This window comes from Nonomuraea sp. NPDC005730, from assembly GCF_040630865.1.
In the GTDB taxonomy this organism is placed as follows: domain Bacteria; phylum Actinomycetota; class Actinomycetes; order Streptosporangiales; family Streptosporangiaceae; genus Nonomuraea.
The window spans coordinates 1-46,407 of the sequence record NZ_JBEXYK010000077.1 but is presented as its reverse complement, the minus strand read 5'-3'; the positions used below and the strand labels follow the sequence as shown (position 1 = coordinate 46,407).

The window sequence follows — 46,407 nt, the reverse complement described above, 5'->3', positions numbered from 1 at the left end:
GCCTCGGCCGGGGTGCGCTCGGCCCCTGTCGCTCCGCAAGCTCCAGGAGGACGGATGTCCGCCATCGTTGACCGAGACCTGCGCGAACGGGCCGCCCGGCTCACCGTCGCGTTCGACGGTGACGCCTGGATCCTGGGCCGCCCCGACCTCGGGGTCTTCGTCGCGGTGCCCGAGCCGGGCGCGGTGTTCGTCACCACACTGCAGGAGGGCGGCTCGGCCGCCGAGGCCGCGAGGCGGGCGGGCGAGGTGGCGGGCGAGGAGGTCGACGGCGCCGACTTCCTCGACGGTCTCACCGGCGCCGGCCTGCTCGACCCGCCCGCACCCCCGGGGGAGCGAGCCCCCAGCGGCTGGATCGAGGGACTCGGCCAGGACACGGCGGCCAGATTCTTCGGCAGGACCGCCTGGGCGTGCTACGCGACGGCAGCGGTCTTCGTCGTGACCGTCCTGGCCTTCGCGCCCGAGTTGCGGCCCTCATGGAAGGACGCCTGGTTTCTTCCCAGCGCCGTACTGTCGATGCTCACCTACCTGCTGGTCGACATCGCCTTCAGCGCCCTGCACGAGGCATGGCACTGGGTCGCGGGCAGGGCGCTCGGCGTCCCCGCCACCTTCAGGGTCAGCTACCGGGGCCTCTACATCGTCTTCGAGACCGACCTGACCCAGATCGTGAACGTGCCGCGCCGCCGCAGGTACGGGGCCTACCTGGCGGGCATGGCCATCGACGTCGTGGTCGTGGCGACGGCATTGGGGCTGCGGCTGCTCGACAGGGCCGGGCTGCTCGCACTGCCTGAGACGCTGAACGGTCTTCTCGGCGCGGTCGTGTTGTATCGGCTCGTCGGGATCGTCTGGCAGTGGGCCGCGGTGCCGATGCGCAGTGACGGCTACGCCGTACTGGCCAATGCGTTGCGCTGCCACAACCTGTACCGGGTCACCTGGCTGACCGCCAAGGCCAAGCTGTTCCGGCTGCCTCCCGCCGAGGCGGCCGAGCTGGCCTCGGCGGGCGAGCGTGATCGGCGCGTGGCACGCTGGTTCGCCCTGCTGTACATGGCGGGGGTCGTGGTCATGGCCGGCATGTTCGTGCTGGTGGCCCTGCCGCTGCTGTTCGCCCTCGCTCAGTGGGGCATGGTACGGCTGAGCGCCGGCGCGACGGGTTCGGCCGCGTTCTGGGAGGCGCTCGCCGTGACGGTGTACGTGGTGACACGGCTTGCCCTGCCCCCACTCCTCGCACTGAGGGAGCGCCGACTGCGGAGGTCGGGCAGGCTCCTGTGAGCGGTGCCGCCCCGCACCATCATGCGCTCCTGGAGGAGCTCGTGGTCCGGAAGCCCGCCATTGCTCGACGAAATACGAACGATCTAAACTCACGGACCATTCTTCATGGAGGTGGTCCCAGTGGCCGAGGTGGTCCTGTTTCATCACGCCCAAGGCCTCACCCCTGGCGTCGTCAGCTTCGCCGAGGAGCTCCGCGGTGCGGGCCATGCCGTGCACACGCCCGACCTGTACGACGGCCACACCTTCGACACGCTGGAGGCCGGCATGGCGTACTTCGAGCACGTCGGCGCGGAGGCGATCTTCGATCGCGGCAGTCGCGCCGTTGCGGACCTGCCGGCCGAAGTCGTCTTCGTGGGGTTCTCCCTCGGCGTGCTGAACGCCCAGAAGCTGGCTCAGACCCGCCCCGGCGCCCGCGGCGCCGTGCTGGTCTACTCCTGCGTCCCGAGCTCCTCTTTCGGGCCGTGGCCCCCCGAGGTCCCGGTACGGATTCACGCCATGGACGCGGATCCCGTCTTCAACACCGAGGGGGACGCCGAGGCGGCCCGCGCGCTCGTCGCCGAGGCCCCCGACGCCGAGCTGTATCTCTATCCAGGCGACCAGCACTATTTCGCGGACAGCTCGTTGCCCTCCTACGATGCCGAAGCCGCCACGCTGCTGCTGCAGCGCACCTTGACCTTTCTCCAGTCCCGCTGACCGGGCACCGTGACCGGACTCCAGGCAAGACCGCCGGACATCTCGCAGATCTGCTTCGGAGTCTCGCCGACGTCGGTGATGCTCAACGAGCCGGACGTCGGGGAGGTGACCGCCTCTCCGAGCAGGGACTCCAGGACAATGACTACAACGGGTCGGGGACGACGGTCACGGCCCAGAACGCCCTCGTGAACTACCTCCTGGCGGAATGCTCATGACCTTTCCACCTCGGCTCTGCCGGCCCGCCGGAAAGGGGCGACGGGCGGTCTGCCCGCCGGTCGTTCAGCGACCAGCGCGGTTCGAGGCGATCCCGCGGACAGGTGCTGTGGCACAGGCCGCGCACCGCACAGGTACGCCCGCAGCCGCACGCCGTTCCTCGCAACGCGGGCGTGTTCGCCATGCCTTCGAACGAAACGGACTGTTCTTCATGCGATCCAACTCCAACCACTCGTCGTCGCCCACGTTCGTGTTGGTCCACGGCTCCGGCAGCAGCTCTTTCATGTGGGCTCCCGTCCAGCGCGAGCTGGCGTTGCTCGGCCACCGCAGCTACGCCGTCGATCTGCCGGGCCATGGCCTCGACGCGCAGTACCCGCTGGCCTACCAGGCCCCCCAGGACCTCGACGCGTGGGCGGCCGAGCCGTCCACGCTGGCCGACGTCACCCTCCAGGACAACGTGGACGCGGTCGTCGACGCGGTCCGGCGGGTGGCCGAGCACGGGCCCGTGGTGCTGGTGGCGGCCAGCCTCGGCGGCCTGACCGTCAGCGGTGTGGGCAACGCCATCCCTGACCTGGTGGATCGGCTCGTCTACATCTCCGCCTGGTCGTGCGTGCAGCGTGCCAACCCGATCGAGTACATGCAGGAGCCCGAGTTCGCCGGCAACCTGATGGGCCCGCTGGCCGCGTTCAACGTCGGCGACCCCGCCCGGCTCGGCGCCGGCCGGGCCAACTACCGCACCGCGGACGCGGAACTGCTCGACGCGCTCAAGGCCGCCACCATGGCGGACGTCAGCGACGAGCAGTTCCGTGCCTTCCTCAACATCCTGCAGCCGGACGAGTCGATCGCGGTGATGACGGCCGACGCCCGCGTCGACGCCGCCACCTGGGGCACCATCGCCCGCACCTACATCCGCCTGGCCGGCGACCGATCCCTGCCGGTGGCCATGCAGGACAGGCTGATCGCCGAAGCGGACGCCCTGACCCCCGGCAACCCGTACGACGTGCACACCCTGGACACGTCACATGTGGGGTTCCTGTTCAGGGCCGATGAGGTGGCCGCCATTCTGGACAAGGCCGCGATCTAGCAAAAGGCAGGGGGACGGCCGCCGGCCGTCCCCTTCACCTTCCAGCTCTGCCACTCTCAGAGGGGGCTGCGCCTCAGCCGGGACGGCGGACGTGGGGGCCGGGGGCGGTCGCGCGGCCTCAGCGGTCAGCGGCCTCGGTAAGCATGTTCTTGATCTGGCGGAGAACCTGGTCGCCGACGGCAAGCTGACGCGACTGCTGATGCGCGGCGCTCGACAGGTTCCTGATCGGTGCAACAGCCTCTGACCACGAGCGCAGTCCGTTCCAGGTGGGATCTCGGGGGCGGTCGCCGCGGGCAGGGACGGTCAGTGCGCTCGCTGCCACGCCGTCGAGACGAACTGGAAGCCACGGCAGGACGTCTGGCAGCAGGACCGGCACCCCTTACCCCGGCTGCTGGGGACGCCTGATGGTTGATCGACCGAGGATGTAGGGGGCGAGGTGGTAGGTCAGGCGGCGTACCGGGCGGCGAGTGCTCTTCCGGCCTCGCCCGCCGCCTCCTCGGCGGTCTTGTGCATGATCGCCGCCGCCTCGGTGAACTCGTCCAGGGCGGGGTTCACGCCGACGAGCGTGAACTCGCGCTCGACCACAGTGAGGTCGGCGCCCCAGATGTCGACGAGGATCCGGCGCAGGTAGTCGATGTTGTGGTCCCAGCCCGCGCGCGGGGTACCAGGGCCGTAGGCGCCGCCGCGAGTGGTGACCAGGACGGTCGGCGTGCCCTCGAGCAGGAGGATGCCCTGAGGCGTCCCGGCGATCGCGAGGTCGATCCAGGTCTTCGCGTGCTGCGAGACGCCGAAGTTGTAGAGCGGCATCGCGAGCACGGCGCTCGTCGCCTGCTGCAGCTCGGCGGCGAGCCGCTCCGCTGTGGCGAGTGCCTCGCGCTGCGCGGCGGTGCGGCCCTCCTCCGAGATGTGACGGCTGGAGATCGCGGCCTCCCAGACGTGTGCCGGCAGCGGCTCCTGACCGAGGTGACGCCGTACCACCGGCACCCCAGGGCGGGCGGCCGCGATCTCGTCGAGGACGAGGTCGGCGAGTGCGCTGCTGGCGGAGCGGTCGCCTTGGATGGTGGCGTCGACGCGGAGTACGGACATGGGGATCTCCCTGGCGGATGAGCGCTAGTTGAATGTTCAAGTTGACAGTATGTCGAACCACTTGAATATTCAAATCGCCTGGTAGGGTTGATCTGTGAGCACCGAGCCTCCCCGCGGAACCCCCTCCGAGCACAACGTGCCATGGCTGTCGCCCGACCAGCAGCGCGACTGGCGAGCGCTGGTCGCCCTGATCATGACCCTGCCGCCCGCGCTGGACGCACAGCTCAAGCGCGATGCCGGTGTGAACAGCTTCGAGTACCACGTGCTCGCAGCTCTCTCCGAGGCGCCCGACCGCACGCTGGTGCTCAGCAACCTGGCCGCAGTGGCACAGGGGTCGCTCTCGCGAATCTCCCACGCGGTCACCCGGCTCGAGCGGTCTGGCTTGGTCGAGCGGCACAGCTTGCCCAACCGCGGTGGCCGCCACACGGAGGCACGGCTCACCGACGCCGGCTTCGCCAAGATCGAGGAGATCGCCCCTGGTCACGTCCGAGAGGCACGTCGTCTCGTGGTCGACGCGCTGACGCCCGAGCAGCTCGCCGCACTCGGCGACGCCGCCCGGGCGATCACGGCCGTCACCATGGCGGAGGCGCCCGAGACATGCCCGGAGAGCAGTGACTGCTGATCCGGCAGACTCAGGGGCCCGCCGCGCGGCATCGAGATCCCACCGAGCAGCGCGCCGAAGTGCGGATTGGGCCTTCGAGCACGGGCGAGGCCGGCCCGCTGCTGCCGCGGTCGATCAGGACCGCTGGCAAGTGATGTTGACCATCCAGGTGATCCCGAACTGGTCCACGAGCGAGCCGGCCTCGTCCCCCCAAGACTGCTTGTCCAAGGGCAACGTCACGGTGCCGCCGACGGACAGCCTCTCGAAGTAGCCGCGGAGCTGGGCGTCGTCGCCGCCGAGGAAGACCGCAACGTTGTTGCCCGGGGTGTGGGTCATCTCTTCCCGGACGTCCCAACCCATCAGCGTGTAGCCGTCCGGGGTGCGGAGCGTGGCGTGCATGACCTTGTCGGCGGGCGCGTCCGGCGAGCCGAACTCGGCGTACGTGCCCATCTCCAGCTCGCCGCCCAAGACGTCGCGGTAGAACTCCATCGCCTGTCGCGCGTCGCCGTCGAAAGCGAGGCACGGGGTGAGCTGAGATCCCATCTGATGCTCCTCGGTATGAGTGAATGGCGAACGGCCAGGACCGCAGCAGCGGGCACCGGCGGTTGTCCGAACCTGGCAGCGCTCGACCGCCGAGGTTCGGGCCCCGCGGGAACCGCTCGCGCGCCTGGACCCGTAGGGAGTGACCGCTCAGGGGTCTGAAGGGGTCACTTCGTTGAGCCTCCCAACGAATCACGACATCCTCAGTCGTGTATCGCCGTGAAGCTCTCCCATCCGCGCCGACCGGTTTCCGGACCTCACCGGACTGACCCACGACGAAGCGCCGGCCCTGCTGATCGCCGGATCACGGCGCGGCGCAGGCATTCGGCCTCCGCATGGCACTCGCTTCGGCCGTGCTCAAGGTGGTCGACGCCCTACCCGAAAGCCGTCGAGACACCGCGGCCCGTTCTGCCGTAATCCGGTAGGCGGCCGGGGGCGGGCCTGTCGACGCAGTGCCGGGCGCTGGAGAACGACGACCTGCCTGGCCCTCCGGGCTGACCGACCGTCTGCGGCTGGTGGTGACCGCCGCGCATGCAAGCGGCCCCCGGAGCGGTTCTCCGGGGGCCGCGAGGACAGACGGCGTCGCAGGTCATGGCCTCGACTCAGGCCAGCCGCTCATGGGGTCAGGCCGGCGGACTGGAACGCGGCTTCGGCTTCGTTGCGCTGGTTGAGCGCGCCGTAGTAGTTGGGGTGGACGAAGGTGCAGGCCTCACCCTTGGGGAGCAGCGCGGGAACCTGGTCGCGAGCCGCGCACTGGTACTGCGCCGGGTCGGCGGGCTTGTCCACCCCGGGCGGCATGACCAGGTTCGAGAAGACGCCGTACATCCAACGGTTCGTGCCAATGGCGCACACGCCGTGCTCTTCGCTTGAGGTGTAGGTGTCGACGTACGTGGCCTGGTTCTCGCCGGCCGCGTCTGCGATTCTCTGGTTCAGCTGCTGCTGCAGGGAGTCGAGGTAGGGCGCGTCGTTGTGCAGCCGGATCGTGCCGAGCTGGTGGAAGTTGCCGTAGGAGCAGCCGAACGCGGAAGGCACGATGGCGGGGTAGCCGAGCAGGAACACCTTCGCCTTGGGCGCCCTGGAGTGGATGTCGGCCAGAAGGGCCTGCAGGCCGTCCTCGACGATCTGCCAGCGCTCATTGAGCCAGTGCTGGCCTTCCTCGGACTGGTAGTAGGTCTTGCAGTACTTGACGGGCAGGGTCTGCTCGGCTCCGATGGCCAGGCAGTTGTTCAGGATTTCCCCGAAGCCGAAATCGTTGCCGCCGATGCCGACGGTCACGATGTCGGCGTCGGCGTCGACCGCGTCGATCTGCGGCGGCTTGGTGGTCCAGCCCCCGTGGTCCTTGCCGTTGGCGGGTGGGCCGAAGAGCAGGCCGGCCGGCTGGGGCCCGAGAACCCCGTGCGCGACCGTGGCCCCACCGCACGTCATGTCGGTCCTGTTCACCCAGCCTGGGTGCGCCGCGTTGAGATCGCGGGCCAGCATCGCCTCCCAGCTGTACCCGGAACGGCCGCACCCGTCGCTGTCGGCGGGAGCGTCCCACGGCGGGACCATCACATCCGCGCTGTAGGAGTCTCCTAGCGCTACCCAGTTCAGTGGCTGTGCGGCTCGGCTGCGCTCGGCGCCGGCCGGGGTCGCGCTGGCCAAGATCGGCAGTGCCGAGGCGAGGATCGCCGCGGCCAGGGCCACAGTGCGCAGGGGACGTGCAGGGGTACGTGTCATGCGTACTTCCTTCCGGGGGAAAGGGGGGCTGGTACGCGCCATCCCGTCACGCACTGTATTTATATGACCACATACTGTGATGTAACGTGAAGGTAAGACCCCCCTTACGTTCAGACTGATGCGGGTCTGTTCCGGCTGTTAATCACTTTCGCTACGGTTCGTACGATCCTGGCCGATACCGGTGTGGGGGTGGCCGATGTCGGCCCGGATGTTCTCCGGACCCTGATATCGGCCGGCACGATCTGAGCCGGTCGCAGACCGAGGCCTACTCCCTTCGGTGTAAGGCATACAGCGAAGGGTGCAAGGTCAAGTGACGATCAACGGACGACGCGCTCACGCTGCGGCCCGGCCTAGCGTTTCTCATCGAGATGGCCGGATGAGAACTGAAGGAGTCGCCATGCGCAAGAGAGTGATGACTGCGTTCGCCGGGCTGAGCTTGACGGCCGGTCTGCTGGGAGTGGCCGGCGCGCCGACCGGTGCCCAGGCCGGCACGGCCGGCGCGGCCACCGCTGCGATGGCCGCGCCGAAGCCGCCGAAGGGCGCCAGGGCGGTGGTTCAGATCAGCCCTAATCCCACCACCAAGCGCAGCGAGGAGGTGACGATCACCGGCCACTGCGGCGGCGGCAAGGGGCTCAGGGCTGTGCTCGCCGGGCTCGACAGGCAGCACCCGGTGCTACAGAACATCCGCATCATCAAGGACGATCCCAAGGGATTCGTGGCCAAGGCGACCCTCAGCCCCAAGATCGGCAACGGCGTCGGCCCCGTGTTCGTCGACTGTGGCGGCGAGGCAGGCGTGACCCTCCTGGTCACCCACGTCTGATCCGCCCCCTGCTACCCGGGCTGGTGGACAGATTCGGAGCTTCCGCAGTCTTGAGCCCGCCGGTCCACGGTTCCACGGAAGCCGAACATCCCGACGGCGTCGTCCATGCGACCACCTGGTCGACGCTGTCCGTTCCACCCCGTCACCCCTCGAGAAAGAGCCTCCGCATGGCCGAGCCGCCCCCTCGACGCGAACCCGCGCCTGTCCGGCACCTTGCCCGGATAACCGACATCACGCTCGCTGCCCTCACTCTGGTCTTCTTCGTCGCCGTATCCCTCGCCACCGGGGTACACAACCCCTGGCAGGGCCCGACCCCTCTTGGGCTGCTTCTCGGAGCGCTCCTGCTGGTCAGACACCGTTGGCCGATGACTGTGCTGCTGCTGTCGATCGGCGGGATCTTCGTCTATCACCTCACCGGGCATTGGTCTCCCGCCGGTTGGATCTGGCCGGCCGCGGTCGCCTACTTCACCGCCGCCACCACACCACGTGTGCGCTGGGTGGCCGCCCTCGGCCTGGCCCAACTGGTCTATTCCGCAGTCGACGCCCGCTGGATCCTGGACAGGAACCTGACCCGCTACCTGACCCACGTCGTGGGGGAAGGACTGCTCCTGGCGGTCCTCATCGCCGCGGGCCTCACCTACGCCGCTGCGATGCGCTGGCGCGAGCGGCTGCGCGAAACCGACAGCCGCGCGCACGCCGCCGAGGAACGGCTGCGCGTCTCGCACGAGGTTCACGACGTCATCGCCCACACGCTGGCCGTCGTCGGCGTGCAGCTCAATGTCGCCGCCGACGCTCTGGAGGAGGACCCGGCAGCGGCCGCCGCCGCGCTGCGCCTGGCGAAGGACGTCAGGAACCGGGCGATGGCCGACCTCCGCTCCCTCATCACGGTCCTGCGCGACAACCCTGCCGACACCGCACCCCAGGCGGATCTGGCCTCCTTGGACACCCTCATCGCCGACGCCCGCACCGCCGGACTCGAGGTGACCCTCGACGAGCAGGGCGACCGCGCGGCCGTCCCCGCCATCACCGCCATCGCCATTCACCGTGTCGTACAGGAGTCCCTCGCCAACACGCTCAAGCACGCGGGGGCGAGCGAAGCCACGGTGACGATCGGCTACCGGCCCCGCTCGATCACCGTCGACATCACCGACAACGGCCGCAGCGTCCCAGGCGGCACCGATGTCACTGAAGGCCATGGCCTGGCCGGCATGCGCGAGCGGGTGGGCGCACTCGGGGGCGCACTCACCGCAGGACCTGTCCACGGCGGCGGCTTCGCCGTGCGGGCCGACATCCCTGTGGCAGGCTCGACGGCATGACGATCAAGGTGCTCCTCGCCGACGACCAGGCACTCGTACGGGCCGGCTTCCGCAGCCTGCTGGCCCGCTCCCGGGACATCACGGTCGTCGGCGAAGCCCAGGACGGCGACGAAGCCGTACGGCTGGCCGCGAGCACCCACCCCGATGTGATCCTCATGGACATCCGCATGCCGGGCACCGATGGGATCACCGCCACACGCCGCATCGTCACCGCCCCGGCCACTCTGGGCTGTCGCGTCATCATCCTCACCACGTTCGACACCGACGAACACGTCTTCGCCGCCCTGCGCGCCGGAGCCAGCGGTTTCCTTACCAAGGAGGTCGAACCCCCCGAACTCCGCCGGGCGGTCGTAGCCGTCGCCGGCGGAGACGGGCTCCTGTCCCCGGGCGTGACGCGGCGCGTCATCGAGCAGTTCGCCCACCGGCAGGACCTCACGCCCAGTGCGGGGCAGCGGCTGGCCGCCCTCACCTCCCGGGAACTGGAGACGGTCAAGCTCGTGGCGCTCGGACTCTCCAACAACGAGATCGCCGAGCGCCTCGTCATCAGTCCGCTCACTGCCAAGACCCACATCACCAGGGCCATCGCCAAGCTGAACGTGCGCGACCGGGTCCAGCTGGTCATCCTGGCCTACGAGAGCGGCCTGATACGGCCCGGCGCGTGACATCGCCGTGTGACACCCGATGTCCATCGCCTGTCACACATGGCGCACGCGGCCCGCATGTGCCCAGCTCGCCACTGCCTGCGGCCGGGCCGACCAACGGGGCCGCCGGGCGGCCCGAGAAACACCTCCAATGGCAGGCACTGCACCGACCCGGGTACCGGTACGACAGACGATCACGAGGTGGAAAAGCGGTTCGGCAGGGCTTGCATCGGCGTTCGATCCTGCGACGTTCACCGAGGTGCTCGGCAGACAGGGGTCTCTCCGAGATCAGGAAACCTTGGAGGACGAGGCCGTCCAGGTGTTGCACACCTACGGGGATCTCGCGCGGAAGCCCAAACGGTCCCGGATGCTGCCGGTGAACCGGGCGATCCCGGTGAGGTTCCGTACGTGGTGCCCGTACTCGTGGGCGGCCGTATGGAACAGGCTGGCGGAAGACCTCAAACGTGTCCTGCTCGGCGAGGTACGCCGAGCAGGACATCGGCGGCATCCACGACGACGGCCGCGTGTTCGGGTCCGTGCCACCAGATGGCTGTGTCGATGTTTCTCGGCTCCGGTCGAGAGGGGGCACTCATAATCGGCATATCGGAAAATTCCTCTTTGCTCATAAATGCGCCGCCTCTTTCGGCCTTTCTTTGCCATTGCCTAACCCGTTCGTGCGTGATGAAATTATGATTCGATTTACCCATTCCGGCCGGGATGTTAGGCGGCAGAATTGCGACATGGATAGACATGTCCTTTTCGGCGGCTGCAGGACCGACATTTAGCACAATCGACGGAGGAAGATCGCCATGTTCAAGAAACTGCTGCGTTTCCTTCCCGTCGGCCTCGCGGCCGGCTCGCTGCTGGCCACCGTGGCCCTGCCGGCTCCGGCATCGGCGTCGGCCTCTCGGGCCGGAATGCGGCAAAACGTCGTCACCGTACTCGGCTACAACAGCACCGACTGGAAATACCTCCAGGTGCCGCCTGCGGCCAACGCCCCACGTTTCTACGACCCGAACTTCGACGACAGTGACTGGTCGAGCGGACAAGAAGGCTTCGGCACCACCAACGGCATCTGCGCCTGGAACAATTCCACCAACGTCAAGACGTCCTGGGCGGTGAACACCGACATCCTGGTACGCCACTGGGTGCACATCCCGCGCGACGCCCGACTGGTCCGCATCCAGGGAACGATCGACAACGACGCGCGGGTCTACTTCAACGGCCGCCTCGTCCAGAGCGTCAGGAGCGGTCGCTGTGCCGCGGGCGCCATCAACGTCGTCATCCCCGCCAGACATCTGGAGCGCTGCAACCTCCTGGCCATCCGCGGCCATGACTACGGCGTCGGAACCTACCTGAACGTCGAGGTCAGCTACGTAAGGCCGACCCCCTCCGCCTGAACGAGCACCGCCGCGGGCCCCCGGCCCCCTTGAACTGCGAGAGGGCCGGGGGCTCTCGCCAGAGCGGCGGTTTCCCGGCTTTCCGGGCAGAGGCGACGGTACGAGCTCCGGCGACGACGCCCGCCGACCCAGGCGAGCCGGTGATCGCCAGCACCACAAGCGGCATGGCGGGCCTGTTGAGCTCCGACCCCGGCTCGGACACCGCGCCACCAACCCACAGCGGTTGAGAACGAACGTTCTTGCGCAGCGGCACGAAGTCGCTCACATGGCGCCGAGCTCGGCCCACTCGGTGTCGATCTCGACGCCCGGCGCAGCACACGTTCCCGGCGGGCAGCGAGGACGTCGTGGTGACCGACGCCTGAGCGCCCGCGGTCACCGGTGGGCGAGACCTTCACGAGTGCGGCGAAGGAGCTCCAGAACGCGGTGTTCGAGCTCGTGGCCGGTGCCGAGCAAGCGGTTGCAGTGCAGGTGCACATGGCCGCGGCACCCCCCGGGAGAGGGGCGGCCGGCAGGTTCCGGCGGCGGACGGTCAGCAGGGACGTCAGGGCCCGGTCGTGCGGCGTCGTGCCCAGCGAACCCGGATCGCTCAGGAGCTGGCGCAGCTCGGGGGAGCGCCTGCGGTGGTCCCGGCCGCCGTCCGGTGAGGGGAGACGCCGTCACGGTAGAAGCGCGTGCGCTGCTCGATGGCCGGCGAGCCGTTCCCGCACGTGGCCGAAGGGGTCGCGGGTGAGCGGCGGATGCAGGTCGTGGTACAGGAACCCTTGAAGGAGCAGGTCCTCGACCAGCCCGTCCGCCTTCTCCGGCGTGGCGCCGGGCAGCGTGATCAGCGCTTCGACGAGCGCCGCACGCGAGACCGGCGCGCGGGCGAGGGCGAGCGCCCGCCGTACCGCCGAAGTGGCCCGTACGGAGGCCGTGCCGCCCGCCGGGAACGCCCGTCCGGCGCGGAGCAGCACGGAGGGGTCGGCCACCAGCCGCAGCCGGGCGCGGACCTCGGGATCGGCTTCGAGGCGCGCGACCAGGTCCGTGAGCCAGCCCAGGTCCGGGCGGGTGCGGGTACGCGGCTCCCGCTTGGCCAGGGCCAGGTCGGTGCAGTGTCCCCGGTCGGCCAGGCCGACGCCCGCGAAGAGGCCGAACGGGGTCGGCCGCGTGCTCATGCGGATGAGGTGGCGCAGCAGTTTGCGGCCGATCCGCCGAGCCTTGGGATGGCCGGGCGGCGTTCGCGCCAGAGCGGCGGCCAGATCGCCGCTCGCCACCTGGATGGCCGCCACCACCGCCGCGGCGCCGGGCAGCAGGCGGCCCGGGTCCGCCGGCTCGCCCGCTCGCGCGGCGGCGTCCACCGGCAGGAGCGGGGCGCGCACCAGCGCCCAGTCCATCGGCGTGTACAGGCTCCGGTTCGCGCGGGTCATGACAGGAGGAAGAGCCGATCCCAGGTCGGTTCGACGTCCGTCGCCGCGGCCGGCAGCACCAGGACGACGCCCGCCGCGCCGTCCAGGACCCCGGCGCGGTCCACGGAGTTGCCCTCCGGCTCCAGCGAGGCGTACGCGAGCGGCCGTTCCGGCTGGTAGGAGGCCAGCAGTTCGTCCACGAGCTCGGCCGCCTCCTGGCGGAACAGGCCGGTGTCGGAGGCGAAGCGGAGCGCGACGTGCAGCAGGCCGCTAACCCCGTGGCAGAACGTCGGCGACGGGATGGCGCGCCGCTCGGCCGGGCGGCGCAGGACGGCGTCCATCGCCTCCAGCGCCGGCTCGCCCAGGAGGCCGTCGTCGAGCGCCTGGGCCGCCGGCCACAAGGCGCGGGTGACCCCGGGGGCCCGTAGCACCACGCGCTCCGTGACGGGGCCGACCGGCCGGGCCGTCCCTCGCCGGTCAGCGGTACGAACGCGGGCCAGTCGTCCCCGGCACGGTGGGCGACCAGCCAGTCGGCGATCCGCCTGACGGCGTCCGCCTGGCCCGGCACCTCGATGCCCGCGCGCAGGGCGAGCGACAGCAGGGCGAGTGGCCCTGGGATGCCGTGCGCGAGACCGCAGTCCAGAGCGCCGTGCGGGTGCAGCCGCGACATCGTCTCGTCGCCCATCAGGTGGGCGGGCGTCATCCAGGCGGGCGGCTCCTGCTCTCGGGCGAGGTCCTCACACCGCGACGCCCACACCAGCAGTGGTGTGGGCGTCGCGGGTCCAGGGCCGCGGCATGGGTCGTCAGCCGGTGACCCTGCCGAACAGGTGGTTGGCGGGGGCGTCCGGGTCGTTGCCGTAGAAGAACTCCGTGACCGCCCGATGGAATTCGGTGCGGTCCAGCACACCAGAGCCGTCCTGGTCCAGAGCGGCGAAGACCGCGGCGCAGTCCTCGCCGGGAACGCCGCCGACCGAGTCGAACATCTGCTGGAACTCCGCCTCGTCGATCTTGCCGTCCCCGTTGAGGTCGGCGAGGTCGAAGAAGTAGTTCGTCACCGGCTCGATCTGTTGCGGGTACAGGGCGGGGTCGGTCAGGGTCCGCCTGAACCCTTCGGTCATCTCCCGCAGATCGACCTTTCCGTCACCGTCGTGATCCATCGGGGCGATCACGTTCGCCCAGAACGTGTCCATGCTCTGGGTGAGCAGGCGGGCGGTCTCGGAGTCCGGCGCGGCGCCGCGGGCGGCGATGTAACGCTCGCTCATCATCCGGACGTCCCGCTGGGTGATGAACCCGTCGCCGTCGACATCGGCGCCGCTGAACCACCGGCCGTACTTGAGGTTTCGCAGTGCAGTCACGATTACGCAAAGTATTCGATCGATTACGGCAAAGCAAGCGGCCGGAGCCGGCCCGGCTCGAAGAGGCAGCGGGCTTTCGTGTCAGTGCTCAAGGTGTGGTGGGGTGAAGGCGAGCACATCGGGATGAGGGCCGTCGTAGAGCTCGACGTCGACCAGCGTGCTGAGAGCACTCGGTCCTTGGGACAGGTGCGAGCACGGCCGATCCGCCGTGAGGACGTTGGGATTGCCGTGGCGGTCCAACGTTCCGCTCAGGCCTGGCTGGACCGGATCCCACCACGCTCCGGTGGACAGTTGTACGACGCCCGGCATGACGTCCTCCGACAGGACCGCGCCCGCCAGACAGCTACCTCGGTCGTTGTGGACCCGTACGATCATGCCGTTCTCGATGCCGCGCGGCGCGGCATCCGACGGATTGATCGTCACGGGCTCACGGCCACGGATCTTCGAATTGAGGCTGTGGCCACCGTTGTCGTACTGGCTGTGCAGGCGCGAGGCGGGCTGATTCGAGATCAGGTGCAGCGGGAATCGGCCCGACAGCTCGGCGCCGAGCCACTCCACTGGTTCGAACCACATCGGATGCCCGGCACAGTCGTCGTAGCCGAATGAGTCGATCTCCTCGGAGAAGATCTCGATCCGGCCCGACGGCGTCGGCAGGGGGAAACGCCGCGGATCTGAGCGGAGCGCCGCGAAGCTGCCGGGAAACGGTCCGGTCAACGCCGGCAGCTCAGCGGTGGAGCTGTGCCAGAAGTCCTCGAAGCTCGGCAAGGCGGCATCGTCGCCGAGTCCGGCCCTCGTCTGCTCGTACAGGTGTCGGACCCATTCGATCTCGGAGCGCGACTGCGTGAACTCCTGCTCGTATCCGAGCCGGGAGGCCAAGGCGGTGAAGATGTGATGGTCGGTGCGTGACTCTCCCGCCGGCTCGCGGACCTTGGGCATCGCGACGAGGTGAGGATCGCAGAATCCGGCGGCGAAGTCGTCGCGCTCCAAGCTGGTGGCGACAGGGAGGACGATGTCCGCGAACTTGGCCGTGGTGTTCCACCAGCCTTCGTGAACCACCACCGTGTCAGGGGCCTGCCAGGCTCGGGCCAGCCGGTGGAGATCCTGGTGATGGTGGAACGGGTTCCCGCCGCACCAGTAGATCAGGCGAAGCTCCGGCAGCGTGAGGCGCCGGCCGTCGTAGCCGATGGTCTTGCCCGGATGCAGCAGGGTGTCGGCGATCCTTGCGACAGGGATGAAGTCCGGGACGGGGTTGGAGACCCCGGGTATCCCAGCCACGCTGGGGCGGCCTCTGGCAACGCCTGTCGCGTCCATCGTCGCGTAACCTGCTCCCCAGCCACAGCCGGGCCGACCCATCGATCCGGCCATGGCGGCCAGCACGACAGACATCCAGATCGGCTGTTCGCCGTGGTCCGCCCGCTGCACCGCGTAGTTGACCATGATGAGAGAACGTCGCGCGGTGAGGCGGCGAGCGAGGTCGATGATCGTCTCGCGACTGACACCCGTGATCCTCGCCGCCCAGGCGGCATCCTTGGGGACGCCGTCGAGCTCGCCGGTCAGGTACGCGGCGAAGCGGTCGAACCCGACGCAGCACCGGCGGAGGAAGTCCTCATCGTGCCACCCGTTGACCAGCATCGTGTGGGCGATGCCGAGCATCGCGGCGGTGTCGGTGTTGGGGATGACGGGCAGCCACTCGGCGTCGAGGAAGCCGGCGACGTCGCTGCGGATGGGGCTGACGTTCACGAACCGCACCCCGGCAGCACGGCACTGCCGCTGCATGTCCTGCGTCTGGTGCCTGGCCAGACCGCCAGGGTTGATCTGGCTGTTCTTGAGGGCCAGCCCTCCGAACGCCACCACGAGCTCACAGTTGCCGGCGATCTCGTCCCACATCGGCATCCGCGACTGGTAGCTCCATGGATGCCCGCCGATCACATGGGGAAGGATGACCTCCAACGCCGCAGTGCTGTAGGTGTTGCGAGAGTCGGTGAACCCCCCGCCCAGCGCCAGGAACCGGTGGAGCTGACTCTGCGCGTTGTGGAACACGCCCGCACTCGCCCAGCCGTAGGACCCGCCGAACACCGCGCTGTCTCCGTGCTGTGAACGCACTCGACGGAGTTCATCGCTCACCAGCGTGATCGCGTCGTCCCAGCTCACCTCCACGAAGGCGTCCGCGCCTCTGGCCGTGTCGTGGATGCGCGGCTCGCCGTTGAGCCAGCCCTTGCGCACCGCGGGGCGCAGCACGCGGGCGCCGTCGTCGGCAGCTGTCACCATCCCGGGGCCGATGGGCGACGGCACGGGGTCTTCGCCCCTCGGCTCAATTCGTACTAATCGCCCGGAATCGACCACCGCGATGAAGCTGCCCCAGTGCGTCGCAACCGACATGCGTCGTTCCACCATGCATCAACCCCATCCCTGAAGTTCCCCCTGCTTTCGACCAGCGGTTGCTTGCGTCGCAGGGGCCTCCACCTCAGTCGGCGGCTCGCAGGACGGAGACTTTCCCCTCTGCCCTGCTGCTCAACCCCGTCAGTGCGCACCGGCTCGTTCGGCGATCTCCTGCTCGTGATCGCCTGCACTGCTCCGGGTGCGTGCCGGGGTGCCGCCGGGTGCACCTCGCGCAGCGTCTCCGGTTGCACGCGGCCCTTCCTGTGGCACGCCGCTGGTACCTGGTCGGACGTGACCATCTGCGTGCCGCCATCCGCATGTACCGCGTGGACAGGATCGGCGGCGCCGCCGAACTGCCCGGCACGTTCACCCCGCCCGACGGTTTCGACCCCGTCACCCACGTGCTGCAGACGTTGACGCTCGGCGCCTGGACGCACCGCACCGAGATGGCGCGCTCCTCACCGGCATGCCCTGGCCCTTCACCGGTCCGCAATCCGCCCGCGCTGGTTGCGGTGCTCGCCGAGCACGTCACTGCGCTCAACCCGGCCGTCGCCCGCTCCCATCCGGCACCGTAGCCGTCGGCGCCTCTCACCCCGCTGTGCGGCGGCACCGGCCCCGGCTCGGCCCCATGGGGCCCAGCCGCCGAAACGTCACCTCGGGATCGTGGGCGGACGGCTTGTCCAGCAGGGGCTGCGACTGCCGGCCACCGGGCTGGGCGACATCGAGCTCGCCGAACGGCTGGCCCTCAACCCGGCGACGGTGAGGACTCACGTGGCCCGCATCCTGGCCGAGCTCGGGCTCGGGGACGCGGGTTCAGGCCGTCGTGCTCGCCTGCGAGACCGGGCTGGTGTCCCCGGGCGTGACGTGACCGTGCACGGTGGTCAAGGTCGAGATGCCTGGGTGAACCGCACGGTGACGGACAAGCCCCCTTCGGGGCGTGCGGCGGCGGTGAGGGTGGCGCGGTGAGCTTGCGTGACGGCGTTGACGATGGCGAGGCCGAGGCCGTAGCCGTCGCTGCGGCCGTGACGATCGGGCGCCAGTTTCTGGAAGGGTTGACAGAGGCGCTGGAGGTCGTCGCCGGGGATGACCGGCCCGCTGTTGGTGACCGTGAGGGTCACCTGCGGGCCGGAGGTCTCGGTGGTGACCTTTACGTGCCCGTCCGGGTGGTTGTGGCGGATGGCGTTGTCGACGAGGTTGGCGACGAGGCTCTCCATCAGTCTCGGGTCCCCGGCCGTCACCGCGGGCGCCAGGTGTTCGGCGAGGTCGATGCCGCGTTCCGTGGCGTGGCGGCGGCGGGAGGCGAGCACTCCCGCGGCGATGTGGGCGAGGTCGAGGGTGTCCCAGCGGGTGACGCCGCGCTCGCTGGTGGCCAGGGCGAGCAGTGCCTGGACGAGCCGCTCCTGGTCTGCGTTCAGGGCGAGGGCCTCCTGGCAGGCCGAGCGCAGGCTGCCGGTGTCCGCATCGGGGTCGGCGACGGCGACTTCAAGGAGGGTGCGCTGGCCGGCCAGAGGGGTGCGCAGCTCGTGGGAGGCGTTGGCGACGAAATGGCGTTGGCTGTCGAAGGAGGCTTGCAGGCGTCCGAACAGGTCGTCGAGGGTGCGGCCGAGCTCGGTCAGCTCGTCCATGGGTTCGCCGAGGTCGAGGCGCCGGTGGAGGCTTCCGGTGGAGATCGTCTTGGCGGTGGCGGTGATGGCGCGCAGCGGGCGCAGGAACCGGTCGGAGACGAACCAGCCGAGGGCCAGGGCGGCGGGAATCAGCAGGATCAGGGCGACGGCGGATCCCGTGAGGAGCTGGGGCAGGCTGATCCCGGTCCCGGACCCGGTGATCGCGCTCGCTGAGGGCCGGCCCACGGGCGTGGCCGCGTCGATGCCGGCGAGCGGGACGGCGACGAGGACGAGCACGAGCACCCCGGCGGCGTAGAAGCCCGCCGCGTAGGCGAGCGCGAGCCGCGTCTGCAGGGATCTCCTGGCGAGCCGCTGTGAGGTCATGACGGTCCGATGCGGTAGCCGCCTTCACGGACGGTCTCGATCACGGGCGGGTCGCCGAGTTTGGCCCGTAACCGGTGCATGGTGTGCTTGACGGCGCTGCTGAAGGGGTCGGCGGCCTCGTCCCAGACGCGCTCGAGCAGTTCCTCGGCGGAGACGACCAGGCCCGGTACGGCGAGCAGGCATTCGAGCAGGGCGAACTCCCTGGGGCTCAGCTCAAGGCGCCGCCCGGCCCGGAACGCGGTACGGCGGGCCGGATCGAGGGTGATGTCCCCGCAGGCCAGGGTCGGCGGGAGCGGCGGGGTGGCGCGGCGGCCCAGGGCACGGACGCGGGCGACCAGTTCGGCGAACGCGAACGGCTTGGGCAGGTAGTCGTCGGCGCCGAGGCTCAGCCCGTCGACGCGGTCCTCGATCGTGCCGGAGGCGGTGAGCATCAGGACGCGGGTCGCGCAGCGGCCGTGGGCGAGTCGCCGGCAGATCTCGTCGCCGTGGACGCCGGGCAGGTCGCGGTCGAGGATCACCACGTCGTAGCGGGTGGCGGCCAGGCGATCGAGCGCGGCGGTGCCGTCGAGGACGACGTCGACGGCCATGCCCTCGCGGCGCAGCCCGGTTCCGACGGAACGGGCGAGGACCTCGAAGTCCTCGACGACGAGGACCCTCACCGACCCTCACCGCCGCTCGTCGTGCGAGGAGGGCGGACGTGGCTGCCGAACCGGCCGCCGGGTCGAGAAACCATGGGGCAACGATGCCAGATCCCCGGTCGCAGCCGGGTCGCAGCGGCCGCGACCCGGCTGGAACCGGGTGCCGCGTACAACCGTCGCCATGAGTTCATTCATGCCTCACCGATCCGGCCGGCCGGCCGGGCGGGACGGCTTCTCTCAGTTGCTGCGCGCGGAGTGGGCCAGGTTCCGTTCCGCGCGGGGCTGGTTGCTCGCCGTGGCGGCCTCCGTGCTGGTGACCGTGTCGCTCGGACTGCTGATCGCCGGAGGCGTCCGCACCACCTGCGTGACCGGGAAGGGCGAGGGCCCCTGTCCCGCGCCTCTGGTGGGCCCCGACGGCACGGCCGTGAAGGACAAGTACTTCTTCGTGCACCAGCCGCTCAAGGGGAACGGCAGCATCACCGCCCGCGTGTCGGACATGACCGGGCAGATCCGGCTGCCGGACGCCGTACCCGGGGTGCGCAACGTCAAGGAGGGGGTGGTGCCGTGGGCGAAGGCCGGCCTCCTGGTCAGGCCGAGCCTCAAGCAGGGCACGCCGTACGCCGCCGTCATGCTCACCGGAGATCACGGCGTGCGGATGCAGTACAACTACGTCCACGACGTGGCCGGCGGTCCGCACAACGGCCCGCAGTGGCTACGGCTGACCAGGTCGGGCGACACCGTCACCGGCCAGGAGTCGGACGACGGCAGGACGTGGACCGAGGTCGGCACGGTCAGGTTGACCGGTCTGCCGGAGACGGTCGAGATCGGGCTGTTCGCCACCTCGCCAGGCGTCTTGTGGGACATGGCGAAGGCCTTCGCCAACGCCACCGCCACCTTCGACCAGATCAAGCTGCAGGGGGCGAACGGTTCGTGGCGCCGCGACGACGTCGGCGTCTCCATGGAGTCCGACGGGAAGACCCCGCACCACCCGGGCGGGGTCGTCGAGTCCGGCGAGAAGCTCGTCGTGACCGGGGGAGGCGACATCGGGCCCGCCACGGTGGAGGGGGGTCTGCGCGCCGACCTCATGCTGATCGGGGGAGCCGTGGGGCTGATCCCGATGTTCGTGGCGGCGGCCACGTTCCGCACCACCGGACACCTTCGCGAACCGGCCGGGACCGGCCCGACCGGACACCTTCGCGAACCGGCCGGGACCGGCCCGACCGGACATCTTCACGAACCGGCCGGGACCGGCCCGATGGCTGATTCGCATCCGGCGTGGCTGCCGGCGGCCCAGGCCGTGGTGGTCGGCGCGGTCGGGTTCGCGGCGGGGCTGCTGACCTCGGGGGTCGTGATCCCTGCCGGGCTGGCGCTGTCGCGTGCCCATGAGAACCCGATCCAGCCGATCACCCCGGGCACCGAACTGCGGATGATCGTCGGCTACGCGGCGCTGACCGCGGCCGCCGCCGTGCTGGCTCTGGGCCTGGCCGTGCTGGTCAGGCGGGCCGTCGTCGCCGTCGGACTGGCGATCGTGCTCGTCGTCGTGCCTTACCTGCTGGCGACCGCGGGTCTGGCGCCATGGCTGCTGACGATCACCCCGGCCGCCGGGTTCGCGATCACGCAGAGCATTCCGACGTTCGCGCATGTGGAGGTGGACCCGTCACTGCTGGGGGGCTACTACCCGCTCCCGCCATGGGCAGGCTTGGCCGTGACCTGTGGATATGCCGTCTTCGCCTTGGGAGCGGCGATCGCCGTACGCCGCGGTCACGGCAATCTCCCGCTCGCCCGCTGAGCCGGTACGTCGGGCAGAGCGGGCACGGGCGGGCCGTCACGTCCAGGTCAGAACGTCAGCGACCAGGAATCGACGAGGCCCGTGTCGAAGGTGTAGACGTCGCGCACCTGAAGCTTCCCGGTCCCGTTCCGATCCTCGGCAGTGGTGTTCACCGAGAAGGTCCGGTGCACGCGTCAGCCGATCCGACGCCGCCCGCGGGCTTCAGGCTGTGGACGGCTCCTCCTGGGGCCACCAGGTCGATGGCCAGGTCGCCGGTGTAGGGATGCACGATGTCCACCCGCACGGAGCTGGCGGCGGAGCCCTTGCCGGGGCAGCCGGTGATCGTGACGGCGCTGGAAACCGATGCTCCCGCGTCCGGGATGGGCACGTCCGTGCCGTTGGTGCCGCTTCCGCAGGTCGGTGGCCGGCCGTCGTTCATGAACGAGGTGTTCAGCAGCTTGGTCGGCGAGCCGGTGCCGGCGTTCCTGACGACGCCGGGTGTCGCGTTCGTGGTCAGCGCGGCTGAGACGTCGGCGGGGGCGGCTCCGGCGTGGGGTCATCGGACTGGCGTCGTGGAGCCGCAGCGACTTCAAGTGGCACAGCGTCTACAGCAGGCTCACCAACGACATGGCGGACCGGGTCAAGGAACAGCTCGGGCCGCAGCAGCCCGGCCGGTTCGGCGTCGGCGTCACTCCGTCCGCGCTGAAGGTGGCCGCCGGCGCGTACGTCTCGGCCGCGGTCACCACCACCGCCTCCGGCGCCACCGAGAGCGTGCACCTGAGCGCGTCCGGACTGCCCGGCGGAGCCGGGGCCACGTTCCAGCCGGCCTCCGTCCAGACCGGCCGGACCGCCAAGGTCACCTTCCAGACCTCGGCCACCACCCCGCCCGGCGACCATCTGGTCATCGTGACGGCCACCGGCTCCGCGGGCGAGAGCGCGACCGCCACGGTGACGCTCACCGTCGAGGGCGACGCCCCTTCCGGCGACGTCAAGGTCACCGTCCAGCCCGGCCGCGGCCACCGTCAGGCAGGGCTTCTCCACCACCCCGTCGATCACCGCCACCGGCGGGACGGGCGACCTCAGGCTCACCGTCTCGGGTCCGCCCTCCGGCACGCAGGCGTTCCTCACCCCGCAGACCATCCGGCAGGGCGCCACCAGCCTCATGCAGCTGCGCGCGGATTCCCTTGCCACAACGACTCGGCTGAGGTCGATCGTCGGGAACGACGCCGGCGTGGGCCGTTGGGCCACCTGCACCACACCCAGGCTTGACCGGTCTCATCGTGCTGGACGATGGTCTGGATGGCCGCGGCGACCTCGTCCACGTCCCGCAGGTGATGCGGAGCACTTCGGTGTGCTGAGTTCCCGCTCGGCTCGGTGCTGGGCGGCTTCAACCGGCTGATCGGCGAGCAGTTCGACCAGGGCGCGCTGATCCCCGCCGCATCCAGGCCGGCCATCAGCGGCTTGCCGAGTCGACGTTGGTCCGAGACATGATCGCCTTGCTGTAGTCCGGTCCCGCGCTCGACCGTAGGCCCGGACGCCCGTCGCCTGACCCGGGGCTGTTTGTCCGTACCACCGCACAGCATACACAGAAGGGGCCTTTCGCCATCTATTCACACCTTTATCGGCAAATGCATGAAAAGCGGTAGTTATTTCGGGCGAATCGGGCATTTGTCCCAAGGGATCATGGCGTTTACTGCTTGGGTGGACGGGAGGGACGTGATAATGAGGTCGTGGCTAGAGCGATCACGTATGCGGATGCCCTTCGTGTGCTGGGTGAGGACAATGCGGCGGTCAAGGCGTTGGACAAGATCTTTGGAGGGCTTCTGCTGGGTGCCGCCGCTTCAGGCTTTACTGATGCGCTCGGGCTGATCGATGGCAAGATCGAGGCTGTCCGGCTGTGTCACGAGCTGGTCAATGGCTTGCGTGACAAGCTGACGGGGCTCGGTCGACACAGTCGCACTCGGCGGCTGGAAGCCGCGCACGCCATCATTGTGCTTGTCGCATTCTTTGAGGCGATCGATCATATCGGCCTGCCGTTCACCTCCCGACAGCTCGAACTGAGTCGGGCAGAGGTTCTGGCGATCAGTAATCTTGCCGCGAGCAAGAAGCTGGTGGTCAATGCAATCCTTGGTGCGCATGTGCTGGTTCCCGAGATGCATCTCTCCCATGAGGAGAACCTGAGTATCCTCCGGCGACATTACCGGGCTGTCGCCGCCAGCTTGATGAAGTTCCTGATGGGGCTGAAGATTTGGGAGTCTCTGGACGAGACCGAGCGGGGCAAGGCGTCGCTACGCCTTCTGGGCGAGCTTCCGGACTGTGCCTGTGGCCACTATCAGGAGCTCTATCGTCGGCTGAGCGCCGATTTCCCTGAGTTTGAGATCTGGGCGAACCTGGGACAGCATCAGGCGACGCGCGACGTTGTACACAGGGGCATGGCGAGGTTGGAGGACAAGCTCTCCGACCTGGTCGCGGGCCTCGCTCCCGCCCGCCGGCTGTTGAGCATATCGACGGCGAACAGGTCGGCACTGTTACGGCCCATCAACGCGGCCACCGATCTGCAAGAGGGGCTACAGATGCCAACCCTGGCTGCTGGGTACGTGAATCCCGGGTTCCGGGTGGTGGAGCCGGATGTCACAGCGGAAATATCGTCCCGCGCATGGTGGCAGAGTGTCCCGGTTCGTAAAGAACTTTCCGACTTCCTCGCGGGCTTCCTCGTCTCGCCTCGAGCGGTAACGGTACCGCTCGTCGTGCTCGGCCAGCCTGGAGCCGGCAAGTCCCTGCTCATGAAGGTGCTCGCTGCGAGGCTTCCTGCTGAGCAGTTCGTGCCCATCCGTATCAGGCTGCGACAAGTCCCTGCCGATGTGACGCTGCAGGCGCAGATCAAGCATGCGTTGTGTGAGCTGACCCACGAGGAGATCGATTGGGCGGACCTCGCCCGGTCCGCGGCAGATTCCGGCATTCTGCCCGTTCTTCTTCTGGACGGTCTGGACGAGCTGGTGCAGTCGACCGGAGTGCACCGGAATGATTTTCTCGAACAGGTCGCCGAGTTCCAGCAACGGGAGTCGGAGCAAGGCCGAGCAGTCGCGGCCGTCGTCACCACCCGGACTGCGGTTGCTCATCGATGCCGACTGCCCAAAGGGGCGATTGTCGCCCAGCTCGATCCCTTCAGCCAAGAGCAGATCGGCACATGGTTGGAAACCTGGAATTCGGTCAACGAGGAGTACTTCCTGAGTCGAAGTCTGCATCCGCTGCGCACCGAACACCTGCTTCCCCAGATCGAGTTGGCGGCCGAGCCGCTGCTGTTGTTGATGCTCGCGCTGTATGATGCCGACGCCAATGAGCTGCAGCTGAACTCTCGGCAAATGGCACGGGCCGAGCTCTACTACCGAGTGCTGAACCGCTTCGCCGAGAGGGAGATCCGTAAGCGCTGTCCCTACCTCGGGGGTGAGCAGCTCGCGGAAGCCGTGCATTATGAGCTCAGGCGCCTGGGCGTCGTGGCATTCAGTATGATCAACCGCAGTCAGCAGTGGGCTGTGCGCGAGGAGATCGACCAGGATCTCAAGGCCTGGCAGCTGGCCGAAGACAAGGGGGCGCACACGGACTTCCGTGCCTCGCTCACCGCGGCGGAGCGCGTTGTGGCCGGGTTCTTTTTCGTTCGCCAGTCGAGAAGCATACAGAACGACAAACCGCTCGCTGCGTATGAGTTTCTGCATGCCACGTTCGGTGAGTACTTGGCAGCTCTGCTGATCTACGAGGTGATCAAGCAGTTGCGCAGTGAGGCGGCAGCCTCCAGTGGGCCGTTCGGGGAGGGGACTCCGCAGGACGGTCCACTTTATGCGCTCACTTCGTTTGCGCTGATGAGTACTCAGCGGGCGATGCTTGGGTTTCTCCGTGACATGGCCGGCATAGACGGCACTTATAGTAGGCTGATCACGAGGTGTTTTCGGAATCGTGAACGACGTACGGACCTGAGGTTCTCTGTCTATCTGCCGAGGGAGTTGCCTCTGGTGCGGCGCCATGCGTACTACAGTGCTAATCTCGCGCTTCTGACCTCGGCCTTGGCTCAGGAAATCAGTGTCCAGGACCTGCTCGGAACGGATGGCGACCCGATTGAGGAGTGGCGGCGCCTCGGATACCTGTGGCAATCGGCGGCATCGAACGAGGAATGGGTCAGTACGCTACGGATTCTTGCTGTGCGAAGACACAAAGAGAATGATGTACGCGTTGTCTTCGGTGGTTCCGAGACACTCTTCGAGGTCAATCGACTGCACTTCGCAGAGGCGTCAGACCCAAAATTGATGATCGACGATATCAAACGCCTCGAACAACGGTTCCTACTCGATGACCCGCCGAACCTGCCGGGCTTGTCGTCTCGCGAACACCTGCTTGGCCGCGCTGTTGGGCAGGACCTTTCTGGCGGCCTGCTCGACAAGCTGCTGCAGGCGAACCCGAACCCTGCCGCCGCTTACCAGGAAGTGCTCGACAAGCTGCCTGCACCGAACGAGGTGGACGCTTCCGGGCTGACCTCGATCATTGTGCAGCTTGTGGCTCGCGACCTGTCGTCGATGACTACCGATATGGCCGTCATGCTGGTCCAGAACCTGACTCTCCGAGTTGGCAAAGAGTCGGATGTCGATACGATAGTTGCTTGTGTTCTGGAAATCATTGCGCATGACATCGGACGGGTCGCCCTGCTCCGGGATCTGACACAAATCGATCTGCCGGCGAAGTCTCGTCTGCGCCTGGCGGTGACCTTGATCGAGCTCGGCGTGGGCGCACCCGACATCCCTCCGGGGATACTGGAGGTGGCGGACGCATTGACCTCTTCGGAGTTGGAAAAGCTGCAACGTAAAGATCCGCTTCTGTTTCGCCGGTCCCGGCGGATCATTCAATCAGAAGGCCAACATTACGGGCTTGAGTGGCCTGGATGACCGCCTCCAGATCCGCCGAAGCGGACGCATGAGTCGTTGCGGTCGATGGACCGCGCCGGCTGTGCTCTCGGCGACCGGCCGCTCAGGCGTTCAACAGCATGCTCAGGGCCGATACGTGCACCGCTTCCGCTTCGGGCCAAGGGGCGAAGGTCGCATGATCGACAGAAGACAAGCCTCATCGGCTCTGCTGAGGACGGTGCGGCACACAATCGCCTCCACACTTTCACGGGATTGACGCCGACACATCCGTCACGAACTGAGGTGTCCGGCTCAAGCTTCCCGTGTGAGCGTTCTGCCGGCGTGTGCGGTGCTTGCTTTGTGGCTTGTTCGCGTCCGTTTCCTTGGGTGTGCCCCTCGTGCTCCGGCTCGGGTGACGGGTACGGGAAGCTGGTGCAACCCTCTGTCCCTTCCTGGCATCTAAACCATCAAATGTGAGCCAGGGGGGACAGCGTGGCGGAAAGCGGGTTAGCACCCGGTGACCCGGAGCGGGTCGGGGCGTACTGGGTGGCCGGGCGGCTCGGTGAGGGTGGCCAGGGAGTGGTGTACGAGGCCTATGACGCCGAAGGCCGTAGGGTCGCCGTCAAGGTGTTGCGAGGGTCGCTCGGCGATCGGGTGGACAGGGAGATCCGTGCCGCGCAGCAGGTGGCCTCGTTCTGCACCGCCAAGCTGTTGCACGCCGACACCGAGGCCGAGCCCGCCTACCTGGTCAGCGAGTACGTCGAGGGGCCGAGCCTGCGGCAGGCCGTCCGAGAGGGGGGCGCCTTCGAGGGAGATCGGCTGCGCAGGCTGGCGATCGCCGTCGCGACCGCGCTGACCGCGATCCACGAGGCGGGCGTGATCCACCGGGATCTCAAGCCCGACAACGTGCTGCTGAGCCCGGACGGTCCGCGGGTGATCGACTTCGGGATCGCCAGGACCGCGGACATGTCGCTCACCTCCACCGCGTCCGTATCCGGGACTCCGACCTACATGGCGCCCGAGGTGTTCGCGGGGGAGCGGGCCGATGCGGCGGCCGATGTGTTCGCCTGGGGTGCGGTGATGCTGTTCGCGGCGACGGGCGGAGACCCCTTTCGCGCGGAGAACCTGGCCGCGGTGATCCACCGGGTGCTGTCGCTGGAGCCCGACCTGTCCGTGCTGGAGGAGCCGCTGCGAACGCTGGTGGCAGCCGCCCTGGCCAAATCCCCGGCCGACCGGCCCGCGGCGCGGGAGCTGCTGCTGGCGCTGGTGGGCGGCGGGGATCCGGTGGGGTTGCTGAGTGAGGGCTTCCGGGCAGCGCACGGGCTGGCCGCGCCGGTCGTGGATCCCGCGTTGGGTGAGCGGGCCGAGGCGGCGTACCTGGCGTTGGAGGAGGGGGCACGGACGCGGGCGCCCGCGATGTTCCTGCGGCTGGTGCGGGTCGACGACGAGGGCGAGGAGGGCACCCGACGAGCAGTCGGCACGGAGCTGGAGGCACAGGAGGTCGTCGCGGCGTTCGCCGAGCGCGGGCTGCTGGCCGTGGAGGGCGAGTCGGTGCGGATCGCCCATCCCGCGCTGCTGCGCGCCTGGCCGAGGCTGCGCGAGTGGCTCGACGCGGAACGCGACGGGCTGCCCGTCCACCGGCGCCTGGCTGACGCCACCCGGCTGTGGGAGGCGGGCGGCCGCCGCGACGGCGACGTGCTGCAGGGCTCAGCGCTGGACAGCGTGGTGGCGTGGGCGTCGCGGGAGCACGACTACTTGACGCCGACCGGGGTGGAGCGCGACTTTTTGGAGCGCGGCAGGGCGCTGGTCCGTCGCAGGATCCGGGTGCGCAGGCTGCTGACTTCTACGCTGGTGGTGCTGCTCGCGTTGTCGGTATCGGCCACCGTGTTCGCCGACAGGCAGCGTCGTACGGCCGAGCAGCGCCAGGCGATGGTGGTCAGGCAGCGAGACCAGGCGCTGGCCCGCTCGCTGGTGGCGACGGCGGGCAGCCTGCGCAGGGACGACCCGCGGCTGGCAACGCTGCTGAACGTGGCGGCCTGGCGGCTGTCGCCGGAGACCGACGCGCTGGGCGGGCTGCTGACGGCGCAGGCCCATCCGGTGCGCGACGTCTTCGCCCCCTCCGAGCATCAGCCCTCGTGGAGCCGCTGGCTGCTCACCAGGGACGGTCGCAGGCTGGTGATCTTCACCGGCGAGCCGACGCCTGACGGCAAGGTCGGGATCAAGGTGTGGGATCTGGCCACTCGCGCTGAGGTGACCGGGCTGAAGTCGGCCACGTTGCCGGCGGGGGAGCAGTTCGCGTACTGGGCGGGTGAGCGGGCCCGCTTCGTGACCGGCGGAGGGCAGACCGTCGACCTGGTGAGCGGGAAGGTGCTGAGCGACGAGCGCGAGTGCTCGTGTGTGGTGCTCGACCTCGACGAGCGAGGCGACCGGATCGAGGAGCGCCGCGGCGGCGGCGAGGAGGCGGCGCGGCTGTCCTTCGTGTCCGGGTCCGGCCAGTCCAGGCCGCTGGTGGACGGACGGTTCCGCAGCGCGGTGCTCAGCGCGAACGGCGGCGCCGCGCTGGTCGCCCACGACAACGGCCTGGAGGTGATGGACACCGGAAACGCCCGCGTGATCGGGCGCCTGCCCATCGATCTGGCCGGTGACAGCGGCGGCGATGTGTCTCTGCCGGGCGCGATGGCGATCAGCTCCGACGGCGGGGTGGTCGCCGCGATCCCGGCAGATGACGGGGGCTGGGGCAAGGACGTGCGGGTCTGGCGCGTGGGCGTGGACAGAGGGCAGTCGCTGCACTTCGCCGCCCGCGGCCTGCGGATGTCGCGCAAGGGCGGCTTCCTGGCCGCATGGAGCCCCCGCCAGCTGCGGGTGTGGCGGCTCAGCGACCTCAAGCAGCTGGCCACCTGGAGCTTGGCCTCGCTGGGCACCGCCCAGCTGACCGACGCCGAATTCTGGCCGGAGGCCGACGCGCTGACGCTGACCGACGGCAGGACGGTGCGGGTGGTCTCGCTCGGCCGGGCCGCTCGGCTCGGCAACGCCCCCTCGACTCAGATGCTCTGGTCCGCTTTCAGCGCCGACGGCGAGCGCTTCGCGCACCGGCTGGTCGGCGCGGACGTCGACCCGCTTCTGGTGGACTCCGCCGACGTCGCGGTGACGGACCTGGCGGGAAAGGCGATCACCCCGTTGCGCATCCACCAGAAGGACAAGGACGCACGGCAGCCGCTGGCGCTCTCGCCCGACGGCGGCCTGCTGGCGGTGGTGTCGGGTGAACAGACGCGCCTGTGGAATGTCGCCACTGGCAAGGAACTACCGGGGGTCCTGCCCGCCTTGCAGGACCCGGTGTTCGATCCCGGCAGCCGCTACCTGGCCGGTGAGAGCGGGGATGAAGCCATGGTCTGGGACCTGCGAGACCCTGCCAGGCCCGCTCGGATGCACCTGTCCGTCCCTGACGTCGGCTCGGTGCTCGGCTTCACCGGGCCCGGGAAGCTGCTGGCCGGCACCTCCCACGACACCGTGCTCCTCGACCTGGGCTCAGCCACGGCGTCGCGTCTGCCGACCGTTCCGCACCAGGTGCTCGCGGTCAGCGGCGACGGCCGCTGGGCGGCCGTCAACGAAGCGCGGGACGAGGAATGGGACGTCGACGCCAGTGACATGGGGTTGTGGGATCTGCGTACGGGACGCCGCTCGCGCGGGCTGCTGCGCGGCCACTCGCTCCGGGTCACCGCCGCGGCCTTCTCACCCGACGGCAGGTTGCTGGTGACCGGCTCCAAGGACGGGACGGTGCGGGTGTGGGACGTGGCGACGCACGCAGCTCTCGGGCCCGCGGTCGAGGGGCACGCGGCGGCCATCACCGCGGTGTGGTTCGCCCGGGACGGCAAGACGTTCCGCTCGGCCGGCGAGGACTACAGCATCGATGTCTACGGGGCAGACCCCGAGCGGCTGGTCGGGCAGGCGTGCGAGCAGGCCGGTCGCCGACTGGCCGCGGACGAATGGAGGCATTATCTGGAGGACATCCCTTATAGGGAGATTTGTCCAACGAAGGTGCAGTGAGGTGTCGGCGGATTCGTCCTGGGCGCCTGGATGACCCGGCAGTGGGTGACGAGCGCCGAGAGCAACGGCACTGCTTCGGTGACGGTCTTCTTGGGCTCGACGAGGCACGACAGCCCCGACGTCGTTCTCACTGACCGCGGCGAGAACCGCGGCCGGTACCCCGCCCGGTCCGTGAGCTGCTGACGCGTTCGCCGGGGCAGGGGGCGGGACGGCGGTCGCCTGGGCGGTCGACCGGCGATCGCCCAGGCGGGCGAAGGCGGCTTCGGGGTGTGTGAGCAGGTGCCGTGCCGGAGGCGGGGCACGATGGCGGATGCCAGGGCGAGGGGGTGGGATGGGATGATGGGCCCGATATGACCGCCTCCCTGCCGTTCCGTCTCGCCCGTGCCGCGGTGTTCGCCGTGGTCTGCGTGGCGCTGAGCGTGCTGGCGCACCTGTTCGGCGGGGGATCGGTCACGGGGCCGGTGACGGCCGGTGGGCTGCTGCTGGCGTTCGGGGGCGGGGTCGTGGCCTCGGCGCGTGAGCGTACGCCGGCGGTGATCCTGCCGTTGCTGGCCGGCATGCAGGTGGTGCTGCATGTGCTGTTCTCACTCAGCCATGCTCCGGACGCGTACGCCGCGCTCGTCCACGGCCATTCGGGACTGGTGCCCGGCGTCGGCATGCTCGTCACGCATGCCGGTGCCACCGGGCTGACCGCCCTGTGGCTGGCCCGTGGCGAGGCCGCTCTGTGGGGGCTGCTGCACCGCATGGCCGCGCGGCTGTGCCGGGTCCTCCTGGTGGCCTTCTCGCAGCAGGGCCATGAGACGGTCGCCGTGGTGACGGCGCCCGAGCCGGACCGGTTGCGCTCGGCGGTGCCGGCACACGCCGCACCCACGCGCGGTCCGCCGTTCACGCAGGTGACCGCTTTCTCCGGCTGACCCCCATGGTGCGGCTGGAGTACGTCGTCCTGCCCGGCTCCGGCCGGGTCCGCGTGGCCGCCGACGTCGCGGCCACGTCAAGCGCCCCTGCCTGATCTGCCTTCGGCGCGGTGGGAAACGCCACCGTGCGCCGAGGCCTGCCTGGAAAGGCCCACCATGCACTCTCTCCGTTCGCGTTCCCTGCTTCTTCCCGCCGCGGCGCTGGCCGTGGCCGTGCTCGTGTCCGGCTGCGGCGGCCGGAGCACGACCGCGACGACCGCGTCGGCGTCACCGGCGGCCGTCGCGGCCACCGCCACTGCCACCGCCACTGCCACCGCCGCCACCCCTTCGCCCGCTCTGACCATCACCGACCCCTGGATCAAGACCGGCGGGAAGGGGATGACCGCCGCCTTCGGCACCCTGGTCAACAACACCGACGCGGAGCTGACGGTCGTCTCCGGCACCTCGCCGCTGTCTCCGATGGTCGAACTGCACGAAGTGGTGGACTCCGGAGGCAAGATGGTGATGCGCCCGAAGAAGGGCGGATTCGTGGTTCCTGCTCGCGGTTCTCACCAGCTGGCGCCCGGTGGCGATCACATCATGTTGATGGGGGTCACCCGGAAGGTGGAGCCAGGAGCCGAGGTGCCCTTCACCCTGACTCTCGCCGACGGTTCCACCCTCCAGTTCACCGCGATCGGCAAGGACTTCGCCGGTGGCAAGGAGAACTACCAGCCCGGCGAGGGCGAGCACTGATGGACGCGCACACCGGCAACAGGTCACGCCTGACCCGGCGGGGCCTGCTGGCCTCGACCGCGGCCGCCGCGGCCGGCGCGCTCGCGACACAGGCCGCCTCGACGGGCTCGGCCGCGGCGCAGGCCGCTCCGCCCGGCTCGGCGGTGGAGCCCTTCCACGGCCCGCACCAGGCCGGGATCGCCACCGTCCCGCAGGCCCACGCCGTCTTCGTCGGCCTGGACCTGCGCGACGGCGTCGGCCGTGAGGCGGTGGCCCGGATGATGCGACTGCTGACCGACGACGCCCGCCGCCTGAGCGCGGGCGATCCCGCCCTGGCCGACACCGAACCGGAGCTGGCGGTGCTGCCCGCCCGGTTGACCGTCACCTTCGGGTTCGGGCCCGGCCTGTTCGACGCGGTCGGCCTGGCGGACGCGCGCCCGTCCTCGCTGAAGGCGCTGCCCCGCTTCTCCATCGACAAGCTGCAGAGCCAGTGGAACGGCGGCGACGTGCTGGTGCAGATCTGCGCCGACGACCCGCTGACGGTGGCGCACGCCCTCCGCATGATCATCAAGGACGCCCGCGCCTTCACCCGCGTCCGCTGGGTTCAGCGCGGTTTCCGGCGGGCCGCCGGGGTGCAGGCGTCCGGGCTGACCCAGCACAACATCATGGGGCAGCTCGACGGGACCGCCAACGCCGTCCCCGGCAGCCCTGTCTTCGACCGGGTGGTGTGGGCCGGCGCGGACGCGCCCGCCTGGCTGCACGGCGGCACCACGCTGGTCCTGCGGCGGATCCGGACCGAACTGGAGACCTGGGACGCCGCCGACCGGGTCGCCAAGGAGTTCACGGTCGGACGCCGCCTGGACACCGGCGCCCCGCTGACCGGAACCGCCGAGCACGATCCGCCCGACTTCGCCAAGCTCACGCCCGTGGGGTTCCCGGTCATCTCCGAGTACGCCCACATCAGGCGGGCACACAGCGCCGACCCGGCCAAGGGGATCTTCCGCCGCCCCTACAACTACGACGAAGGGCTCACCGCGGCCGGGCACTCCGACAGCGGCCTGCTCTTCGCCTCCTACCAGGCCGACGTCGGCGCGCAGTTCCTGCCCATGCAGCGCCGGCTGGCCGAGGCCGACCTGCTCAACGAGTGGACCACGCCGATCGGATCGGCCGTGTTCGCCATCCCGCCGGGCTGCCCGCCCGGCGGCTGGATCGGGCAGGGTCTGCTGGCATGACGCGAGGGGGCCCGCTGACCTGGTGCGATCTCGGTGTCAGGTCAGCGGTCCTCCGGTGACAGGCGGCGCAGCAGGTACGTGTCCATGATCCAGCCCTTGCGGGCGCGGGCCTCCGCACGCAGCCGCCGGATGCGTTCGCCGACCTCGGACACCGGTCCCGACACCAGGATCTCGTCCGGCGTCCCGAGGTAGGCGCCCCAGTAGATGTGGAAGTCGTCGAGACCGGTGAAGGAGGAGTGGGCGTCGAGCATGACCACCACGTCGTCGGCGGTGGGGCCCTGCTCCGCCAGGCGGCGGCCGGTGGTGAGGTGCGTGGGCCGGCCGACCTGGGTCAGGCCGATGCGGTGGCGGGCGGTGAGGGCGGCCACGCTGCTGATGCCGGGGATGACCTCGACGTCGAAGGTGACGCTCCCGCGTCGCTGGATCTCGTCGAGGATGGCGAGCGTGCTGTCGTAGACGGCCGGGTCGCCCCACACCAGGAACGCGCCGGTCTCGCCGGCGCCCAGCTCGTCGCGGATCAGCGCTTCGCAGGCGAGCGAGCGGCGCGAGCGCCAGTCCTCGACGGCGGCGGTGTAGGCGGGAGCGGTGCGGTCGCGTTCCGGGTCGCGGGCCTCGGCGATCCGGTACGGCTTCCGGCCGTGCTGGGCGATCAGGTCGAGGCGGAGTTGGATCAACTCGTGCTTGGTCTCGCCCTTGTCGACGATGAAGAAGGCGTCCGTGGCGGCGATGGCCTTGACCGCCTGCAGGGTGAGATGGTCGGGATCGCCGGCGCCGATCCCGATGACGAGAAGCCGTTTCACCCGCCAAAGTCTGCCAGATGGGGAGATATACGATATCCCTCGCACTTTGCCATAGAGGAGGATCGTGAAGCTGGCCGAGCGGGGCGACGCCTTCGCCGCTTTCCGGCAGGAGCGGGTCGCCGAGGAGATCCGGCCGACACGGGGCGACGCGTGATCACGGTCGTCGGGATCGGTGCCGACGGCTGGGACGGGCTGACCCCGGGCTCGCGCCGGGCGGTGGAGGCCGCCGACGTGCTCATGGGCAGCGTGCGGCAGCTCGACCTCGTGCCCGCGACGGCCGCCGCGCGCGTGACGTGGCCGTCGCCGTTGCTGCCCGCCCTGCCCGCGCTCATGGACCGGTACGCGGGCCGCGAGGTGTGCGTGCTGGCCAGCGGCGATCCGATGTTCTACGGCATCGGCTCGACGCTGGTCCGGCTGCTGGGCGCGGAGCGCGTCCTGGTGCTGCCGCACGTGTCGTCGTTGTCGCTGGCCTGCGCCCGGCTGGGCTGGCCGGTCGAGCAGGTGGACGTCGTCAGCCTGGTGGGCCGCCCGCCCGCGGCGCCGGCCGCCGCGCTCCAGCCGGGCCGCCGTGTCGTCGTGCTCGGCGCGGGTCCTGACTCGCCGTCGGTGGTCGCCGGGTTGCTCGTCCGGCACGGGTACGGCCCGAGCCCGATGACGGTGCTGTCGGATCTGGGCGGCCCGCGGGAGTCCGAGCGGCGGGGTACGGCGGAGAGCTGGACGGAAGGCCAGGCGTCCCCGCTTCATGTGATCGCCGTCGAGTGCGTCCTCGCCCAGGACGCCGAGCCCCTGGCCAGGGTGCCGGGGCTGCCCGACGGCGCGTACGAGCACGACGGGCAGCTCACCAAGCGGGAGGTCCGCGCCGTCAGCCTGTCCCGCCTGGCCCCGATGCCCGGCGAGCTGCTGTGGGACGTGGGCGCGGGGGCGGGCAGCATCGCCGTCGAGTGGATGCGCAGCCACCCGTCGTGCGCGGCCGTGGCGATCGAGAGCAGGACCGACCGGGCCGCCGCCGTCCGGCGCAACGCCGAGCGGCTCGGCGTGCCGTCGATGCGCGTGGTCGAGGGCAAGGCCCCCGGGGCGCTGGACGGGCTGCCCGAGCCGGACGCGGTGTTCGTCGGCGGCGGCGCGACCGCCCCCGGCCTGCTGGAACGCTGCTGGTCGGCGCTGCGCCCCGGCGGCCGGCTGGTGGTGAACGCCGTGACCCTGGAGTCCGAGGCGGTCCTCGCCCACTGGTACGGCAGGCTCGGCGGCGACCTGGTGCGCCTGGGCGTCCAGCGGGCGTCGCCGGTCGGCGGGTTCACCGGCTGGCGGGCGGCGATGCCGGTGACCGTGTGGTCGATCACGAGGAAGGACCAGCCGTGACCGTGTGGTCGATGACGGAGGAGGACCGGCCGTGACCGTGTACTTCGTCGGAGCCGGTCCCGGCGCCGCCGACCTGATCACGCTGCGCGGCCTGCGGCGGCTGCAGACGTCGCCGGTCTGCCTGTACGCCGGGTCGCTGGTGCCGCGCGAGCTGCTCGACGCCTGCCCGCTGGGGGCCAGGCTGGTGAACACGGCGGACCTGACGCTCGACGAGATCGTCGCCGAGCTGGCCGCCGCGCACCGCGACGGTCTCGACGTGACGCGGCTGCACTCGGGCGACCCGTCGGTGTTCAGCGCGGTGGCCGAGCAGATGCGCAGGCTGGACGCCCTCGGCGTGCCGTACGAGGTGGTGCCGGGGGTTCCGGCGTTCGCGGCGGCGGCGGCCGCGCTGGGCCGGGAGCTGACCGTGCCCGGCGTCGGCCAGACGGTCATCCTGACCCGTACCTCCGCCCGCGCCACCCCCATGCCGGACGGCGAGGACCTCGGGACGCTCGGCGCGAGCCGGGCCACGATGGTGCTGCACCTGGCCGTGCAGCGGATCGACGCGGTGGTCGCCGAGCTGCTGCCCTCCTACGGCCCGGACTGCCCGGTGGCCGTGGTGGCGCGGGCGAGCCGGGCCGACGAGGTGATCCTGCGCGGGACGCTGGCCGACATCGCCGGACAGGTCCGCCAGGCCGGGATCCGGCGGACGGCCGTGATCGTCGTGGGCCGGGTGCTGTCGGCGACGCAGTTCCCCGACAGCCATCTCTACAGCGATGCCAGGGACAGGGCGTGCGACGGGTCCTGATCCTGGGCGGCACGGCCGAGGCGCGTGCCCTGGCCGCCGAGCTGGCCGCCGATCCCGGGCTGCACGTGGTCTCCTCGCTGGCGGGGCGGGTGAACAACCCGCGGCTTCCCGTGGGCGAGGTGCGGGAAGGCGGGTTCGGCGGGCCTGCGGGCCTGGCCGCCTGGCTGCTGAAGGAGCGCATCGACGTGCTGGTCGACGCCACGCATCCGTTCGCGGAGCGGATGACCGCCTCGGGGGTCGCGGCCTCGTCGGCGACCGGGGTGCCGCTGCTGGTGCTGCGGCGTCCGGGGTGGCGGGAGGGGCCGGGCGACGCGTGGCTGCGGGTCGGCTCTCTCCCGGCGGCGGCCGGGCTGCTGACCACGGCCCGGTGGGGAGCGACCGGCGGGGAGAGCCGGATCTTCCTCACGACCGGGCGCCGGAGCCTGCCGGTGTTCGCGCCGCTGCCCGGCGTGTGGCTGCTGGCCAGGTCGGTGGACCCGCCGGAGGGGCCCGTGCCGGCGAACGTGCACGTCCTGCTCGACCGTGGACCGTACACCGTCGAGGGCGAGCGCGCCCTGATCCTGGAGCACCGCCTGGACGTGCTGGTGACCAAGGACAGCGGCGGGAGCATGACCACGGCCAAGCTCGACGCGGCGCGCGAGCTCGGCCTGCCAGTGATCATGGTGGACCGGCCGCCGCTGCCGGCGGGCGTCCGGGCGACGGACAGCGTGGCGGCGGCGGCGGCCTGGGTTCAGGGGTAGCGGCGCGGGGTGTAGACAACGCCGCCTTCGGTGGCCCGGGTCGTGGACGAGCCGATGATCAGCAGGCAGCGCATGTCCACCTGGCCGGGGTCCAGCTCGCCGAGCGTGGTGACCGTGACGCTCTCCTGCGGGCCGCCGACGTCGCGGCCGATCACCACGGGGGTGTCCGGCGCGCGGTGCTCCAGCAGCAGGTCCCGGGCGGCGGCGACCTGCCACGTACGGCTGCGCGAGGCCGGGTTGTAGATCGCCAGCACCAGGTCCGCCCGCGCGGCGGCGGACAGCCGCTCGGCCACCACCTCCCACGGCTTGAGCAGGTCGGACAGCGACAGCACGCAGTAGTCGTGGCCGAGCGGCGCGCCCGCTCTGGCCGCCACCGCCTGGGCGGCGGTCAGTCCCGGCACGACCCGCACCGGCACGTCCGGGAAGTCGGCGGCGGCTTCGAGCACGGCGCTGGCCATGGCGAACACGCCCGGGTCGCCGGACGACACGACCGCCACGCGGGCCCCGTCCCGGGCCAGCTCAAGGGCGTGCCTGGCGCGTTCCGCCTCCACCCGGTTGTCGGTGCGGTGGCGGCGCTGGCGCGGGTTCGGGGCCACCCGGTCCACGTACGGGCCGTAGCCGACGAGGTCGGTGGCAGCGGCCAGCGCCTCCTGCGCCTCCGGCGTCAGCCACGGCCGCCCCGCCGGGCCCAGGCCGACCACGGCCACCTCCCCCCGCCCCTCGTCCATCGGACGCTCGGGGACGAAGGTGCGCTCGGCCGGACTGGCGAGCAGGGCCAGCGAGAAGTACGGGACGCCGTCCGGGTCCACGTCCTTGAGCGGGGCGACCCGCTCGGCGCCCATGGTGGCACGCTCGACGTACCAGGCGTCGTCGAGGCGGCCCGCCTCGGCCAGCGCGTCGCGGACCTTCCCGAACGTGCGGCCCAGCTTGAGCACGGCGGCCGAGTCGGTGTCGCGCAGCCGCTCGGCCAGCACCTGCGCGGGCAGCGTGCCGGGCAGCACGGTCAGCACCTCGTCCCGCTCGACCAGCGGCCGTCCCAGCACGGCGGAGGCGGCGCTGACCGAGGTCACGCCGGGCACCACCTCGGTCGGGTAGCGGTGGGCGAGCCGCTTGTGCATGTGCATGTAGGAGCCGTAGAACAGCGGGTCGCCCTCGGCCAGCACGACCACGGTGCGGCCCGCGTCCAGGTGGGCGGCCAGGCGTTCGGCGCAGTCGGCGTAGAAGTCGTCGAGCGCCCCCTGGTAGCCGCCGGGGTGGTCGGTGGTCTCCGTGGTCAGCGGGTAGAGCAGCAGCTCCTCGATCTGGCCCGCGCGCATGTACGGCAGCGCGATCGAACGGGCGATGCTGCGGCCGTGCCGGGCGGCGTGGTAGGCGATCACGTCGGCCTCGCCGATCAGCCGGGCCGTCCTGACCGTGACCAGCTCGGGGTCGCCGGGGCCCAGGCCGACTCCGTACAGGCGTCCTGACATGGTCATCACTCCGTCTCGTTCGCGATGGCGTTGATCGCGGCCGCCGTCATCGCGCTGCCGCCGCGACGGCCGTGCACCACCAGGTGCTCCAGGTCGCTGTCGGCCAGCGCCTGCTTGGACTCGGCCGCGCCGATGAAGCCGACCGGGATGCCGAGCACGGCCGCGGGGCGCCCCGCGCCCTCGGCCACCAGCTCCAGCAGCCGGAACAGGGCGGTCGGCGCGTTCCCGATCGCCACCACCGCGCCCTCAAGGCGGTCGCGCCACAGCTCCAGGGCCGCGGCGCTGCGGGTGGTGCCGAGGCGTTCGGCCAGCTCGGGCACGCGCGGATCGCCCAGCGTGCACAACACTTCGTTGCCCGCGGGCAGCCTGCGCCGGGTCACGCCGGAGGCGACCATCATGGCGTCGCACAACACCGGCGCGCCGCCGCGCAGCGCCTCCCTGGCCCGCGCGACCACCCCCGGGGACCAGGCCAGGTCGGTCACGAGGTCGGTCATGCCGCACGCGTGGATCATGCGCACCGCCACCTGGGCGACCTCGGGCGGCAGGCCCGTGAGGTCGGTCTCGGCGCGGATGGTCGCGAACGAGCGCCGGTAGATCTCGGCACCGTCGCGGATGTAGTCGCTCACTCCTGGCGTTCCTCGTATCCCTTGATCGTCGCGATCATCTGGCGGACCGGGCCGCGAGGCAGGCCGCAGCGCCGCTCGCAACCGGCCCAGTGGACGGGCGTGGCGGGCGCGCGGCCGAGGCCCCGCACCCACTGCCCGGCATCCGCCCGCACGTCGGCGAGCGCCTTCGCGCAGCCGGGACGGCCGGTGCAGGCGGTGACCCCGGCCCAGGGGGAGTCCGGGTCGGTGGCGAGCCCGATGGCGGCCAGCGCCCGCTCGGTCCGGTCCGCCTCGCCGGGGGAGAGGTCCGGCAGGACGACGGTCCGCCAGGGCGTCAGGCGCACCGGCCGCCCGATGTCCGCGAGGGCTCCGGCCTGGGCGGACGTCAGCCGGCCGAGCGGCACGAGTGCCTCGATCGCCACGCGGCCGTCCCGCTGCGCGATCCTGCCCGCGGACGGGCGGCGCGCGGAGGCGGGCGGGGCGTCCGCGGCGTCCGCGGCGTCCATCCGGCCTGGTTCGCCGGCGCGCAGGCGGGCGGCGATCCTGACGGGGCCGTCCGGCAGCTCGCGGATGCGCCAGGCGCGCGGGCCGTCGGGGGGCAGCTCGTCCAGGAACGCCTCGGCGGCGTCGATCATGAGCGGGACGGCCGCGTCCGGGGCGACGGTCAGCCCGGTGTCGGTGCCGGCGAGCAGCAGGCGTCCGGTCGCCACGTAGGTGACGTCCGCGCCGAGCCCGGCGACGTCCCGCGTGCCGTCGTCCAGGGCGAACAGGAAGCGCCCCGGCAGGGCGGCCAGCCGGGGCCGCGCGCACAGCGCCCGGTCCAGGGCGTCCGCCATCGCCAGCACGTCCAGCAGCCCGTCCGGCCCGCGCCCGCTCAGCGGCGAGGCCAGGATGTTGCGCACCCGCTCGTGCGCGGGCGACGGCAGCAGCCCGGCCGCCGCGATCCGCCCGGCGAAGACCTCGGGCGAGCGCAGCCCCCGCACCTGGACGTTCGCCCGCGACGTCAGCTCGATCACCCCCGTTCCCAGCTCGGCCGCGCAGACGGCGAGCACGCGGAGCCGCGCGGCCGACACCGCGCCGCCGGGCAGGCGCACGCGGGCGAGCGGGCCGTCGGCGGCCTCGTGCACCTGGAGCGCCCCGGGACAGGCATCGGGCCGCGTACGTCCGGAAGATTCACCTACGGGCACGAAGGGATCGTAACGCCACTTCTGGGACGGGTCGCTCCTGTCGTAAGCTTCGGCGTAGGCGATGGCAATGGGAGGAAGCCGGTGCGAAACCGGCGCGGTCCCGCCACTGTGACCGGGGAGCGAACCCCACCACGAGGCCACTGCCCGGAAACGGGCGGGAAGGCCGGGGTGAGCGTCGATCCGGGAGCCAGGAGACTCCTGCCGTCGTGTCACCCGCGACCGGGGCGAGGACCCCGAGGGAGGAATGCGCCGTGCCTGGCGACAGCCGTACCGTTCTGCTGCTCTCCACCTCCGACACCGACCTGCTGAGCGCTCGCGCCTGCGGGGCGGGCTACCGTCTGGGCAATCCCGCCCGGCTGACCGCCGAGGACGTCCCCGGCCTGACGGAGGGGACCGACCTCGTCGTGGTGCGCCTGCTGGGCGGGCGGCGGGCCTGGGCCGAAGGGCTCGACGCGCTGCTGGCCGGGCCGCGCCCGGTGGTGGTGCTGGGCGGGGAGCAGGCTCCCGACGCCGAGCTGATGGAGCTGTCCACGGTCAGCGGCGGGGTGTGCGCCGAGGCACACGCCTACCTGGCCCATGGCGGTCCGGCCAACCTGGCCCAGCTGCACGCGTTCCTGTCCGACACCGTCCTGCTGACCGGGCACGGGTTCGAGCCGCCCGCCCCGGCCCCCACCTGGGGAAGGCTGGACCGCCCCGCCAGGACCACCGGCGGTCCCGTGGTGGGCGTGCTCTACTACCGGGCGCACCACATGGCCGGCAACACCGCGTTCGTCGAGGCGTTGTGCGACGCCGTCGAGGACGCGGGCGGGCAGGCGCTGCCGGTCTTCTGCTCGTCCCTGCGCGCGGCCGAGCCGGAGCTGCTGGACACGCTGCGCGCGGCGGACGCGCTGGTCGTCACGGTGCTGGCGGCGGGTGGCTCCCGTCCGGCCACCGCGGGAGCGGGCGGCGACGACGAGGCATGGGACGTCGGCGCGCTGGCCGAGCTCGACGTGCCCATCCTGCAAGGACTCTGCCTGACCACCACCCGGCAGGCGTGGGAGGAGAACGACGACGGGCTGTCGCCGCTGGACGCGGCCTCCCAGGTGGCGATCCCGGAGTTCGACGGGCGGATCATCACGGTGCCGTTCTCGTTCAAGGAGATCGACCCCGACGGGCTGACCGTCTACGTCGCCGACCCCGAGCGGGCCGCCCGGGTGGCGGGCATCGCGGTGCGCCACGGCCTGCTGCGGCACACCCCTCCCGCCGAACGGCGGCTGGTGGTGATGTTGTCGGCGTACCCGACCAAGCACTCCCGCGTCGGCAACGCGGTCGGGCTGGACACCCCCGCGAGCACCGTCCGGCTGCTGGCCCGCCTCGCCGAGGCGGGTTACGACCTGGGCGACGGCTTCCCCGGCGTGGCCGACCAGGACGGCGACGCGCTCATCCACGCGCTGATCGCCGCCGGTGGCCAGGACCAGGACTGGCTGACCGAGGAGCACCTGGCGGGCAACCCGGTCCGCATCTCCGCCGCCTCCTACGAGCGGTGGTACCGCACCCTGCCCGCGGCCCTGCGCGAGGAGATGGAACGGCACTGGGGCCCGCCGCCCGGAGAGTTGTTCGTGCACGAGGGCGACAGCGGGACCGACATCGTGCTGGCCGCGCTGCGGGCCGGGAACCTGGTGGTGATGGTGCAGCCGCCGCGCGGCTTCGGGGAGAACCCGATCGCCATCTACCACGACCCTGACCTGCCGCCGAGCCACCACTACCTGGCCGCCTACCGCTGGCTGTCGGCCGAGTTCGGCGCGCACGCGATGGTGCACGTCGGCAAGCACGGCAACCTGGAGTGGCTGCCCGGCAAGTCGGCGGGGATGTCCGCCGCGTGCGGCACCGACGCCGCCATCGGCGACCTGCCGCTGATCTACCCCTTCCTCGTCAACGACCCGGGGGAGGGCACACAGGCCAAGCGGCGCGCGCACGCCGTGCTGGTGGACCACCTGGTGCCGCCGATGGCCCGCGCCGACACCTACGGCGACATCGCCCGGCTGGAGCAGCTGCTGGACGAGCACGCCACGATCGCCGCCATGGACCCGGCCAAGCTGCCCGCGATCCGGGCGCAGATCTGGACGCTGATCCAGGCCGCCCGGCTGGACCACGACCTCGGGCTGGCCGACCGGCCGCACGACAGCGAGTTCGACGACCTCATCCTGCACGTGGACGGCTGGCTGTGCGAGGTGAAGGACGCGCAGATCCGCGACGGCCTGCACGTCCTCGGCCAGGCGCCCACCGGCCAGGTACGGGTGGACCTGGTGCTGGCCATGTTGCGCGCCCGGCAGATGTGGGCCGGCAGGGAGACGCTGCCCGGCCTGCGTGAGGCGCTCGGCCTGGCCGAGGACGGGACGGCGGGGCTGGGCGACGTGGACCGCGCGGAGACGACCGCCCGCGCCCTGGTCCAGGCCATGGAGGAGCACGCCTGGGCCCCGGAGGCCGCCCCCGCCGTCACCCGCGCGGTGCTGGACGGGACGCCCGATGTCGCCCCCACCTTGTTGGGCCCCGCGCCCGGGGAACGGGTGGAGCTCGTGGCGCGCGTGCTGGCCTTCGCCGCCACCGAGATGGTGCCGCGCCTGGCCCGCACCACCGACGAGCTCGACCACGTCCTGCACGCCCTGGACGGCGGCTATGTGCCGGCCGGCCCCAGCGGCTCCCCGCTGCGCGGCCTGGTCAACGTGCTGCCGACCGGCCGCAACTTCTACTCCGTGGATCCCCGGGCGGTGCCCAGCCGCCTGGCCTGGGAGACCGGCCAGGCGATGGCGGAGTCGCTGCTGGAGCGCTACCGCGCCGACACCGGCGAGTGGCCGCGCTCGGTCGGGCTGTCGGTGTGGGGAACCAGCGCCATGCGCACGGCGGGCGACGACGTCGCCGAGGTGCTGGCCCTGCTCGGCGTCCGCCCCGAATGGGACGAGGCGTCGCGTCGCGTCATCCGCCTGGAGCCGATCCCGCTCGCCGAGCTGGGCCGCCCGCGCATCGACGTGACGGTCCGCATCAGCGGCTTCTTCCGCGACGCCTTCCCGCACGTGGTCGGCATGCTCGACGACGCCGTACGGCTGGTCGCGTCGCTGGCGGAGCCGGCCGAGGACAACTACGTCCGCGCCCACGTGGCCGCGACGGGCGGCGACGAGCGGCTGGCCACGATGCGCGTCTTCGGCTCCGCGCCCGGCGCGTACGGGGCCGGGCTGCTGCCGCTCATCGACAGCCGCAACTGGCGCGACGACGCCGACCTGGCCGAGGTGTACGCCGTGTGGGGCGGCTACGCCTACGGCCGCGACCTCGACGGCGTCGCCGCCCGTCCCCAGATGGAGGACGCCTACCGCCGTATCGCCGTCGCCGCCAAGAACGTCGACACCCGCGAGCACGACATCGCCGACTCCGACGACTACTTCCAGTACCACGGCGGCATGATCGCCACCGTCCGCGCGCTCACCGGTAAGGCCCCGGCCGCCTACGTCGGCGACAGCACCCGTCCGGACGCCGTGCGCACCCGCACCCTGTCGGAGGAGACCTCACGGATCTTCCGCGCCAGGGTGGTCAACCCGCGCTGGCTGGCCGCCATGCGCCGCCACGGCTACAAGGGCGCCTTCGAGCTGGCCGCCACCGTCGACTACCTGTTCGGCTACGACGCCACCACCGGCGTGGTCGCCGACTGGATGTACGACAAGCTCACGGAGACGTACGTGCTCGACCCCGAGAACCAGGCGTTCATGGCCCGCTCGAACCCCTGGGCGCTGCACGGCATCGCCGAACGCCTCCTGGAGGCCGCCGAGCGCGGCATGTGGCAGCACCCCGACCCGGAGGTGCTGCGCGGCCTGCAGGAGGTCTACCTCAAGACCGAGGGCGACCTGGAGGACGACACCAGCCGCTGAGCCAGGCGCGGCGCGCCCGCCCAGTGAAGATGCAGGTAGGACGCGGTCACGCCGGGATCGCCGTACCCGTCGTGGCCGCCGTCCCAGCCGAACAGCGGCTCACCCGCGTACGTGACGGCCGTGCGGTGGAACTCGTGCCCGCGCAGCCGCTCGCCCGCCCTGGTGAGCGGTGAGCGCCGCAGCGCGACGGCGTCCCGGTAGCCGAGCGTCAGCCTGGACGTCATCCGCGCCCGCCCGGGGACGCGCCCGCACATGCGCTGACCGTCCAGCTCGTCGCACAGGTACAGCAGCCCCGCGCACTCGGCGGCGATCGGGCCGGGGAAGGCGGCGACCTGCTGCCGCAGGGGCTCGTTGGCGGCCAGCTCGGCGGCGTACACCTCCGGGAAGCCGCCGCCGATCACGATCGCGCCGGTCCCGTCCGGCAGCCGCGCGTCGCGCAGCGGATCGAAGACGGCCACCTCCGCCCCCGCCGCCCGCAGCAGCTCGACCTGCTCGGCGTAGCCGAAGGTGAACGCCGCCCCACCGGCCACGGCCACCACCGGCCGGCCGCGCGCCCCACCGGCCATCTCCGGCCGGCCGCCCGTCGCGCCGGGCACCGGCGGCGTCCAGGAGGGGCCGCCCAGCGGGGGAGCGGAGCGCGCCAGCCGCAGCAACGCGTCCAGATCGCACGAACGCGCCACCAAGGCGGCCAGCCGGTCCACGGCGGCGACCGCCTCGGTCCGGCGCTCGGCGGCCGGCACCAGCCCCAGATGGCGGGAGGGCGTGGCCACGGCGTCGTCGCGGCGGATCGCTCCCAGGACCGGCACGCCCGCCGCCGCCAGCGCCGACCGGCACAGCTCCTCGTGCCGGTCGGAGCCCACCCGGTTGAGCACCACCCCGCCCACCCGCACGTCCGGGTCGAAGGTGGCGAACCCGTGCACCACCGCCGCCACCGACCTGCTCTGCCGGGCCGCGTCCACGACCAGCACCACCGGCGCGTCCAGCAGCGTCGCGACGTGCGCGGTCGAGGCGAAGCCGGTGTCCCCCCTGCCGTCGAACAGGCCCATCACGCCCTCGACCACCGCCACGTCGCACCCCGCCGCGCCGTGCAGGAACAGCGGGGCGACGAGCTCCTCCCCGACGAGCCACGGATCCAGATTGCGGCCGGGACGGCCGGCGGCCAGCGCGTGATAGCCCGGGTCGATGTAGTCCGGCCCCACCTTGTGCGGCGAGACCCGCAGCCCGCGCGCCCGCAACGCCGCCATGAGCCCCGTGGCCACCGTCGTCTTGCCGCTGCCCGACGACGGCGCGGCGATCACCAGCCGGGGAACTACCACTCGATACCCTTCTGCCCCTTCTGTCCGGCATCCATGGGGTGGCGTACCTTGCCCATCTCCGTCACCAGGTCGGCGACCTCGATCAGCCGTTCGGGCGCGTCCCTGCCGGTGATCACGACGTGCTGGCTGCCCGGCCGGTTCGTCAGGGTCTTCAGCACGTCGTCCAGATCCAGCCACCCCCACTTCAGCGGGTACGTGAACTCGTCCAGCACGTAGAACCGGTACGTCTGCGCCGCCAGGTCGCGCTTGATCTGCTCCCAGCCCTCACGGGCGTCGGCCGCGTGGTCCTCCTCGGCGCCGGGCCGCTGGATCCACGACCAGCCCTCGCCCATCTTGTGCCAGGCCACCGGGCCGCCCTCGCCCGTCTCGCCGAGCACCTTGAGCGCCCGTTCCTCGCCGATGCGCCACTTGGCCGACTTCACGAACTGGAACACCCCGACCGGCCACCCCTGGTTCCAGGCCCGCAACGCCATCCCGAAGGCGGCCGTGGACTTGCCCTTGCCCGGTCCGGTGTGCACCATCAGCAGCGGACGAGTCCGCCGCTGGCGCGTGGTCAGGCCGTCATCGGGCACGACAGCCGGTTTTCCCTGAGGCATGTTCAGACCGCCTTCCTGTGGTCACGGACGACCGAACCGAGATCGGCCAGAGAGTCGAGAGGCACGAGCCGCGCGCGCAGCCGGGCGGCCAGCCGGACGGCCAGGCCGAGCCTGACCGGCCCGCTCTCGCAGTCCACGACCACCGACGCGGTGCCGGCCAGCAGCGCGGCGGCCCTGTCCACCTCACCACCGGCCGTGGCCCGTCCGTCGGTGACCAGCACCAGCAGCGGACGCCTGGCGGGGTCGCGCAGCCGTTCCACGCGCAGCACCTCCGCCGCGCGCACCAGCCCCGCCGCCAGCGGCGTGCGCCCGCCGGTGGGCAGGGAGCGCAGCCGGGCCGCGCCCGCCTCCACCGACGAGGTGGGCGGCAGCGCCACCTCGGCCCCGGCACCCCGGAAGGTGATCAGTCCTACCTTGTCCCGCCGCTGGTAGGCGTCGAGGAGCAGGCTGAGCACGGCCGTCTTGACCGCGGTCATGCGCTTGCGCGCCGCCATCGAGCCGCTCGCGTCCACCACGAAGAGCACGAGGTTGCCCTCCCTGCCCTCGCGCATCACCTCGCGCAGGTCGTCGCCGCGCAGCGTGAGCCCGGGGCCCCGGTGGCCGCGTTCCCGCTGGTGGGGTGCCGCTGCCAGCAGCGTGGCGGGCACATGGAGGTCGCGTACGGGGCCGTGCGGGCGGCGCGCGCCGGCGCTCCGGCCGCGCCGGGTCCGGGACCGCGACCGCCGTCCCACCGCTCCCTCGCCGACCCCCGGCACCTCCAGCAGTGGCACCCGGTACGGCGCGGCCACGCCCGCCACTTGCGAGGCCGATGGCGAAGCCGCCGCTCGGGAGGCCGCCTGGGGCCCGGCCGCCTGGGAGGCCGCCGCGTCCATGGCCGGTGCCGTGTCCGGAGCGGCTTCCCCGGCCACGGGCGGCGCGTCCGCACCGGTGGCCCCGGCCGCCGGCGGGTCGGCGGCGGGCGTGCGGCCGTCCG

39 protein-coding genes, 2 pseudogenes and 1 riboswitch are annotated in these 46,407 nt (G+C 71.1%); of the genes and pseudogenes, 21 read left to right on the top strand and 20 right to left on the bottom strand.

What is annotated here, in order from left to right:
* Nucleotides 1–54 precede the first annotated feature (54 nt).
* The 3 genes from ABZ444_RS45885 (at nucleotide 55) to ABZ444_RS45875 (ending at nucleotide 3,256) form a co-directional block, all read left to right on the top strand.
* On the top strand, nucleotides 55–1,266 hold the full coding sequence (locus tag ABZ444_RS45885) for a hypothetical protein (protein WP_358010562.1): 1,212 nt from the start codon (nucleotides 55–57) through the stop codon (nucleotides 1,264–1,266).
* Between the two features lie 120 nt (nucleotides 1,267–1,386).
* The gene (locus ABZ444_RS45880) at nucleotides 1,387–1,959 is read left to right on the top strand and encodes a dienelactone hydrolase family protein (protein ID WP_358010561.1); all 573 of its coding nucleotides are present in this window, start codon (nucleotides 1,387–1,389) and stop codon (nucleotides 1,957–1,959) included.
* 424 nt (nucleotides 1,960–2,383) lie between these two features.
* Entirely contained in the window at nucleotides 2,384–3,256 is an 873-nt protein-coding gene (locus tag ABZ444_RS45875; protein ID WP_358010560.1) for an alpha/beta fold hydrolase, read from the top strand.
* 118 nt (nucleotides 3,257–3,374) lie between these two features.
* Here ABZ444_RS45875 and ABZ444_RS45870 read toward each other — a convergent pair whose 3' ends face one another.
* Together ABZ444_RS45870 and ABZ444_RS45865 are read right to left on the bottom strand one after the other, a co-directional pair.
* Nucleotides 3,375–3,632: a hypothetical protein gene (locus ABZ444_RS45870; RefSeq protein ID WP_358010559.1), complete on the bottom strand. Its 258-nt coding sequence runs from the start codon at nucleotides 3,630–3,632 to the stop codon at nucleotides 3,375–3,377.
* A 68-nt stretch (nucleotides 3,633–3,700) separates the two neighbouring features.
* Nucleotides 3,701–4,342 (bottom strand): NAD(P)H-dependent oxidoreductase, encoded by a 642-nt coding sequence (locus tag ABZ444_RS45865; RefSeq protein WP_358010558.1) that lies wholly within the window; start codon nucleotides 4,340–4,342, stop codon nucleotides 3,701–3,703.
* A 94-nt stretch (nucleotides 4,343–4,436) separates the two neighbouring features.
* Between ABZ444_RS45865 and ABZ444_RS45860 the strand changes: the two genes are divergently transcribed.
* Nucleotides 4,437–4,964: a MarR family winged helix-turn-helix transcriptional regulator gene (locus tag ABZ444_RS45860; RefSeq protein ID WP_358010556.1), complete on the top strand. Its 528-nt coding sequence runs from the start codon at nucleotides 4,437–4,439 to the stop codon at nucleotides 4,962–4,964.
* A 114-nt stretch (nucleotides 4,965–5,078) separates the two neighbouring features.
* Here the strand turns inward: ABZ444_RS45860 and ABZ444_RS45855 are convergent, their stop codons facing one another.
* Complete coding sequence (locus ABZ444_RS45855) at nucleotides 5,079–5,486, bottom strand: VOC family protein (protein WP_358010555.1); 408 nt, start codon at nucleotides 5,484–5,486, stop codon at nucleotides 5,079–5,081.
* A 250-nt stretch (nucleotides 5,487–5,736) separates the two neighbouring features.
* Here ABZ444_RS45855 and ABZ444_RS45850 point away from each other — a divergent pair.
* Nucleotides 5,737–5,896, top strand: a pseudogene (locus tag ABZ444_RS45850) (DNA-binding transcriptional regulator); the annotation flags it as partial.
* A gap of 202 nt (nucleotides 5,897–6,098) precedes the next feature.
* Here ABZ444_RS45850 and ABZ444_RS45845 read toward each other — a convergent pair.
* The gene (locus ABZ444_RS45845) at nucleotides 6,099–7,166 is read right to left on the bottom strand and encodes an SGNH/GDSL hydrolase family protein (RefSeq protein ID WP_358010554.1); all 1,068 of its coding nucleotides are present in this window, start codon (nucleotides 7,164–7,166) and stop codon (nucleotides 6,099–6,101) included.
* Between the two features lie 430 nt (nucleotides 7,167–7,596).
* Here ABZ444_RS45845 and ABZ444_RS45840 point away from each other — a divergent pair, with 430 nt between their 5' ends.
* The 3 genes from ABZ444_RS45840 (at nucleotide 7,597) to ABZ444_RS45830 (ending at nucleotide 9,997) form a co-directional block, all read left to right on the top strand.
* Nucleotides 7,597–8,019, top strand: a complete 423-nt coding sequence (locus tag ABZ444_RS45840) for a hypothetical protein (protein ID WP_358010553.1) — start codon at nucleotides 7,597–7,599, stop codon at nucleotides 8,017–8,019.
* A 167-nt stretch (nucleotides 8,020–8,186) separates the two neighbouring features.
* A complete protein-coding gene (locus tag ABZ444_RS45835; protein WP_358010551.1) occupies nucleotides 8,187–9,335 on the top strand; it encodes a histidine kinase in 1,149 nt (382 codons plus the stop codon).
* Nucleotides 9,332–9,997, top strand: coding sequence for a response regulator transcription factor (locus ABZ444_RS45830; RefSeq protein ID WP_358010550.1), 666 nt, complete (start codon nucleotides 9,332–9,334; stop codon nucleotides 9,995–9,997). The genes ABZ444_RS45835 and ABZ444_RS45830 overlap by 4 nt, the downstream gene beginning before the upstream one ends.
* 437 nt (nucleotides 9,998–10,434) lie before the next feature.
* On the opposite strand, the gene ABZ444_RS45825 is transcribed toward ABZ444_RS45830, so the two are convergent.
* Nucleotides 10,435–10,728 (bottom strand): hypothetical protein, encoded by a 294-nt coding sequence (locus ABZ444_RS45825; RefSeq protein WP_358010548.1) that lies wholly within the window; start codon nucleotides 10,726–10,728, stop codon nucleotides 10,435–10,437.
* Between the two features lie 57 nt (nucleotides 10,729–10,785).
* Between ABZ444_RS45825 and ABZ444_RS45820 the strand changes: the two genes are divergently transcribed.
* Nucleotides 10,786–11,376 carry a hypothetical protein gene (locus tag ABZ444_RS45820; protein WP_358010547.1) on the top strand — a complete coding sequence of 197 codons (591 nt, stop codon included), beginning with the start codon at nucleotides 10,786–10,788 and terminating at the stop codon, nucleotides 11,374–11,376.
* 656 nt (nucleotides 11,377–12,032) lie between these two features.
* On the opposite strand, the gene ABZ444_RS45815 is transcribed toward ABZ444_RS45820, so the two are convergent.
* The 4 genes and pseudogenes from ABZ444_RS45815 to ABZ444_RS45800 all read right to left on the bottom strand — a co-directional run bounded on the left by ABZ444_RS45815 (nucleotide 12,033) and on the right by ABZ444_RS45800 (nucleotide 16,510).
* Entirely contained in the window at nucleotides 12,033–12,782 is a 750-nt protein-coding gene (locus ABZ444_RS45815; RefSeq protein WP_358010546.1) for a lantibiotic dehydratase, read from the bottom strand.
* A pseudogene (locus ABZ444_RS45810) lies at nucleotides 12,779–13,431 on the bottom strand (lanthionine synthetase C family protein). Before ABZ444_RS45810 ends, ABZ444_RS45815 begins: the two are co-directional and overlap by 4 nt.
* A gap of 133 nt (nucleotides 13,432–13,564) precedes the next feature.
* Nucleotides 13,565–14,116 (bottom strand): EF-hand domain-containing protein, encoded by a 552-nt coding sequence (locus ABZ444_RS45805; RefSeq protein WP_358010544.1) that lies wholly within the window; start codon nucleotides 14,114–14,116, stop codon nucleotides 13,565–13,567.
* Between the two features lie 81 nt (nucleotides 14,117–14,197).
* Nucleotides 14,198–16,510: a molybdopterin-dependent oxidoreductase gene (locus ABZ444_RS45800; RefSeq protein WP_358010542.1), complete on the bottom strand. Its 2,313-nt coding sequence runs from the start codon at nucleotides 16,508–16,510 to the stop codon at nucleotides 14,198–14,200.
* Nucleotides 16,511–16,716: 206 nt separating this feature from the next.
* On the opposite strand from ABZ444_RS45800, the gene ABZ444_RS45795 reads away from it, so the two are divergent.
* Nucleotides 16,717–17,070 carry a WYL domain-containing protein gene (locus ABZ444_RS45795; RefSeq protein WP_358010541.1) on the top strand — a complete coding sequence of 118 codons (354 nt, stop codon included), beginning with the start codon at nucleotides 16,717–16,719 and terminating at the stop codon, nucleotides 17,068–17,070.
* A gap of 306 nt (nucleotides 17,071–17,376) precedes the next feature.
* Here the strand turns inward: ABZ444_RS45795 and ABZ444_RS45790 are convergent, their stop codons facing one another.
* Both ABZ444_RS45790 and ABZ444_RS45785 read right to left on the bottom strand, forming a co-directional pair.
* Nucleotides 17,377–18,483, bottom strand: coding sequence for a HAMP domain-containing sensor histidine kinase (locus ABZ444_RS45790; protein WP_358010540.1), 1,107 nt, complete (start codon nucleotides 18,481–18,483; stop codon nucleotides 17,377–17,379).
* Nucleotides 18,480–19,142: a response regulator transcription factor gene (locus ABZ444_RS45785; RefSeq protein ID WP_358010539.1), complete on the bottom strand. Its 663-nt coding sequence runs from the start codon at nucleotides 19,140–19,142 to the stop codon at nucleotides 18,480–18,482. The genes ABZ444_RS45790 and ABZ444_RS45785 overlap by 4 nt, the downstream gene beginning before the upstream one ends.
* A 172-nt stretch (nucleotides 19,143–19,314) precedes the next feature.
* Between ABZ444_RS45785 and ABZ444_RS45780 the strand changes: the two genes are divergently transcribed.
* Nucleotides 19,315–20,910 (top strand): hypothetical protein, encoded by a 1,596-nt coding sequence (locus ABZ444_RS45780; RefSeq protein WP_358010538.1) that lies wholly within the window; start codon nucleotides 19,315–19,317, stop codon nucleotides 20,908–20,910.
* A gap of 47 nt (nucleotides 20,911–20,957) precedes the next feature.
* Here the strand turns inward: ABZ444_RS45780 and ABZ444_RS45775 are convergent, their stop codons facing one another.
* Nucleotides 20,958–21,062 carry a hypothetical protein gene (locus ABZ444_RS45775; RefSeq protein ID WP_358010537.1) on the bottom strand — a complete coding sequence of 35 codons (105 nt, stop codon included), beginning with the start codon at nucleotides 21,060–21,062 and terminating at the stop codon, nucleotides 20,958–20,960.
* Nucleotides 21,059–21,328 (bottom strand): proprotein convertase P-domain-containing protein, encoded by a 270-nt coding sequence (locus ABZ444_RS45770; protein WP_358010535.1) that lies wholly within the window; start codon nucleotides 21,326–21,328, stop codon nucleotides 21,059–21,061. Before ABZ444_RS45770 ends, ABZ444_RS45775 begins: the two co-directional genes overlap by 4 nt.
* Nucleotides 21,329–21,516: 188 nt before the next feature.
* Here ABZ444_RS45770 and ABZ444_RS45765 point away from each other — a divergent pair, with 188 nt between their 5' ends.
* The 6 genes from ABZ444_RS45765 to ABZ444_RS45740 all read left to right on the top strand — a co-directional run bounded on the left by ABZ444_RS45765 (nucleotide 21,517) and on the right by ABZ444_RS45740 (nucleotide 32,679).
* Nucleotides 21,517–22,158 (top strand): PKD domain-containing protein, encoded by a 642-nt coding sequence (locus ABZ444_RS45765; protein WP_358010534.1) that lies wholly within the window; start codon nucleotides 21,517–21,519, stop codon nucleotides 22,156–22,158.
* 461 nt (nucleotides 22,159–22,619) lie between these two features.
* The gene (locus ABZ444_RS45760; RefSeq protein ID WP_358010533.1) at nucleotides 22,620–25,820 is read left to right on the top strand and encodes a hypothetical protein; all 3,201 of its coding nucleotides are present in this window, start codon (nucleotides 22,620–22,622) and stop codon (nucleotides 25,818–25,820) included.
* A 450-nt stretch (nucleotides 25,821–26,270) separates the two neighbouring features.
* Entirely contained in the window at nucleotides 26,271–29,822 is a 3,552-nt protein-coding gene (locus ABZ444_RS45755; RefSeq protein ID WP_358010532.1) for a serine/threonine-protein kinase, read from the top strand.
* Between the two features lie 350 nt (nucleotides 29,823–30,172).
* The gene (locus ABZ444_RS45750) at nucleotides 30,173–30,736 is read left to right on the top strand and encodes an MFS transporter (protein WP_358010531.1); all 564 of its coding nucleotides are present in this window, start codon (nucleotides 30,173–30,175) and stop codon (nucleotides 30,734–30,736) included.
* Between the two features lie 156 nt (nucleotides 30,737–30,892).
* On the top strand, nucleotides 30,893–31,468 hold the full coding sequence (locus ABZ444_RS45745) for a copper chaperone PCu(A)C (protein WP_358010530.1): 576 nt from the start codon (nucleotides 30,893–30,895) through the stop codon (nucleotides 31,466–31,468).
* Nucleotides 31,468–32,679 carry a Dyp-type peroxidase gene (locus ABZ444_RS45740; protein ID WP_358010529.1) on the top strand — a complete coding sequence of 404 codons (1,212 nt, stop codon included), beginning with the start codon at nucleotides 31,468–31,470 and terminating at the stop codon, nucleotides 32,677–32,679. Before ABZ444_RS45745 ends, ABZ444_RS45740 begins: the two co-directional genes overlap by 1 nt.
* A 41-nt stretch (nucleotides 32,680–32,720) precedes the next feature.
* On the opposite strand, the gene cobF is transcribed toward ABZ444_RS45740, so the two are convergent.
* Entirely contained in the window at nucleotides 32,721–33,479 is a 759-nt protein-coding gene (cobF, locus tag ABZ444_RS45735; protein ID WP_358010527.1) for a precorrin-6A synthase (deacetylating), read from the bottom strand.
* A 150-nt stretch (nucleotides 33,480–33,629) separates the two neighbouring features.
* Between cobF and cbiE the strand changes: the two genes are divergently transcribed.
* From cbiE to ABZ444_RS45720, 3 genes are read left to right on the top strand one after another with little or no spacing between them, the layout of a single operon-like run.
* Nucleotides 33,630–34,838: a precorrin-6y C5,15-methyltransferase (decarboxylating) subunit CbiE gene (gene cbiE / locus ABZ444_RS45730; RefSeq protein WP_358010526.1), complete on the top strand. Its 1,209-nt coding sequence runs from the start codon at nucleotides 33,630–33,632 to the stop codon at nucleotides 34,836–34,838.
* Nucleotides 34,839–34,869: 31 nt separating this feature from the next.
* Nucleotides 34,870–35,625: a precorrin-4 C(11)-methyltransferase gene (gene cobM, locus ABZ444_RS45725; RefSeq protein ID WP_358010524.1), complete on the top strand. Its 756-nt coding sequence runs from the start codon at nucleotides 34,870–34,872 to the stop codon at nucleotides 35,623–35,625.
* Nucleotides 35,610–36,365, top strand: coding sequence for a cobalt-precorrin-6A reductase (locus ABZ444_RS45720; RefSeq protein WP_358010523.1), 756 nt, complete (start codon nucleotides 35,610–35,612; stop codon nucleotides 36,363–36,365). The genes cobM and ABZ444_RS45720 overlap by 16 nt, the downstream gene beginning before the upstream one ends.
* Here the strand turns inward: ABZ444_RS45720 and ABZ444_RS45715 are convergent.
* The 3 genes from ABZ444_RS45715 to cobG are packed head-to-tail and all read right to left on the bottom strand — an operon-like array spanning nucleotide 36,356 to nucleotide 39,626.
* On the bottom strand, nucleotides 36,356–37,834 hold the full coding sequence (locus ABZ444_RS45715) for a precorrin-2 C(20)-methyltransferase (protein ID WP_358010522.1): 1,479 nt from the start codon (nucleotides 37,832–37,834) through the stop codon (nucleotides 36,356–36,358). The genes ABZ444_RS45720 and ABZ444_RS45715 overlap by 10 nt on opposite strands.
* Before the next feature lie 5 nt (nucleotides 37,835–37,839).
* Nucleotides 37,840–38,460 (bottom strand): precorrin-8X methylmutase, encoded by a 621-nt coding sequence (locus ABZ444_RS45710; RefSeq protein ID WP_358010520.1) that lies wholly within the window; start codon nucleotides 38,458–38,460, stop codon nucleotides 37,840–37,842.
* Nucleotides 38,457–39,626: a precorrin-3B synthase gene (cobG, locus tag ABZ444_RS45705; RefSeq protein WP_358010519.1), complete on the bottom strand. Its 1,170-nt coding sequence runs from the start codon at nucleotides 39,624–39,626 to the stop codon at nucleotides 38,457–38,459. The genes ABZ444_RS45710 and cobG overlap by 4 nt, the downstream gene beginning before the upstream one ends.
* A gap of 39 nt (nucleotides 39,627–39,665) precedes the next feature.
* Nucleotides 39,666–39,843: riboswitch (cobalamin riboswitch) on the top strand.
* A 34-nt stretch (nucleotides 39,844–39,877) separates the two neighbouring features.
* Here cobG and cobN point away from each other — a divergent pair.
* Nucleotides 39,878–43,522, top strand: coding sequence for a cobaltochelatase subunit CobN (gene cobN / locus ABZ444_RS45700; protein ID WP_358010518.1), 3,645 nt, complete (start codon nucleotides 39,878–39,880; stop codon nucleotides 43,520–43,522).
* Here the strand turns inward: cobN and ABZ444_RS45695 are convergent.
* From ABZ444_RS45695 to ABZ444_RS45685, 3 genes are all read right to left on the bottom strand, one after another.
* Complete coding sequence (locus ABZ444_RS45695; protein WP_358010564.1) at nucleotides 43,477–44,823, bottom strand: cobyrinate a,c-diamide synthase; 1,347 nt, start codon at nucleotides 44,821–44,823, stop codon at nucleotides 43,477–43,479. The genes cobN and ABZ444_RS45695 overlap by 46 nt on opposite strands.
* 8 nt (nucleotides 44,824–44,831) lie before the next feature.
* Nucleotides 44,832–45,434 (bottom strand): cob(I)yrinic acid a,c-diamide adenosyltransferase, encoded by a 603-nt coding sequence (cobO, locus tag ABZ444_RS45690; protein ID WP_358010517.1) that lies wholly within the window; start codon nucleotides 45,432–45,434, stop codon nucleotides 44,832–44,834.
* Between the two features lie 2 nt (nucleotides 45,435–45,436).
* A partial coding sequence (locus ABZ444_RS45685) for a VWA domain-containing protein (RefSeq protein WP_358010516.1) occupies nucleotides 45,437–46,407 on the bottom strand: 971 nt, incomplete at its 5' end.

Excerpts from the sequence above, each read along its gene's own strand:
- ABZ444_RS45885 (WP_358010562.1), top strand. The coding sequence starts at position 55 with ATGTCCGCCATCGTTGACCGAGACCTGCGCGAACGGGCCGCCCGGCTC.
- ABZ444_RS45875 (WP_358010560.1), top strand. The coding sequence starts at position 2,384 with ATGCGATCCAACTCCAACCACTCGTCGTCGCCCACGTTCGTGTTGGTC.
- ABZ444_RS45865 (WP_358010558.1), bottom strand. The coding sequence starts at position 4,342 with ATGTCCGTACTCCGCGTCGACGCCACCATCCAAGGCGACCGCTCCGCC.
- ABZ444_RS45855 (WP_358010555.1), bottom strand. The coding sequence starts at position 5,486 with ATGGGATCTCAGCTCACCCCGTGCCTCGCTTTCGACGGCGACGCGCGA.
- ABZ444_RS45840 (WP_358010553.1), top strand. The coding sequence starts at position 7,597 with ATGCGCAAGAGAGTGATGACTGCGTTCGCCGGGCTGAGCTTGACGGCC.
- ABZ444_RS45835 (WP_358010551.1), top strand. The coding sequence starts at position 8,187 with ATGGCCGAGCCGCCCCCTCGACGCGAACCCGCGCCTGTCCGGCACCTT.
- ABZ444_RS45830 (WP_358010550.1), top strand. The coding sequence starts at position 9,332 with ATGACGATCAAGGTGCTCCTCGCCGACGACCAGGCACTCGTACGGGCC.
- ABZ444_RS45825 (WP_358010548.1), bottom strand. The coding sequence starts at position 10,728 with ATGTCTATCCATGTCGCAATTCTGCCGCCTAACATCCCGGCCGGAATG.
- ABZ444_RS45820 (WP_358010547.1), top strand. The coding sequence starts at position 10,786 with ATGTTCAAGAAACTGCTGCGTTTCCTTCCCGTCGGCCTCGCGGCCGGC.
- ABZ444_RS45815 (WP_358010546.1), bottom strand. The coding sequence starts at position 12,782 with ATGACCCGCGCGAACCGGAGCCTGTACACGCCGATGGACTGGGCGCTG.
- ABZ444_RS45800 (WP_358010542.1), bottom strand. The coding sequence starts at position 16,510 with ATGGTGGAACGACGCATGTCGGTTGCGACGCACTGGGGCAGCTTCATC.
- ABZ444_RS45790 (WP_358010540.1), bottom strand. The coding sequence starts at position 18,483 with ATGACCTCACAGCGGCTCGCCAGGAGATCCCTGCAGACGCGGCTCGCG.
- ABZ444_RS45780 (WP_358010538.1), top strand. The coding sequence starts at position 19,315 with ATGCCTCACCGATCCGGCCGGCCGGCCGGGCGGGACGGCTTCTCTCAG.
- ABZ444_RS45770 (WP_358010535.1), bottom strand. The coding sequence starts at position 21,328 with ATGAACGACGGCCGGCCACCGACCTGCGGAAGCGGCACCAACGGCACG.
- ABZ444_RS45765 (WP_358010534.1), top strand. The coding sequence starts at position 21,517 with ATGGCGGACCGGGTCAAGGAACAGCTCGGGCCGCAGCAGCCCGGCCGG.
- ABZ444_RS45750 (WP_358010531.1), top strand. The coding sequence starts at position 30,173 with ATGACCGCCTCCCTGCCGTTCCGTCTCGCCCGTGCCGCGGTGTTCGCC.
- ABZ444_RS45745 (WP_358010530.1), top strand. The coding sequence starts at position 30,893 with ATGCACTCTCTCCGTTCGCGTTCCCTGCTTCTTCCCGCCGCGGCGCTG.
- ABZ444_RS45740 (WP_358010529.1), top strand. The coding sequence starts at position 31,468 with ATGGACGCGCACACCGGCAACAGGTCACGCCTGACCCGGCGGGGCCTG.
- ABZ444_RS45715 (WP_358010522.1), bottom strand. The coding sequence starts at position 37,834 with ATGTCAGGACGCCTGTACGGAGTCGGCCTGGGCCCCGGCGACCCCGAG.
- cobO (WP_358010517.1), bottom strand. The coding sequence starts at position 45,434 with ATGCCTCAGGGAAAACCGGCTGTCGTGCCCGATGACGGCCTGACCACG.